The 57671-nt window shown below is 38.6% G+C and carries 50 protein-coding genes and 1 CRISPR repeat array (1 of these 51 running past the window's edge); of the genes, 37 read left to right on the forward strand and 13 right to left on the reverse strand.

Annotated elements, in window-relative coordinates; all coding sequences use genetic code 11:
- Positions 1 to 60 precede the first annotated feature (60 nt).
- Positions 61 to 1614 carry an ABC-F family ATP-binding cassette domain-containing protein gene (locus TY15_RS12140; RefSeq protein WP_040205330.1) on the reverse strand — a complete coding sequence of 518 codons (1554 nt, stop codon included), beginning with the start codon at positions 1612 to 1614 and terminating at the stop codon, positions 61 to 63.
- A gap of 742 nt (positions 1615 to 2356) precedes the next feature.
- Here TY15_RS12140 and TY15_RS12145 point away from each other — a divergent pair.
- The 4 genes from TY15_RS12145 to TY15_RS12160 all read left to right on the forward strand — a co-directional run bounded on the left by TY15_RS12145 (position 2357) and on the right by TY15_RS12160 (position 6069).
- Positions 2357 to 3205 (forward strand): sialate O-acetylesterase, encoded by an 849-nt coding sequence (locus TY15_RS12145; protein ID WP_040205329.1) that lies wholly within the window; start codon positions 2357 to 2359, stop codon positions 3203 to 3205.
- A gap of 90 nt (positions 3206 to 3295) precedes the next feature.
- A complete protein-coding gene (locus TY15_RS12150) occupies positions 3296 to 4258 on the forward strand; it encodes a tRNA dihydrouridine synthase (RefSeq protein WP_074432807.1) in 963 nt (320 codons plus the stop codon).
- A 214-nt stretch (positions 4259 to 4472) separates the two neighbouring features.
- A complete protein-coding gene (locus TY15_RS12155) occupies positions 4473 to 5003 on the forward strand; it encodes an RNA polymerase sigma factor (RefSeq protein ID WP_040205328.1) in 531 nt (176 codons plus the stop codon).
- A 70-nt stretch (positions 5004 to 5073) separates the two neighbouring features.
- Positions 5074 to 6069, forward strand: coding sequence for a DUF4030 domain-containing protein (locus TY15_RS12160; protein WP_142305364.1), 996 nt, complete (start codon positions 5074 to 5076; stop codon positions 6067 to 6069).
- Positions 6070 to 6344: 275 nt separating this feature from the next.
- On the opposite strand, the gene TY15_RS12165 is transcribed toward TY15_RS12160, so the two are convergent.
- The 5 genes from TY15_RS12165 to TY15_RS12185 form a co-directional block, all read right to left on the reverse strand.
- Positions 6345 to 6947, reverse strand: a complete 603-nt coding sequence (locus tag TY15_RS12165) for a response regulator transcription factor (protein ID WP_040205326.1) — start codon at positions 6945 to 6947, stop codon at positions 6345 to 6347.
- A gap of 17 nt (positions 6948 to 6964) precedes the next feature.
- The gene (locus TY15_RS12170; protein ID WP_040205324.1) at positions 6965 to 8083 is read right to left on the reverse strand and encodes a sensor histidine kinase; all 1119 of its coding nucleotides are present in this window, start codon (positions 8081 to 8083) and stop codon (positions 6965 to 6967) included.
- A gap of 7 nt (positions 8084 to 8090) precedes the next feature.
- Positions 8091 to 8828, reverse strand: a complete 738-nt coding sequence (locus tag TY15_RS12175; RefSeq protein WP_040205323.1) for an ABC transporter permease — start codon at positions 8826 to 8828, stop codon at positions 8091 to 8093.
- A gap of 1 nt (position 8829) precedes the next feature.
- A complete protein-coding gene (locus TY15_RS12180) occupies positions 8830 to 9732 on the reverse strand; it encodes an ABC transporter ATP-binding protein (protein WP_040205487.1) in 903 nt (300 codons plus the stop codon).
- Positions 9733 to 10828: 1096 nt separating this feature from the next.
- Entirely contained in the window at positions 10829 to 12148 is a 1320-nt protein-coding gene (locus TY15_RS12185; protein WP_040205321.1) for a radical SAM/SPASM domain-containing protein, read from the reverse strand.
- Between the two features lie 246 nt (positions 12149 to 12394).
- Here TY15_RS12185 and TY15_RS12190 point away from each other — a divergent pair, with 246 nt between their 5' ends.
- The 10 genes from TY15_RS12190 to TY15_RS12235 all read left to right on the forward strand — a co-directional run bounded on the left by TY15_RS12190 (position 12395) and on the right by TY15_RS12235 (position 24695).
- Positions 12395 to 14452: a DUF4179 domain-containing protein gene (locus tag TY15_RS12190; protein WP_040205319.1), complete on the forward strand. Its 2058-nt coding sequence runs from the start codon at positions 12395 to 12397 to the stop codon at positions 14450 to 14452.
- 31 nt (positions 14453 to 14483) lie between these two features.
- Entirely contained in the window at positions 14484 to 15197 is a 714-nt protein-coding gene (locus TY15_RS12195) for a hypothetical protein (protein ID WP_040205318.1), read from the forward strand.
- Positions 15198 to 15199: 2 nt separating this feature from the next.
- Positions 15200 to 15961 (forward strand): hypothetical protein, encoded by a 762-nt coding sequence (locus tag TY15_RS12200; protein WP_040205317.1) that lies wholly within the window; start codon positions 15200 to 15202, stop codon positions 15959 to 15961.
- A 371-nt stretch (positions 15962 to 16332) separates the two neighbouring features.
- Positions 16333 to 17145, forward strand: coding sequence for a sugar-phosphatase (gene yidA, locus TY15_RS12205; RefSeq protein ID WP_040205315.1), 813 nt, complete (start codon positions 16333 to 16335; stop codon positions 17143 to 17145).
- A gap of 153 nt (positions 17146 to 17298) precedes the next feature.
- On the forward strand, positions 17299 to 17484 hold the full coding sequence (locus TY15_RS12210) for a hypothetical protein (RefSeq protein ID WP_052353768.1): 186 nt from the start codon (positions 17299 to 17301) through the stop codon (positions 17482 to 17484).
- A gap of 616 nt (positions 17485 to 18100) precedes the next feature.
- On the forward strand, positions 18101 to 19627 hold the full coding sequence (locus tag TY15_RS12215; protein ID WP_040205314.1) for a glycine betaine uptake BCCT transporter: 1527 nt from the start codon (positions 18101 to 18103) through the stop codon (positions 19625 to 19627).
- A gap of 410 nt (positions 19628 to 20037) precedes the next feature.
- The gene (locus tag TY15_RS12220; RefSeq protein ID WP_040205313.1) at positions 20038 to 20541 is read left to right on the forward strand and encodes a MarR family winged helix-turn-helix transcriptional regulator; all 504 of its coding nucleotides are present in this window, start codon (positions 20038 to 20040) and stop codon (positions 20539 to 20541) included.
- Between the two features lie 27 nt (positions 20542 to 20568).
- Positions 20569 to 23646, forward strand: coding sequence for an MMPL family transporter (locus tag TY15_RS12225; protein ID WP_040205311.1), 3078 nt, complete (start codon positions 20569 to 20571; stop codon positions 23644 to 23646).
- 242 nt (positions 23647 to 23888) lie between these two features.
- Positions 23889 to 24284 carry a VOC family protein gene (locus TY15_RS12230; RefSeq protein WP_040205309.1) on the forward strand — a complete coding sequence of 132 codons (396 nt, stop codon included), beginning with the start codon at positions 23889 to 23891 and terminating at the stop codon, positions 24282 to 24284.
- A 24-nt stretch (positions 24285 to 24308) separates the two neighbouring features.
- On the forward strand, positions 24309 to 24695 hold the full coding sequence (locus tag TY15_RS12235; protein ID WP_040205306.1) for an MmcQ/YjbR family DNA-binding protein: 387 nt from the start codon (positions 24309 to 24311) through the stop codon (positions 24693 to 24695).
- Between the two features lie 53 nt (positions 24696 to 24748).
- Here the strand turns inward: TY15_RS12235 and TY15_RS12240 are convergent, their stop codons facing one another.
- Both TY15_RS12240 and TY15_RS12245 read right to left on the reverse strand, forming a co-directional pair.
- Positions 24749 to 25726 carry a hypothetical protein gene (locus TY15_RS12240; protein WP_040205304.1) on the reverse strand — a complete coding sequence of 326 codons (978 nt, stop codon included), beginning with the start codon at positions 25724 to 25726 and terminating at the stop codon, positions 24749 to 24751.
- Between the two features lie 12 nt (positions 25727 to 25738).
- Positions 25739 to 26821 (reverse strand): hypothetical protein, encoded by a 1083-nt coding sequence (locus TY15_RS12245; protein ID WP_040205303.1) that lies wholly within the window; start codon positions 26819 to 26821, stop codon positions 25739 to 25741.
- A 293-nt stretch (positions 26822 to 27114) separates the two neighbouring features.
- Here TY15_RS12245 and TY15_RS12250 point away from each other — a divergent pair, with 293 nt between their 5' ends.
- Positions 27115 to 27822, forward strand: coding sequence for a M48 family metallopeptidase (locus TY15_RS12250; protein ID WP_040205301.1), 708 nt, complete (start codon positions 27115 to 27117; stop codon positions 27820 to 27822).
- 84 nt (positions 27823 to 27906) lie between these two features.
- Positions 27907 to 28434 carry a YehS family protein gene (locus TY15_RS12255; protein WP_040205298.1) on the forward strand — a complete coding sequence of 176 codons (528 nt, stop codon included), beginning with the start codon at positions 27907 to 27909 and terminating at the stop codon, positions 28432 to 28434.
- Positions 28435 to 28539: 105 nt separating this feature from the next.
- Here the strand turns inward: TY15_RS12255 and TY15_RS12260 are convergent, their stop codons facing one another.
- Positions 28540 to 29073, reverse strand: coding sequence for a hypothetical protein (locus tag TY15_RS12260; RefSeq protein WP_142305363.1), 534 nt, complete (start codon positions 29071 to 29073; stop codon positions 28540 to 28542).
- Between the two features lie 178 nt (positions 29074 to 29251).
- On the opposite strand from TY15_RS12260, the gene TY15_RS12265 reads away from it, so the two are divergent.
- Both TY15_RS12265 and TY15_RS12270 read left to right on the forward strand, forming a co-directional pair.
- Positions 29252 to 29932 carry a response regulator gene (locus TY15_RS12265; protein WP_040205295.1) on the forward strand — a complete coding sequence of 227 codons (681 nt, stop codon included), beginning with the start codon at positions 29252 to 29254 and terminating at the stop codon, positions 29930 to 29932.
- A gap of 2 nt (positions 29933 to 29934) precedes the next feature.
- Positions 29935 to 31299: a sensor histidine kinase gene (locus TY15_RS12270; protein WP_042374520.1), complete on the forward strand. Its 1365-nt coding sequence runs from the start codon at positions 29935 to 29937 to the stop codon at positions 31297 to 31299.
- Positions 31300 to 31391: 92 nt separating this feature from the next.
- Here TY15_RS12270 and TY15_RS12275 read toward each other — a convergent pair whose 3' ends face one another.
- Positions 31392 to 32123, reverse strand: a complete 732-nt coding sequence (locus TY15_RS12275; protein ID WP_244440922.1) for a hypothetical protein — start codon at positions 32121 to 32123, stop codon at positions 31392 to 31394.
- 264 nt (positions 32124 to 32387) lie between these two features.
- Here TY15_RS12275 and TY15_RS12280 point away from each other — a divergent pair, with 264 nt between their 5' ends.
- The 16 genes from TY15_RS12280 to nagE all read left to right on the forward strand — a co-directional run bounded on the left by TY15_RS12280 (position 32388) and on the right by nagE (position 52851).
- On the forward strand, positions 32388 to 32819 hold the full coding sequence (locus TY15_RS12280; RefSeq protein ID WP_040205292.1) for a MarR family winged helix-turn-helix transcriptional regulator: 432 nt from the start codon (positions 32388 to 32390) through the stop codon (positions 32817 to 32819).
- 3 nt (positions 32820 to 32822) lie between these two features.
- A complete protein-coding gene (locus TY15_RS24655) occupies positions 32823 to 32990 on the forward strand; it encodes a hypothetical protein (protein ID WP_179301745.1) in 168 nt (55 codons plus the stop codon).
- A gap of 209 nt (positions 32991 to 33199) precedes the next feature.
- On the forward strand, positions 33200 to 35569 hold the full coding sequence (locus tag TY15_RS25445; RefSeq protein WP_040205290.1) for a polyprenyl synthetase family protein: 2370 nt from the start codon (positions 33200 to 33202) through the stop codon (positions 35567 to 35569).
- Between the two features lie 444 nt (positions 35570 to 36013).
- Positions 36014 to 36634 (forward strand): GyrI-like domain-containing protein, encoded by a 621-nt coding sequence (locus TY15_RS12290; RefSeq protein ID WP_040205288.1) that lies wholly within the window; start codon positions 36014 to 36016, stop codon positions 36632 to 36634.
- 152 nt (positions 36635 to 36786) lie between these two features.
- On the forward strand, positions 36787 to 37149 hold the full coding sequence (locus TY15_RS12295) for a hypothetical protein (RefSeq protein ID WP_040205285.1): 363 nt from the start codon (positions 36787 to 36789) through the stop codon (positions 37147 to 37149).
- A gap of 189 nt (positions 37150 to 37338) precedes the next feature.
- Positions 37339 to 38448: an FtsZ/tubulin family protein gene (locus TY15_RS12300; RefSeq protein ID WP_040205283.1), complete on the forward strand. Its 1110-nt coding sequence runs from the start codon at positions 37339 to 37341 to the stop codon at positions 38446 to 38448.
- Between the two features lie 580 nt (positions 38449 to 39028).
- Positions 39029 to 41455 (forward strand): CRISPR-associated helicase/endonuclease Cas3, encoded by a 2427-nt coding sequence (locus TY15_RS12305; protein WP_040205280.1) that lies wholly within the window; start codon positions 39029 to 39031, stop codon positions 41453 to 41455.
- A gap of 215 nt (positions 41456 to 41670) precedes the next feature.
- Positions 41671 to 42390 carry a type I-C CRISPR-associated protein Cas5c gene (gene cas5c / locus TY15_RS12310; protein ID WP_040205279.1) on the forward strand — a complete coding sequence of 240 codons (720 nt, stop codon included), beginning with the start codon at positions 41671 to 41673 and terminating at the stop codon, positions 42388 to 42390.
- The gene (gene cas8c / locus TY15_RS12315) at positions 42387 to 44276 is read left to right on the forward strand and encodes a type I-C CRISPR-associated protein Cas8c/Csd1 (RefSeq protein ID WP_040205277.1); all 1890 of its coding nucleotides are present in this window, start codon (positions 42387 to 42389) and stop codon (positions 44274 to 44276) included. The genes cas5c and cas8c overlap by 4 nt, the downstream gene beginning before the upstream one ends.
- A 15-nt stretch (positions 44277 to 44291) precedes the next feature.
- Entirely contained in the window at positions 44292 to 45155 is an 864-nt protein-coding gene (gene cas7c / locus TY15_RS12320) for a type I-C CRISPR-associated protein Cas7/Csd2 (protein WP_040205273.1), read from the forward strand.
- A complete protein-coding gene (gene cas4 / locus TY15_RS12325) occupies positions 45145 to 45804 on the forward strand; it encodes a CRISPR-associated protein Cas4 (RefSeq protein ID WP_040205272.1) in 660 nt (219 codons plus the stop codon). Before cas7c ends, cas4 begins: the two co-directional genes overlap by 11 nt.
- Positions 45801 to 46832: a type I-C CRISPR-associated endonuclease Cas1c gene (cas1c, locus tag TY15_RS12330; protein WP_040205270.1), complete on the forward strand. Its 1032-nt coding sequence runs from the start codon at positions 45801 to 45803 to the stop codon at positions 46830 to 46832. Before cas4 ends, cas1c begins: the two co-directional genes overlap by 4 nt.
- A 9-nt stretch (positions 46833 to 46841) precedes the next feature.
- Positions 46842 to 47132 carry a CRISPR-associated endonuclease Cas2 gene (cas2, locus tag TY15_RS12335; RefSeq protein WP_040205268.1) on the forward strand — a complete coding sequence of 97 codons (291 nt, stop codon included), beginning with the start codon at positions 46842 to 46844 and terminating at the stop codon, positions 47130 to 47132.
- Between the two features lie 168 nt (positions 47133 to 47300).
- Positions 47301 to 49319: a CRISPR direct-repeat array (repeat unit 32 nt; unit sequence GTCGCACTCTGTATGAGTGCGTGGATTGAAAT).
- A 174-nt stretch (positions 49320 to 49493) separates the two neighbouring features.
- Positions 49494 to 50402 (forward strand): Gfo/Idh/MocA family protein, encoded by a 909-nt coding sequence (locus TY15_RS12340; RefSeq protein ID WP_040205267.1) that lies wholly within the window; start codon positions 49494 to 49496, stop codon positions 50400 to 50402.
- A 376-nt stretch (positions 50403 to 50778) separates the two neighbouring features.
- Positions 50779 to 51258 (forward strand): PTS sugar transporter subunit IIA, encoded by a 480-nt coding sequence (locus tag TY15_RS12345; protein WP_040205265.1) that lies wholly within the window; start codon positions 50779 to 50781, stop codon positions 51256 to 51258.
- A gap of 150 nt (positions 51259 to 51408) precedes the next feature.
- Positions 51409 to 52851 (forward strand): N-acetylglucosamine-specific PTS transporter subunit IIBC, encoded by a 1443-nt coding sequence (gene nagE, locus TY15_RS12350; RefSeq protein ID WP_040205264.1) that lies wholly within the window; start codon positions 51409 to 51411, stop codon positions 52849 to 52851.
- Positions 52852 to 52900: 49 nt separating this feature from the next.
- On the opposite strand, the gene TY15_RS12355 is transcribed toward nagE, so the two are convergent.
- Both TY15_RS12355 and TY15_RS12360 read right to left on the reverse strand, forming a co-directional pair.
- Positions 52901 to 53221: a hypothetical protein gene (locus tag TY15_RS12355; protein WP_040205263.1), complete on the reverse strand. Its 321-nt coding sequence runs from the start codon at positions 53219 to 53221 to the stop codon at positions 52901 to 52903.
- Positions 53222 to 53393: 172 nt separating this feature from the next.
- Complete coding sequence (locus TY15_RS12360) at positions 53394 to 54212, reverse strand: PRD domain-containing protein (protein WP_040205262.1); 819 nt, start codon at positions 54210 to 54212, stop codon at positions 53394 to 53396.
- A gap of 224 nt (positions 54213 to 54436) precedes the next feature.
- Between TY15_RS12360 and TY15_RS12365 the strand changes: the two genes are divergently transcribed.
- Positions 54437 to 55054, forward strand: a complete 618-nt coding sequence (locus tag TY15_RS12365) for a class I SAM-dependent methyltransferase (protein WP_040205484.1) — start codon at positions 54437 to 54439, stop codon at positions 55052 to 55054.
- Positions 55055 to 55120: 66 nt separating this feature from the next.
- The gene (locus tag TY15_RS12370; protein ID WP_040205260.1) at positions 55121 to 56116 is read left to right on the forward strand and encodes a DUF418 domain-containing protein; all 996 of its coding nucleotides are present in this window, start codon (positions 55121 to 55123) and stop codon (positions 56114 to 56116) included.
- 89 nt (positions 56117 to 56205) lie between these two features.
- On the opposite strand, the gene TY15_RS12375 is transcribed toward TY15_RS12370, so the two are convergent.
- On the reverse strand, positions 56206 to 56691 hold the full coding sequence (locus tag TY15_RS12375) for a lipoprotein (protein WP_040205258.1): 486 nt from the start codon (positions 56689 to 56691) through the stop codon (positions 56206 to 56208).
- Between the two features lie 257 nt (positions 56692 to 56948).
- Here TY15_RS12375 and TY15_RS12380 point away from each other — a divergent pair, with 257 nt between their 5' ends.
- Positions 56949 to 57671, forward strand: the 5' portion of a protein-coding gene (locus tag TY15_RS12380; RefSeq protein WP_040205256.1) for an ABC transporter permease. The gene runs 228 nt beyond the window's last position; 723 of the gene's 951 nt are visible here — the first part of the coding sequence; the start codon lies at positions 56949 to 56951; the stop codon falls past the right edge of the window.

A 57671-nucleotide genomic window follows, 5' to 3' on the forward strand; every position in this document is an offset into this window, starting at 1 on the left:
GATTTATAAAAAGGGGTACCAAAGTGAAAGTTTATTCATTGGGTACCCCTTAATCTTTATTTAAAACACTTTCGTAGTCCAATCCTCACAATTCCAAATATCGGTCGCAATTTCACGATAGAAATCAGGTTCGTGGGATACCATCAAGATACTTCCACGATATGCTTTTAAAGCACGCTTTAATTCTTCTTTTGCGTCCACATCCAAGTGATTGGTAGGTTCGTCTAGAATTAATAAATTCGTTTCTGTGTTTAAAATTTTACACAATCGAACTTTGGCTTTTTCTCCACCAGAAAGGACTTCGATTTTACTTTCAATATGTTTCGTTGTTAGGCCACATTTTGCAAGAGCAGCACGGACTTCAGCCTGATTCATACTTGGAAACTCGCTCCAAATCTCTTCAATACAAGTGTTGTAGTTAGACTGTTTCACTTCCTGCTCGAAGTAACCGATGTGTTGATACTCACCACGTTCCACTTTACCCTCCAGCGGATCAATCAACCCAAGAATGCTTTTTAAAAGAGTAGACTTACCAATACCGTTTGCACCCACGAATGCAATTTTTTGCCCGCGTTCCATTTTCAAATTCAGAGGGCGGGAAAGTGGTTCATTGTAACCAATAACAAGATCTTCTGCCGTGAAAATATAACGGCTGGCTGCACGAGCTTCTTTGAAATTAAACTCTGGTTTTGGCTTCTCTTTGCCCAATTCAATAACTTCCATTTTGTCGAGCTTCTTCTGACGAGACATCGCCATATTACGAGTCGCAACACTTGCCTTGTTACGGGCAACAAAATCTTTCAAGTCAGCAATTTCTTGTTGTTGACGCTTGTAAGCAGACTCTAGCTGCTGCTTCTTCATTTCATGAATTTTTAAGAAGTTATCATAGTCACCCACATAGCGATTCAACTCTTGGTTTTCCATGTGATAGATCAAGTTAACCACATTGTTCAAGAATGGAATATCATGCGAAATCAAGATAAATGCATTCTCATATTCCTGCAAATAGCGCTTCAACCATTCGATATGTTGTTCATCCAAATAGTTCGTTGGCTCGTCCAGTAATAGGATTTCAGGTTTTTCAAGCAAAAGCTTAGCAAGCAAAACTTTCGTACGTTGCCCACCACTAAGATCATCTACATCTCGGTCGAGCCCAACATCGTCTAATCCTAGACCCCGAGCAACTTCCTCAACTTTAGAATTAATTTGATAGAAATTGTTACTATCTAACGTTTCTTGTAGCTCTCCAACTTCAGCAAGCAGGGCATCGATATCAGCACCTTCATCACCCATTTTTGCATAAAGTTCATTGATTTCTGCTTCAGCATCAAAAAGATATTGAAAAGCAGTACTCAAAGCGTCACGCATCGTAGTGCCTTTTTGAAGTACAGCATGCTGATCTAAATAACCAACACGAACTTTTCGTGCCCACTCCACTTTTCCCTCATCGGGTTGCAACTTCCCGGTAACGATATTCATGAAAGTAGACTTACCCTCACCATTTGCTCCAACTAATCCAACGTGCTCTCCTTTTAAAAGTCGAAAAGACACATCATTAAAAATCGCACGATCACCGAAACCGTGACTTAAATTTTTTACGTTTAATACGCTCATGTTTTTAACCCCTTATCTAATGTCACATGTGGATATCTTACTAGATTTAGACTAGTTTTTCTACTTGAAGTTATTTCTTGTGCAAAATGTAATTATTGGCAGCGATTTTTTTTGCAAATAAAGTAATCAGAGATTTTGAAAATATGGAAGTACGAAAAAATTAGGTTAAGGTAAGCACTACTACATCTTATGAATCTGCCATCACCATCCAAGCCACGTGGAGTGCGTGGCACGACTAAGTTTGAAATTGTAAAACAAAAATAAACACTTCCGAACTATAATTGAAATTTCTGATTCAGGGCAGATTTTTGTTAACATAAACATTTCTGATTTTCGATTCTGATTCAATAAAATCCCAGTTTTTCCTCAATAGGAATCCGGGATTTTTTCTGGTACAATTTAATTGATAATCAATAAAAATTCAATCGTTTTATGAGGGTTAAATCTTACTAAACCATTGCTGTAATTGTTGTTTTCAATAGTTTACTCGGGCATTAATCCAATCATAGACCAGGATTTATTTTGGTTATACAGAAATTGTAACCCAATAATAAACACGTCCAATGCTGACCCTGATTTTGTGGAAAATTACTTTTCCGATTTCAGGGTCTTTTAAGGAATTGGTCAGATGTTGATAACAAATGTAACTATAATGGTAATGAATTAAATAAGTATCTACTTAACATTTATTGAGAACTTCAAACATCTCTATTTAAATTGTAAATAAAAAAGGATGAAAAAAATGATTAAATCGTTTTTAATGTTAGGACAGTCTAATATGGCGGGACGAGGGTTTATCGATGAAGTAGCCCCGATTTATAATGAAAGAATCCAAATGTTGCGTAATGGCAGATGGCAAATGATGACGGAACCGATCAATTATGACCGTCCTGTTGCAGGAATAAGTCTGGCTGGTTCATTTGCAGATGCATGGTGTCGTCAAAATCAAGAAGATATGATTGGCTTGATTCCTTGTGCGGAAGGTGGAAGCACATTGGATGAATGGGCCGTAGAGCAAACGCTTTTTAGACATGCAGTAACTGAAGCGAAATTTGCTATGCAGAACAGTGAATTAACAGGAGTTCTATGGCATCAAGGCGAAAGTGATAGTATGAATGGTAACTATAAAGTCTATTACCAAAAATTACTTTCAATTATGGAGGCTCTTAGAAAGGAATTGAATGCTCCAGATATTCCTCTCATCATGGGGGGGTTAGGGGATTTTCTAGGCAAAGAAGGATTCGGGAAAAACTGTACGGAATATAACTTAATTAATCAAGAGTTGCAAAAATTTGCTTTAGAACAAGACAATTGTTACTTTGTCACAGCCGAAGGTTTAACAGCTAATCCTGATTGTATTCATATTGATGCTATTTCTCAAAGAAAATTTGGTTTGCGATATTTTGAAGCCTTTTCTACTAAGCAACATGTAATGAATCCGCTAATTAATGAAAATGAGTTGATAAATCTTATTCATACTAGAGAACATTCTCAGGCAGAAAAGGTATATATGAAAATTATGGATTTGTCGTTAGGTAATATTTCATATGACGAATTTGAATCTCAACTCAAACAGATTTACAATGGGTAAACTAAATAGTAGGGAAAAATTATTTTTGGCCTTATAATTTTGGGACGAGTGTTTGACGCTGTATTATAATGAGAGGATTTGAGTTTGAACATGATAGATAATTTTTGGCGTGATTTACCACGGCCATTTTTTGTACTTGCACCAATGGAGGATGTCACGCATGTTATTTTTCGCCATGTAGTCAGTAAAGCAGCAAGGCCTGATGTGTTTTTTACGGAGTTTACAAATTCGGACAGTTACTGTCACCCAGAGGGCAAGCAGAGTGTGCGTGGGCGTTTGACTTTTACAGAAGATGAACAGCCAATGGTGGCACATATATGGGGGGATAAGCCCGAATTTTTTCGACAAATGAGTATTGGTATGGCGGAAATGGGATTTAGGGGTATTGATATTAATATGGGCTGTCCTGTACCTAATGTGGCATCCAAAGGGAAGGGAAGCGGCCTTATCCTTCGTCCAGAAGTCGCTGCAGATCTCATACAAGCAGCAAAGGCGGGAGGACTGCCTGTAAGTGTGAAGACAAGGCTTGGTTACACGGAGTTAGACGAGTGGCAGGACTGGCTAACCCATATATTGAAACAAGACATTGCTAATCTTTCGATTCATCTGCGTACAAGAAACGAAATGAGCCAGGTAGATGCTCATTGGGAGATGATTCCTGAGATCAAGAAACTTCGTGACCGGATAGCACCAGATACACTTTTGACGATCAATGGGGATATTCCTGACCGTCAGACCGGCTTGAAGCTCGCTGAACAATATGGTGTGGATGGGATTATGATTGGGCGTGGTATTTTTAAAAATCCATTTGCCTTTGAAAAAGAACCGACAGATCATAGCAGTGAGGAGTTACTTGATCTCTTAAGATTGCATCTGGATCTCCATGATCAATATTCAGAATTAGAGCCACGTCCATTCACAGCACTTCATCGCTTTTTTAAGATATATGTCAAAGGATTCCGTGGAGCTGGTGAATTAAGAAATCAATTGATGAATACGAAATCAACAAAGGAAGTGCGTGCATTACTCGATAACTTTGAGAAAGAATGTTGATGGGGCGGGACAGCAGAATGGTGTAACCCTTAAAAGGTTATAGTAATCAGTAAATTGGCTGGAATGGATGCGGTATTGAACCGGACTCATTCCAGTCAATTTTTGTTTTATACGTTTGGAAGAGGTATCTTATAAAAAAGTTTCGGAAAAACACAACTTTTAGTTAGCTATTACGTCTAAGCATTGAACATTCAAGAAAGGGAGGGCTGGAAATTTGTTAGAGCATAGAAAAGAAGAAATTGCAGATTGGTATGATCATCATAGTAAATCAATATTAGGTTTTATTTTATTGATGGTTAAGGATTATCAACAAGCGGAAGATTTAACCCACGATACCTTTGTAAAGGCGTATTTATATTATGATTCATTTAAACATCATTCCAGTGAAAAAACATGGCTCTTTAGTATTGCTCACAATCTTACAGTTGATTTTTTAAGGAAGCGAAAACCGGCTATATTTCTTAAAGAAATGTTTCATTTTCAAAGGGATAATTTTCCATTGCCAGAGGAAATCTTTCGGATAAAAGAAGAATCATATGAGCTTTATCAGGCATTAGGAGAACTCAAAGATACATATAGAAAGGTAATCATTTTAAGGAAAATCAAGGGCTTTTCTATAGAGGATACCTCAAAGATATTAGGCTGGTCTGAGAGTAAAGTTAAATCAAGTCTTTTTAGAGCCATCCCCGCATTGAAAAAACAATTAGTAAAGGAGGGACATATAAGTGACGAAGCAATACGATGATACTGAATTCGATACTCCCTTAAAAAAGCTAGATTCTGATTTTCTGTGGAGGACAAAACAAAAGCAAGAATTGAAAAACCGAATTATAACTGATATTGAAAAATTGGAATCCAAAGAGAAAAATAAGCACCTCATCCTGTCAAATCGTAGAAAAAGAGGAAATGTAATTCGAAAACTAACGTATTCTGGTATCGCTTTGATTATATTATGTGGTTTATTTATTGGCTCAGCTTTTATTTCTCCTGTAATGGCAGAGGTGGTATCAAAAATTCCTTATTTAAGTAAAATATTTCATTCAGAGCCTATAAATCGTACTATATTGAGAGAATTGAAAGAGAAAGGTTATAAAATAGCCGGACTAGGTGGAAATGGCCGTTATATTTTTATATCCATAGATGGATCGGAACAGTATTTTCAAGATGTTCATGAAGAAGTGAAGGAAATAGCCGCCAATCTATTAAAGGCGAATGACTATGATGGCTATAAAATAAAAGTAGAAAGACAAATCGATCGACCAGTGCCCGCGACTTCTGATCGTGATCAAGCAATCAGCGAAGCAGTAGAAATAAGTTATGACAATTTGATTAAATTGCAATTTAATGTGCTTTCTAGCGGGTATCAACATCTTTCTCCTAATTCAGATAAAGTGATCATCAACATAGATATTCCTAACACTGAGGCAAGGATAGAGGAAATAAAGAAAATCGTAAATGAGAGCTTGAAAGCAAAAAATATTGACTCATACTCTATTAAGATCCATAAAATAGACCTTGCTCAAAGAGAGAAAGAAGCTAAATGGAATGAAATATTTGACGCGATTTTTGAAGGATTAACGGCAAAAAAAGAATACAAAGTAACTGGATTCGCTTATTCCTTTCATCCAGCACCATTGCAAATCATTATAAAAACATCAATAAAGGCTTCTGATAAAGATGCAAATGAGAAGGTTGGTAAAATAGAAGAGACAATCAACGAATTCCTAAATTCTGAGGAAATTCAAAATAAGATTAATGGGGACCCTTACGAGATTATTATTAGGGGGAAGAATAAACAAAGAATAAATTAGTAAATGACACTGGCGGTGAGCCTGATGCTTCGTCCTCGTAAAACTCCATAAGAAAACTGACCTTGTCCAAAACATATTCTAAAAGTTCGATAATATCATTAATAATAATAAAGCCATAGTAGAGGAGGTTTTACATACAATATCCACCCCATATTCGGCCTCCTCTCCATCGAGAAGCCATTTCGTATGGGGCGTACTATGGGGACGATTCTCGTGTTATTCTGCAAAGGAGCACAAGAACCGCCCCTATATTTTTTATGGATTAGTTATTCACGTTAAATCCACCCTTTTTTTTCAGCGATACTTGCTGCTTCTGTACGATTCTTTGCCCCTAGTTTATGGATCATTTCAGAGATATAGTTACGAACTGTACCGGATGATAAGAAAAGTGCTTCGGTAATTTCCTTGGTCGTTTTTCCTAATGCGGCGAGTCGCAGGATTTCCTGCTCTCTTTCGGTAAGCGGATTTTCCTCGCGGATGACATCAAAGGTAAGTTCCGGACTAAATATTCGTTTTCCTGCCATGCATTTGCGAATGGCATCTGTGAGTTCACTAATCTCGCCATCCTTCAGCAGATAGCCGTGTACACAGCTTTTAATCGCTCTTTCAAAATATCCGGGGCGGGCGAAGGTGGTCAAAATGATCACCTTGGTGAAGGAGTCTCTTTGGGTTAGCTCCTCCGCTACATCTAAACCACTTAAGATCGGCATTTCAATATCCATTAAGCAAACATCGGGTTTAAGCTTGAGAATATCAGAGAGCGCCTTCTCACCATTCACCGCTTGACCAATAACCTCCATATCCTCCTCCATATCAAGTAAGGAGCCCAATGCACTTAACAGCATCCGTTGATCCTCTGCAATATATATTCGAATCATGAGATAGACTCCTTCCATCACTCTTTCTTAATAATGGGAATGGCCAATTCCAAAACAGTCCCGTAATGGGTGGAAAGTTTGAGTTCTCCGTTGATTAACCGCAATCTTTCTTTCATCCCCTGCAAGCCATTCCCAAACTGCTTGCTCTTATCGAAACCCATCCCGTTATCCTGAATCACTATGTTGATTTTTTCAGTAGATTGTGAGATTGAAATGGTACAATGTGTTGCCCTGCTATGTTTGACGATATTCGTTGCGGCTTCACGAATACACATACTTACAATATTTTGCGTTAGTGGTGGGATCTTTGAAAAATCAACTTCACCACCGTATTGGTAAGTTATTGCCGCAGCTCTCAATAGCTGCCGTATTTGAATGAGTTCCTCTTCAATGGTGTTTGTACGCATATCGGAAACAAGTTCCCGAACCTGTTTTAGGGCTGCTCTGGATGTTACTTCTATTTCCCTTGCCTCCTGCTGGGCGCGTTCTGAATCAATAGAGACTAAACGCTGAACTAATTGGCTTTTTAATGTGAGAAGGGAAAGAGTATGGCCCAGTTTGTCATGAAGGTCGCGGGCAATCCGCACACGTTCTTCACGCTTTACTAATTCAGCGATATGCTGATTTGCCTGGTCGAGCTTTTGTTCGAGCTCCATTCTCCAATTCATGGAGCGGATACCAAAAGGCGATATGAGCATGATAATAAGAAAAGGGACAAAATATAACAGTTTCCCCGGGGAAAGCATGCTGTTCATTTTGATAATATGATAAATAAATGGGGTCAAAAGAACCAAACCAAGGGCCGCAAGTCCTCGGTAGAATTTTGGCTTTTCACGATAATAGCCGATAAAGTTTCCAGGAAAAAATCCTAAAAAGATGTAGTTTAAATGGTAGAACATACTATAAATGAAAATGATGGAAAGCTGTAAAGCTAACCAATAAGTGAATGATTTTTTTCCTGCCGTAAAATAAAGCTGGCGGTACGTAATGAAGAATAGCAGCACCATTCCATAGCCGATAAGCTGTTTCATCCCGGTTTCCTTTGTCAAATAATAAACAGGAAAGAGGATATAGATTAAAAACATATAGGGAAAGAAGCCAAATCGGCTGGGAAACAGGCTGAATGACTTTTTCATTGCTTGATCACACCGCTTCTTGTTTTCTTCTAATATATTTTGATAGTATCATGAGCACGACTAAATAAGCGAATAATATAACAATATTTTTCCAGCTGGGCATCCCGCCTTGAACAATTTCCCATGCACCGCTGCCAAAATGATAGGATGGCAGCCAATGGCCGATGCTTTGCATGGTTTTTGGCATAATCTCAAGGGGCATCCACATCCCGCCGCAGACTGCCAGCACCATATAAAGGACATTGCTGACTCCAGCCGCTGTTTCTACTTTTTTCATTAGTCCTATTAACGTTCCAATTGAAAGAAACGGGAGCGATCCCAGCAAAAGCCACAAACCACTCAGGAACCATTCCAGCGGAGTCAGTGAGATCTTATTGATGATGGCTCCTGCTAGAAAAATAATCGTGATGGAAAGGATATGAATGATGCTTTGGCCAACCATCTGGGCTGAAAAATAAATAGGATCGGGAAGGGGAGTAAGCCGGATAAACGTTGACCATCCTTGGGTACGTTCCTGCACCATGCGGATCCCGAGGGTCATAATGGACGAGCCCATCACACTAAAGGCGGTCATCGACATTAGGTAGTGGGCCTTCCACGTTGCAGGATCCAAGTTATCGGTGTTAACCACCTTGGTAAAAATGTAATAGAAGAGGATCGGCATCATCAATGACCAAAAAACGAAATATCGGTTTCGGAGCACTCTTTTGATTTCCATTTTACATTGCATTCGAAATGCGTTCATTTTAGATTACCTCCTTATTTTCACCGGTTAGCTGGCTAAACGCTTCTTCCAGATTTCCACTTTCAATTTGAATATCATGCGCACCGATTTTTGTTTGAAAAAGCAGCTCCAGTATTCTGTCTGTATGATCTGAGTAGATGTAAACCCGATTGTTTTTTCGGAAAATCTTCTCTATTTCAGGATGCTGATAGAGGATTTCCAGTGACGTGTCGGGATCCGTTAAAAAGGATACAGCCTTCTTTGAAATTCTCGATTTAATCTGCTGGGGCGTGCTATCGGCAACGATGCTGCCATCTTTAAAAAGCAAGATTCGCTGGGCATTATCATTCGCTTCTTGCAAATAGTGAGTGGAAAAAATGATCGTCTTTCCTTGATTGGCAAACGTGTTTATCGTTTGCCAAAAATGATGTCTGGAGGTAATATCCATTCCAACGGTTGGTTCATCAAAGATCATTAACTCCGGGTTTCCGGCAAGTGCTAAAGCAAAGTTCAAGCGGCGCTTTTGGCCGCCGGACAATTTTTCCGTCCTGGTTTTTAAATCCTGCTCTGTGAGACCGGTTAAATGGATAAGATCCGTTAGTGGTAAAGGCTCGAGATAATAACTCCTTATCAGCATGAGAATTTCGTTTACGTTCAGCCCGGGCATCACACTGACCTGCTGCAGCATGGTGCGGATCCTTTGGCGAACATGCAGTTCTTGTGGTTGGCTATTGAATAGTGTAATGTCACCGGTCGTCGGTTTTAACAGCCCCAAAATCATGGAAATGGTTGTCGTCTTACCGGCGCCATTAGGGCCAAGAATGGCTGTCACCTCACCTTTCTTAATTGAAAAACTTACTTGATTGACCGCTATCTTATGTTTAAATGATTTTGTTACATTTTCCAAACGTAAAACCTCGCTCATCATCCAACACCTCCTGATTTGTTAATCTTATTGTAAGTGTACGGAAAAGGTTTTCTAAGTAAGAAATGTCAATCGTTTTGGGTGACAATTGTCATTTTTGTGGTTTCAGAGCCATATAACGATATCTTAGTAGATTATTAAACGTTTACTATTCCATGTTCGGTCTGGAACCTGAAGGATGATGAGAAGAATAAATGAGGTAAATGGTAATAATTCACTAAAGATGAGGCATGATATAGTCAAACTGGCTTGGTGGAATAGGAGCGTTCTAAAATGTTGGCTACCGCGTTTTGGAGTCACACCGTTTGATTTATCCTGCTCGGACTAACGACAATTCTAGAGTTGGTCGTTATTTTCGCAATGGTAAGAAACCGAAAACGCATCCTTGCTCTATATCTTACTATCAGTGGGATGGCATTTTGCTTTGAAATGGTGATCTTGTCGTATTTAAAGGCTTATACCTATCACCCGATGCTGATTCCTCACTCCCCATCGGATGACTCGATCGCAGGAATCTTTTTTCACAATTTTCCGTTTGTGCAACCGCGTTGCTGATTGCCGTCTTGAATCTGAAATATTACTGGTATTTGATCTTTGCTTTGTTGTATGCCGGAATCGAGGAATTGTTTATAGCCTTGGGCGTGTGAACACATGAATCCTAAGAATCATTTGTAAAATATTTTCCATTTTTTGTAGAATTATTCTATTATTTTGTAGAATTCCACCCCGATTTCGTAGAATTCCACCCCGATTTCGTAGAATTGCTCTTATATTTCGTAGAATTAGTTCTGATTAGGGGTGCAGTCTTGTGCAATTGGAAATATATTTCCAATTAATGTGGAATTCCATCTGATTTTTGTAGAATTTATCTCTAGTTTCGTAGAGATGAGTGAAAAAAGCTATATTCACAGCTGATTATAAGCTTGAAGGCAACCCCCGGATACGGGAGTTGCCTTCTACTGTGCTTATTTTATATTGCCTGGAACTGACTTCATGATTTTTCCAGTAACTTGGTTGTTAACTGGAGATGTAGCTGGACGTAATACACGCATGTAACTCACCACCTTTCACGATTGATCATGTGAGTCAACATTTACTAGATGCTATTTTTCCAGATTAAGTTTAAAACCTTTTTAATATTACGCTTTTCATAAGGGCACGGACTTTCACCCGTTCTCATCCGGTATAACGGACAGTGATTACCCTGGCAGGCTGGCCGATAGAAGCAGGATTGGCATCCCGTATCTGTTTCCTCACCGGATGTAACCCACATGGCAACCTTATCATAGTCAAGCTCGAGTTGGCCGTCTTCATGAATTTCCCCCACTTTGTTAAATTCTTCATTCATGGAGAGGGTGCACTTGTATAATTGGCCATCCGAACCGACGACTAATGAGTGTGGCTTTGCTGCGTAGCAGACCGATGCGGCTGGCATCAATGAATCAGTTATCATCGAGCTCATCCTGAATCCTTGCGTGATCGCTTCATCCGTCAGTTCCCAGATCTTTTGGTTAGCCATTGTGCGACTGCAAACAGGGATGTCATCATCGTTTTTGCCACCCCATTGTCCAACTGGACGGTACATAATTCCAAACCGCTTATCATCCGCAAAATGATCTTTTAAGAACGTCGTTAACTCGGCAGCCTCTTGTAAATTATCTTCGTCAAAATTCGTTCGAATCGTGATATCAAATGAACCTGAGACCTCTTTAATCGCCATTAGATTCTCGATGATGGTATCAAAGGTTTTCCCGCCGCTGGTTAAGTGTCTGCGACGATCATGAACTTCGTCAACTCCATCGATCGTAATCATAAATTGGGTAATATTCCATGAAAGCAACCGTTCAAAAACTTCTTTTGTTAATAAATACCCATTTGTGACAAGGTCACAGGTGTATTGGATCTCCTTTTCCTTTGCCACCTGTAAAAAAGACTCGGAAAGTTCCTCGAGGGCATCTAATGAAGTTAATGGTTCACCGCCAAACCAACTGATATGCAGGCCGGTTAAACTTGCTGCCTTTTCTTGTACAAATGCTTTTAGCCCTTTTATGACGCTTTGTTTCATTTTTCCACGTTCAAACGTTTCGTAACAATATGTACATCGGAAATTGCACGCTTCGGTAGGCATTAGCACAAGATGCATGATATCGGTTCGATGCAGCGATTGATGAAGAAATTGTGCCCGTCTCTTTTCATCTACACTACTTGAAACTAAAAAACCATTAGTATGTAAATCCTTTTGTATTTCGTTCTCTAATAGATTTGTGCCGGCTCTTTTTAAAGAAGATATGACCACTTGTTTTTCTTGATTTGAAAAATAAGTAATCGCACCAGTATAACTATTAAATAGCACAACGCCATTGTCATCTGTATGCGAGATCGCATTAAATCTTGAGGGGACATATTTATTTTCCATATTTTAACAAACTTTCATAGTTAGATAGACAAAAATCATTATAAGGTTATCCCTCAGAATGGTCAGTGAGTTCAGTCACTCAGTAGAGGAGACAAAAAGATGCATAATCTCCTAAAAGTACGGTTCCATCTTTACTTGATGACTGAAAAACAAAGAATGAATTGGAGAAAAATGTTAATCGAGCTATAATAGGTTTAAATGATAAAAGAAGATAAATAGAATGATCAAAGGGGGGGAAACACATCTATGATCCCAGCAAAAATAGATTCGAGTTCAATCACTACAATTAGAGAAAAAGGCTTAGAATCTATTATCGATTGGTTCGATCAGCATAAACAATCGTTCTATCCACTTGGTTGCTGCTATCTTAGGAATCAGCAGCAAATGGAAGAGCTTTTTTACCGCTCTATTATAAAGGTCCACAAAGAGTTGCCTCGATTTAAAAGTGAAACTTCATTCGAAACGTGGGTGACATCCATCTTCATACATACCTGCCGGGAGCTTTCTGATAGTAGAAGTTTACAAGTTTTAGAGGAAAGTGAACCACGTCAGGAGTTATTCAAAGCGCTTGATCAGTTGAAAGTGGGCGAGAAAGAAGCGATTGTTCTTACATATGTAAAAGGAATCTCTCGGGAGGAAGCGTCCCATCTTCTCCAAGTTTCAGTGGAAAAGATGAATGAGAATTTGTTTTCTGGAATCCAGAAACTTAGAGAAAAATTGGGGTACGGTTTATCTTTTAATGGCTGTAAAGAATATCGTAAGGATTATATCGATTATTTAGAAAGAACACTGGATCGGTCAAGAAAGATTGATTTAGAAAAACATATTTATCATTGTCAGGAATGTCAGGAGGACTTGGCGGCATTCCAGGATGTTATGTTAAATCTCACCAAAGAAATAGAAGATTTTCATACGCCATCTGGTTTCATGGAGAATATCAAAGATCGGCTGGCAGAACAGGAAAGACAGAGACAACTGAAGAACAAGAAACGTTTAAGAAAGGGACTTATTTTTGCAGGTGTATTTGCAATAGTAATGGGAATAGGTTTTTTGACAGGAGCGTTTACCAACCTCTATTATACCTGGACAGAAGATGATCAGGAATTGCGCACTTATCTACAACAGGACCTGGGTGAAAGGCTGAACCTGGAAGCGGAAAACGATGGGGTGAAGATTAAGATTAAGAGTGTTATTGCTGATGAGGTTCAGACGCTTGTTTTTTATGAAATAGAAGATACAAATAAAGACAATCAATATATGATCAATTATGGCGATGGGGTTTCGGTTGAGAATGAATATAAAATCATGAATAGTGAAACACAACCAAGGTTCTATCCTCCTGATCTTAAATCGGATATAAATAACGAAGAAAAGAATGTGTATCATGGGAAGATTAGTCTGCTGCCACTTTCTAAGGATGACGGGACAATCAAACTCAAGATCACAAAGCTTCTGAAATTAATTCATGATTCCTCCAACCCGAATGCTTTTGGGTTTGACGGTAACGCGGAATATGAAACAGGGGAATGGAACTTCGAAATCCCTGTAACAAAACAGCCTTCGACCGAATATGCATTGAAGGAAAAAACCGAAGTCGCGGGGATCCCAGTTCGATTTGATAAACTAATCATTGCTCCAACAGGGACGATTCTGCAATATGGTATTAATAATGATCAGCCTGGGAAGCGGGTAGAAGTTCTCAATTTTGATAATCTAAAAGTAAACAATAAAAAAATGAAAGCTGATAAGTATGTCAACTCTTTTTTAGATTCACAACAGGACATGAATTGGATTACTTTTCAAATGCACTTTGACCCGCTTATTGGAGTAAAGCCAAAAGAGGTTAACGTTCAATTAGCATCTGTTTATTTAACAATTGAGGATCCAAAAACCATCGAACTGGATGATTCTAAGGACTATCCTCAAAAAGTAGAATATGCAGGCAGCACAATTTCCATCGACAAGCTGGAAGATGGACAGACTACCAATATTGTCATAAGCAATCATGAAATTAAGAATCGCGCATATGAGTCGCTTCAATTGGATATTGTGGGTGTGGATGAGAATGAACCTATTCAAATGGAGATGGAGATGAATTCTGATGCAGTGCTTGTTGATAAAAAATGGATTGAATACGATATGAATCAACCCCTTGTCTCCTATGAAGAAATCGAGCAGCCCCGTTATTTCACTACCGTTCAAAATATGCGGTTGAACAATAACAAAGTCCCTATAAGACTGAGGATTTTTGGATATAACACAACAAAATATTTGGATGATGTGGTGAAGATTCCGTTGAAATAACAAGATATTAAAGGAACATGAAGGTGGTTGGATGATAGTAAATTTTGATTTAAATGCTATAGGAGTATTCACTGGAATTTTAGCATGGAGTGTGATTGGATTTTTTGCCTATCAAATTTATAAGAAACAAATGGTAAAACCAAAAGTATGGAAGATTCTAATGGCTATATTGGTCGGCCTTTTTTCTTTTTCAATTAATTGGAATATGAATGAAACGATGTTCAGGATTCCCATTTTACCTCTTGGTGTATGGATATTGTATTTTTTTTGTAAAGGAAAGGCTGGAAGGTGGCAGACGTACCGAACATTTGCCTGGTTAGGATTTTTGATGAATTTTGTTTTCTTGTTTTTAACATTAGTATCAATACCAATATATCATATGATATATAGTGAAAACGAACCATCAACGTATATCTCAACTGTTGAGAACGCTTCTATTATTACTATTCATCCATCAGCAAAGAATCCTACACTAAAAGAAGAAAAATTGTTGAAGCAACTTTCCTCCATGAGTCAAGAAAAGATATATAGTAACCAGTGGTACGATGATACATATAAAAATCATGAATTGATTGACAGAAAAGAACGGTTTCCATATCAACTTATTGGTGCTTCACCTAAATGGGGAAGTGGTTTAAATACAATTATTTATATTGAGGATGATGGAAAAGGAATATTAATATCAACTCCGAAAAAACAACTTTATTTTCGCTCGGAAGAGTCAATATTGGAGAGGGGCGAATAAGAGTGAAGAAGAAAAGGTTATGGGCTCTAATAAGTTTAGGCGTAATGGTTGTGCTGTCATCCATATTTATTTATTGGTTTTATTTTTCAAAACCTAGTCCCTTTCCAACGAATGAACAATTGGTAAAAGAGATTAATAGTACTCCTTCAGAGCTGACTGTAGCTGTTATTCAAAAAACGCTTCCTGTCGATGATCGTCATGCAGTCGTTCCTTTTATATCTAAGGAAGATGATTATGGACTAAGTTATTGGGTATGGAAAAACCATAAATGGAGAGTTGCAAATATTGATACAAACGGGGGACCAAGGGTTTGGAAGATTAACAGAAAAGACCCATCAACTTTTTACTTTGTATGGAATATTCATCATGGAGAACAAATAAGCACTTTTTATTTATATTTAATTAGAGATAGGGGCTATCATGTTACAAAAGGGGTTGAGAATTACAATCCCAGAGTACAAATGGAGAAGAATGTCTCCCTCCATGAGAAATCATATGGCGTAATGAAACTGCCAGTTGAGTGGGAAAAGATTATGAATTCATTCATAAAAGTGGAATCGGCCAAACAACCAGATTTATTTTTCAATCATTTTTTTCCTGAACAGACCATGACTTTTGGCTGGTTACCTGGTGATAAAATTTCAGGGAAGGAGATTGTATCTAAAGGCTCTGGGATTTCAAGGGGATATTCAAATGGTAATTTGGATATTGAAAATATTGGGGTTTTAAATAAAGAAAACATTGAGCTTCCCTTAAAAAAATAGCTTTTCACAAATATCATAGGGAGGATTCTCTTGCTCCATTTTTTGGGGCCAGAGAATCCTCCCTATGTTTCAAGCGCTTCTCTTATGATTTTCAATGCTTTTGGTCCGAAGCCGTGCAGATGGAGAAGTTCTTGATCGGTTGCTTGGGTGAGAGCAGCTTTTGTGGCTAATCCGGCATTTTCTAGTGCTCTTTTTGCTGGTTTGGGGATTCGGCCAAGTTAATATTCTAAGCGTAATCCATTTGAAAGCTTTCATAATCATATATTAATGGCGATTATTATAAATTTCCTGGATCCTGCCGAGATTAATCATTGACCTTCAGGTTTTAATAGTAATATGCTTTACTCACAACATGATTAGGAGGAAGAGATTTGTATAAATTAGTGGCAATTGATATTGATGGTACCCTGATGAATGATCGAAAAGAAATCACAAAAGAAGTAAATGATGCTATTCAAGCTGCAAGAGCAAAAGGAGTGAGGGTTGTTATCTGTACAGGGAGGCCAATCGTCGGTGTCCAATCGATTATTGAAGAATTGAAATTAAATGATAAAGATGACTATGTCGTTACATTTAATGGAGCACTTGTGCAAAATACTCACACCAATGAGGTAGAATCTCAAATTACCTTAACATATGAAGACTTAAAAGAATTATACAAATTAAGCCTAAAAATAAATTCACCGCTCCATTTCTTTGATACGGAGAATCTTTATACGCCAAATAGAGATATTAACCGATACACCATACATGAGGCGCATATCAATCAAATTCCTCTCCATTATCGGCCAATTGCTGAAGTGCCAACAGACATGATTATTCCGAAAGTCATGTTTATTGATGAACCGGAACACTTGAATCATATTATTGCGAATATACCCGAATCAATTTGGGATAAATATGCCCTGGTTAAAAGTGCTCCGTTCTTTTTAGAATTTCTTGACCCAAGTGTCAGCAAAGGAAATGCAGTAAAGCAACTGGCAGAAAAACTTTCTATTAAACAGGAAGAAGTCATTTGTATCGGGGATGGCGAGAATGATGTAAGTATGATCGAGTATGCTGGCTGCGGGGTTGCAATGGGCAATGCCGAATCAGTTGTAAAAGAAGTGGCTCAGTTCCAAACATTATCCAATAATGAAAATGGAGTAGCCTATGCAATCGAAAAATTGGTTTTAAACAAATAATATATGTAAGTGCCTGCTACGACCTCTAAGTTTGTCGAATCCTTCTCGGCATGATTGATGAGGTATCGGAACAAAATCAGCTCATTTTGGGATGCTTGCACAAAGTGGTAAATTTGGCACACTAATGGCTGCCAGCCAGCCAATGATTATGTTGTGCTTAGCGCTGAAGGAGCACCAAGTCGAAAATTATTCGACCAATTAATTCGCCAATTTTTTGGAGAAATTTTACCTAATCATCCTGAACTTGAGTATAAAGATACCTATGTCATTGAAATGTTATTGAACGGAAACCCAATGGACGCGGTTGTTGAATTAGTAGTTCCAGTGAAAGTGAAATAGCGTAGGAAAAATTCAGCCTTGCTTCCATTAGAATTTTGATTAGAAGATTTTTCTGCGATTTGTTGGTGAGAGCCTTACTTACACATCTCTTATAGAGTTCTAGTGCATCATTAATCTCCCTATGGTTAATGCACTTAACGAATAATTATCCTCATTCAACAAAATAGTTCAGAGCCCAATTCACATTGAAAAATTGGGCTCTTTTAGATGATTAAGAGGAATTTACCTACTACTTCAACTCTAATCTCAATAAAATACTACAAAATTCGCAGCGTGACTTGCACCTCAGTTATCTGTACAAATAGGATAAAATAATTTGTTTATGTTAAAATGAAAAAGTCGGCCTTTATTTTGTCGACTGTACAACCTTTTATGGAAAAGGTTTCTATCATTATTTACCATTAGAGGTACTCCTTTTTCCCACCAAACGAAAGTAATTTCGCACTGGATAAAGCCACATTTTCAGACTCCATTTTTCGTCATGTACTTACATAATTCACTCTTATTAGAAATAGAGAAGTTGTTAACTTAAAGGGGATATCATTAGGGGAAATTAGGAAAGTAATGAGTATTTAATTTTAGTAGGAAAAGAAATTAATAGAGAAAGGAACATTCGATGAGAAGAATTTCAAACGTTTTTTGGATTTCAGTTGCGATTATACTCGCATGTGTAGTATTCGGTGTTACGGCACCAAAAAGTTTTGAAGAGGCAACAGGTAATTTACAGGCATTTCTTACAACATCCTTTGGATGGTATTATTTAATTTTAGTTACAGTAATTGTTATATTTTGCTTTTTCCTCATTTTCAGTCCTGTCGGAGCGATAAAATTGGGAAAGCCTGATGAAAAACCCGAGTATTCAAAAGTTTCTTGGTTTGCGATGTTATTTAGTGCTGGTATGGGGATTGGCCTTGTATTTTGGGGGGCTGCTGAACCACTTTCCCACTTTATAAACCCACCACTTGCAGAGGGAGGAACACCCGCTGCTAATAAAGAGGCAATGAGGTACACATTTTTCCACTGGGGAATTCATGCATGGGCGATATACGCGATTGTTGCGCTAACGTTAGCCTACTTTCAATTTCGCAAAGGAGAACCAGGGCTAATTTCAGCTACATTAAAACCTGTATTAGGGAAAAGAATGGAAGGCCCTCTTGGAACTGTTATAGATGTACTAGCTGTTTTTGCCACAGTTATTGGAGTTGCGACAACTCTAGGGTTTGGTGCAGCGCAGATTAATGGTGGTTTATCCTATTTATTTGGAATACCAAATAATTTCGTTATTCAATTTGTCATTATTGCGATCGTAACCGTCCTATTTATGATGTCGGCATGGTCTGGACTTAGCAAAGGGATAAAAATTTTAAGTAACACAAATATGTTTTTAGCAATCGCGTTACTTGTATTAATGTTCATCGCAGGACCCACTATCCTAATATTAAACATGTTTACTGATTCATTCGGGGGATACATTCAAAACATAGTTCAAATGAGTTTTCGAATTGCTCCTCTTAATGAAGAACATCGCTCTTGGATTAATGATTGGACCATTTTTTATTGGGCATGGTGGATATCATGGTCACCATTCGTCGGTATCTTTATTGCCCGTGTTTCGAGAGGTAGAACCATTCGGGAATTTCTAATTGGCGTTTTATTACTCCCCACCCTCGTAAGCTTTTTATGGTTTGCTGTATTCGGTACTTCGGGAATTGAAGTTCAAAATGCAGGGAATATTGATCTAACGAAATTTGCTACAGAGGAAGTATTGTTTGCGATTTTTAATGAATTCCCTATGTCGACGGTTCTTTCCATAGTAGCGATTACACTTGTTTGCACATTTTTTATCACTTCTGCTGACTCAGCAACATTCGTACTAGGAATGCAAACTACATACGGATCACTTACTCCACCCAATTCAGTAAAACTAACTTGGGGAATTGCGCAATCTACTGTGGCGATCATTCTATTATATAGTGGTGGATTACAAGCACTACAAAATGCATTAATTGGGGCAGCATTCCCATTTTCTATAATTATTGTATTAATGATGATTTCCCTTTATCGATCTTTAACAAAAGAGCGAAAGGAACTTGGTTTATATCTCAAGCCAAGCCCACGTGAAAAACATAACACAGGTGCCTGACTTTACCTAATAAAATAGTAGACTGCTAGAAAAGTTAAGTAACTATGTAAAGTCCAACACCTTTAGTTGAGAAAAGAACTATTTTGACTCACCAGCGCCCCATGTGTTGCCACATCCACTGGACACGTTGAGTGTATCTCGCAACTCGTTTAAAAAAAAGGCAACCCTTGGTTGCCTTTTTTGCGTTGTTTTATATGCGGCTGCAGCAATAGGTATAAAGGGGTGTCTTAGAGTGTAGATCGAAACGAAATGAAAAGATACGGTTCTTTAAACAGCAAGTAGATTTGTACTTTGTGGTGGAACCATTTGTATATTGACAATATGGCCTAATAGTTCTAACATATATCGCATACGATGTATCGTGTAGAATGTATTTTAAGTGATGTATGAAAGGGTGATGAAAATAAACGATGGAAAAGGCTGCATTTATTCGGGAATCGATTGATTTTCTACAACGGTATATGATGAAAAGCCTGCAAAAATATTCTGAGGAGCATGGTGTGACGATCCCCCAAGCAAGAGTCATTGCGGAAGTGTTTGCACATAAAGCCATCAGTATCAAACTGCTCTCGAAAAATCTAAAAATGACACAAAGTACCGTTTCAGATATTGTTGAACGGCTTACGTCTAAAGGTCTTCTTGTGAAAACTCCTAACCCTAAAGATAAACGTTCAGTTGAGATTTCACTTTCTAGTGAATTATCAGAAGGAATTGATGCGAATATTCCAGAAATTACCAATCAATCATTATCACAGGTTTTAAATCTATTAAAGCCGGATGAACAGGAAACGATTGAGAAGGGAATGCAATTATTAGTTTCTGCTGTGAAGGAAAAGATGGAGGCAGACGGAATGGATCATTTTGAATTCTTTGATGTTGTGTACTTTCCGGGAAAAACAAAAAAGGAAAAATAATAGGGATATGAAAACGGAGGATGCAAAGTGAGAAAGATTATAAAAGGCCGTTGGGTCATATTGTCAATTTGGCTGATTGCAACGATCGTGCTGACAGTCATTCAACCAGATATCAATGCCATACTTCGGCAAAAGGGACAGCAAGGAACGAGCAATGACAGCCCCTCCGTTATGGCTGACAATATCTTGAAAAAGATGGATACCACAAAAGGGGCAAGTAGCCTGATCGTTTTTTATGATAAAAACAAGATATCCAGTAATGAAATGGACAAAATCGGTGATGCGGTAAAATCTATTAGTGATAGCAGCTCTGAGCTTGGGATTGCCGACATCATTGATCCCTTCAGTATGCCTGAAGCTAAAAGCTCGTTACTTTCTAAAGATGGTACGACCCTCATGGTCAGCTATAAGCTTGATAAAAAAGGCAGAGAAGTAGATGATATCAAGGCACAGCTCGATAGCAAGCTGAAAAACGTACCTGTCGAATACTATCTGAGCGGGGAAGAATTTATCAACAATGATTATTTGAAGGCATCGCAGTCTGGCGTCGAAAAGAGTGCGGCCTTAACGGTTATTTTTATATTAGTCGTTCTTATTCTGGCATTTAGGTCAGTTGTCACACCGTTGATTTCCTTAGTAACGGTGGCGATTGCCTACCTTTGTTCGATGGGGATCGCAGCGCAATTAATTGATAAAGCTGGATTTCCGATCACCAGTCTCACCCAAATGCTCTTGGTTCTTATCCTCTTCGGGATTGGCACGGATTACAATATCCTCCTGTTTAATCGCTTTAAGGAGGAACTATCTCATGGTCATTCGGTAGACGAGTCGATTGTCAATACGTTTAAAACGGCAGGTAAAACGATTGCATATAGTATTCTGACGGTATTCATTGCCTTCCTTGCGCTCGTTTTCGCTGAATCACCAATCTATCGATCAGGAGTCGTCGTTGTTATTGGCGTAAGTATTTTATTGCTTGAAATTGTCACGTTAACACCGTTTATGATGAAAGTGCTGGGTAAAAAACTTTTCTGGCCTTCTAAGAATGTAACCGGTCATAAAGAAAATAAATTCTGGGGAACAACTTCCTCCTTTGCTGTGCAGCATCCGATTATCGCTACAGCTGTCATTCTTTTAATCATCGCTCCAATGGTGCTGATGCATCAGGAAAAATTGAACTTTGATACGGTTGGGGAGCTAGGTGATAAATATCCTTCCTCTAAGGCGATTAATTTAGTTGCGGACCATTTTGGCAAAGGACAGGCTATGCCTGCTACGGTAGTGATTGAAACGGGCAAAGCCCTTGATAATAATGAATCACTTGCCGTCATTGATAACGTAACGGAAAGATTAAAGGCTCTTAAGGGAGTGAAGCAGGTTTCTTCTGTCACACAACCTCAAGGGGAGGCTATTGATGATTTTTACGTCGACAGTCAAATGGGCTCTGTGACGGATGGGATCTCGCAAACACAAGGTGGAGTCGACGAAATCCATGATGGCTTGAAACAAGCACAAGACGGGCTGGCATCTGCGGACTTCTCTAAAGTCGGCCAAATGGTCGATGGCACGGCAAAGCTAGAAGATGGTATGGTTGCCTTGACCGATGGTTTAAAGCAGATCCAAACGGGAATCAAGGATGGGTCAAGTAGTTCACAAACGATTTCCAACGGTATCGCGGCTATTCAGACGAATCTCGCCACGATGAGTAATGGTGTGGGCTTATTAGCTGAAAATTATGGGAAGATGCAGGCTGGCTATTTAGAGATGGGGACCCACTACCAAGAGGCAGCACAGGCTCTTCTTGGGGTAAAGGGTGCACTAACACAAATGCAATCCATGGTCACAGCGTTAGGCAGCAGCTATACAAATTCAGAAAGTGATGCGAATTATTTGGCATTGAAGCAAACGATCGTACAGTTATCTGCTTCATTAAGTCAAATTACTCCTGAGGGAATCCAAGCATTAAATGCTAATTATAATGCCGTAACGGCTGGTTTTGGTACAGCGAATGAAAATCTAACTGCTATGAGCGGCGGGTTAACGCAAATGGCAGATGGATTGAAGAAGCTGGAATCTGGACTAGATCAAGCCTCAGCAGGAATCGGTACCATTGTGACCAATATGAACAGTGTCACTGATGGGTTAGGTCAGATGAAATCAGGGCAGCAACAGCTTGCTGATGGTCTCAATGGATTTAGTGCCTTTGGTGAAAAACTGTCAGATGTCAACAATGGCCTAAAACAAATCTCTGACGGATTAGGGCAAACAAATGGGTACCTTACACAGTTGAACACAAAAACGTTCTTTATGCCTAAGGAAGCGTTGACGAACAAGGACTTTAAAAAGTCATTCGACATGTTCATGTCTAAAGATAGAACGATTACCAAACTAACGGTTGTTTTAACGGACGACCCATACTCTGAAAAGGCGTTAAATACGATCGAGAAGATCAATAAGACCGTATCCGAAGGACTGAAAGGAACGGTTCTCTCAGATGCCAAGAGTGGTACATCTGGACCGAGTGCGACCACAAACGATATGAATCATGTATTGACGAGAGATCTGAATAAAACAACAACGATTGTTATTATCGGCGTCTTGCTGGTACTGTTCTTTGTTATTAGATCGTTCTGGACACCGGTTTTCATCACGGCATCCCTTCTCGGGGCTTATTATGCTGCGATGTTCATCATCAATTTTATTTTCATAGATTTGAAGGGGCTTGAGGGGATATCTTCCTTCGTACCATTCTTCTCCTTTATCATCATTGTCGCCCTGGGCGTAGACTATAGCATCTTCTTAATGATGAGGTTTAAGGAATACCCGGATATGCCAGCTAAAGAGGCAATTGTTTTGGCTTCAAGGAATATAGGTGGAGTAATTATCTCAGCTGTAATCATCCTTGGGGGTACCTTTGCAACCCTGATGCCTGCTGGTATCATCCTTTTATCTGAACTAGCAATCGCGGTTATTACAGGCCTGGTCATCCTTTGCTTTGTACTGCTGCCGATCTTTGTTCCGGCAATGATGGCTCTGCCAGATGCTGTTAAAAAGATCTTTACGAGAAAAAAGGAAGATGACAGTAGATTGGAAAAAGTCGTGTAGTAAGAAGTTTAGATGATAATTGTATTACTAGGAGTTCTATAAAAAGCTGATCCTTCTACTAATGTTGAGTAGGGGGTCAGTTTTTTTTCATCTATATCAATAGAGATGTCCGCAGTCTATGAAGGAAAATTAAAAAATACTAGATTGTTATGAAAATCGAATTTAATTCCAGTCTATTCCGGTTATAATAATAAATAGGACATTGTAAGCGGACACAGAGAATGAAAAATTTGGAGGTAATTATGGGAAGACTAGTGCATTTTGAAATTCATGTGAGTGACATGGATCGGGCAAAGAAGTTTTATGGAGAAGTATTCGGATGGTCGTTTCAAGATTGGAGTGATTATGCGGGAATGCCTTATTTTGGAGCAGTGACTGGTGATGAAAATGAGCCAGGGATCAATGGTGCTTTGATGCAGCGTCACAGCGCTCCTCCGGAAGCAAACCAGGCTTTAAATGGATTTGCTTGTACAATGGGAGTAGAAGATTACGATGCAACAGAAGCTAAAATTCTCGAGCATGGCGGCAAGGTCGCATTGGCCAAATATGCACTTCCGGGAATGGCGTGGCAAGGATACTATCTGGATACCGAAGGCAATACATTTGGCATTCATCAACCTGATGAGAATGCCAAATAGAATCCAAGACAGGTGAATAAAAACATGAAAACACAAGACACGGCAGGAATGCTTGAAAATGTACGCAATATTTGTCTTGCCATGCCCGAAGCTGTTGAAGTTATCGATGGTTTCGGCCATAATACCTTTAAAATCAACGGAAAATCATTCGTGATATCAGGTGATGGTGAGAAAGGGTTTAGCTTGTCGTTTAAATCAGACCGGGAAACGCAAGAAATATTGCTACAGAAAGAGCATTTTTTCAAAACTCCATATATCGGGCAGCACGGCTGGGTATCGATCCAAAATCCGGCTGGGGAAGACTGGGATGAATTGAGCGATCTAATTCAAGAAGCCTATTTACGTGCGGCACCGAAGCGATTAGTGAAGATATGGACTGAGCTACATACAAATGGGAGAACGGCAGAATGATCTGCCTTCCTCCCATTTTTTTTACTTTGGTCAAGTAAGTCTGATAGAAAAAATTACATGAAAAATTTTATCCCAATTAAGATAGCCTCCACCACAACTACTGATAAGAGTATGTTCATTCTAAGGGTATTTTTTTTCTCCACTTTTGCTAAGTCTTCTTTGTTTAGCATCTTGTTCGAGAAGGACTCTAGCATTTCATGGCTTTGCTTGTGTCGGGCAGAAATGGCAGAATCCACTTGTTCATGCCATTGTTGGAGGTCGCGTTTCCGCTCCTCATCCTGCTCAGCTTGCTTCGTGCTCCAGTATTCAAGTTGGTGCGTAAGTTTATCCATAAACGCTTCTTCTCGTACAACCATAATGGATTTGATGGCCTCAGAATGTTTATGAAACATTTCTTCGTACGACTTGTGCAGCAACTTCAGGTGTTCATCCATTTTCTGGAGAGTTGCCATATGGGCAGATACCTTTTTTTCTGTTAGCGCTAACTGCTCTTTTGAAAGCTTAACAAATGCTTCGTTCTGTTCTAAAAATTGTCTATTTCTATCATCTGAAATGGCTAACTTCTCCGTAAATTCTGTTACGTGGCCAGTGACAGATGTAATCGCGGTCACCGTTTTATCCAATAAACTCTTGTTATTACTCTCAATTGATTCCTGAAATTCAGCTGTTTTCTCGGTAAAGAATTGAATGCTTTTTTGCAGTTCATCATAAACAGATAAGAACCGTGTTCGTTCTTCCTCTAAGAAATCTTGGTTTCTTTGAAGCGTTTCACTCTGATTGGTCTCTAGCAGCTCGCGAGTTTCCTGTTTTTGTGTTTCCATTTGACGGAAAAGCAGGTTAGCTTGACTTACGACATGTTCTGTTTCCTTTTTGAAATCAGACGAACTGTTCATCACAAGTTGTAGGAGATTATTCTCTAACTGTTTGATTTTCTCTTTGAAGTCATCGTAAAAAAGATCCTCATTTAGCTTCTTTAATTCATCCATCGCTTTTTCGTAATCCGTTTTTGTTGGTAGTTGGGTTGTAACCATCTTTTCGCCGCCTTATTCATTTAAAGATTCGATTATTGTTTCGCCATCTTGTCGCAGGAGCTGCAAATAATGGGCTGAGAACCATCGTTCTTCTGCGTTTCCGTTTTGGAAATGCTGCTGTAGCTCGTCCTTATACTCCATCCAATATTTCATAAAATAGCCTTGCAGTTGTGATGCCTGCTCACGATTTTGGTTCCGCAATTGGTAGACTTTCTGATAGTGGGCCTCATGCTCGGCCTTTTCCTTTTGATGGTTTGCTAGTTCGTCTTCTAGTTGTTTTTTTCTTTCCGTCATCACAGACTTCAAGGCCTCTGCTTCATGTACTAATTGCTCTTTTTGTTCCATCGCGTTTTCATGTATAGGTGTAAGTAGAAGATTATAGTTTTGATACATCTCAGAAACCCACTCATAGGCGTTGCCCCGTATCCTGGATGTGGCTTTTTCATAGGTGCTTTTTAGCCAGAAGGCATCAATTTTTTGCTCAATTTTTGAAATCGGATCTAAATAGGGAAGTTCTAATAGATTACTTATCCCTAAATTTAAAATGCCTGCTTCTTGTTTGATTTTCCTAAACTTAATCTTTAGTTCATTTTCCACAATTTCCTGCAATCGTAATGCATCGTCATTTAGGACGCTAGCCTTTCGATAATAGGGAGTGTATTCGATGATCGTATCGACCAAATCTCTAATATGGTCAGGGTCTGTATCCTTCAAGACAATCATTTTCAAAAATTCCTCAAAGACAGCTATTTCACTGCACATTTGCTTGTATTGCAATTCGGAGTCTTCCAATTCATGCTCTAGTAAAAATTGTTGTCTTTCGATGAGTGTGTCTTGCTGTGATATTTTTTCTTCGTACTGCTGAAGTTCTAGCTTACTTGCTTCTTCAGCTTCTTTATAAAATTTTGTTAATTGTTTGAAGGACAGTTCATTCACATCAAGTTGCTCAAAGTCTGTTTGTGAATGCTGCGGAATCTCTTCTATGAGCTTTGTTTTCTCTACATCTAGTCGGATGAAGCGGTTGAAAAACTCTTTTTTTGCCTTAAAAGCCCATTCAAATCGTCGGTTATGAAAATTAGAAAAGGTAAGATTCATTTCTAGTTACCTTCTTTTGGATAAATTTATAGTAGATACCTAATATTACAAATTTATCTTACCACTTTTATAGAATAACGATAAGAGTCCTTTTTCAAAAATTAGAGACCAAAGAAGAATCAGCGGGGGATAATCCAAGAACTAATTCCCTGAAAGCATTGCAGATTGTTAAAATAATTGTTAAAAAACAACATACTAGAATCCACTTTTTCTCCTCTCTATTCCCTTTCAGCTCTGTCCTTGTTACTATGTATGAATGTGAACTAAAAATATCAACCACGCAAGGTGATGAAATGATCCATAAATATTTAGGTCAGGCGATTCGTTTTGAGATAAAATATAAAAAGCGCACTTCGATGAGTATTGCGATTGATCTATATGGAAATATTGAAATTCAGGCTCCTAAAGGGACATCCGAAGAACGGGTGCTCCAAATAGTAGAGGAAAAATGGGAGTGGATCCAGCAGAAAATAAAAGAAATGAACGATAGGTCGCTTGGGCCAAAGGTGAAGACCTATGACCAAGGTGAGAGCGGCCTTTATTTAGGAAACGATTATCCTATCCAGGTCTCTCAGGATATCACGATTAAGCAAGATTATGTCGTGCTTGAAAAGGAAAAGATACATATAATTGTGCAGCAGCTGGAGGATGAAAAAATAAAACAGGCGTTAAAACGGTTTTATTATCAACAGTGTAAAATGTTTGTTGAAAGGAGTATCCGATCCCATCAACGCCATTTTAAAATAAAACCAAGGTCTATCCGGATTACCGATAATAAGACGAATTGGGGAACTTGTGATGCGAAGCAGCAGCTTACCTTCAATTGGAAGCTGGCGATGGCTCCATTGGAGGTGATTGACTATGTGGTCGTTCACGAAATGTGCCATATGGTCCATTTGAATCATGATCGATCCTTTTGGCGCCTTGTCGGGAAAATACTCCCTGATTATGAGCAACGGGAAAACTGGTTAGCCTTATCAAGCTGGAAAATGAATGTCTAACAGCTAAATCAGACTTCGGTTGGATGAGAAAATGAAATAGGTAGAGCTGGGGACAACCTGGCCAATAGCATAGGAGGTTCATTGATGGATAACAATGATATATTAATTCGCTTAAGATATGCGCTAGACATCAAAAATACTGAAATGGTAGAGATCTTTAAACTTGGTGGTATGAAGGTAACAAAGGATGAAGTGCTAAAGATCCTCACGAAATCAAGGGATAGATATGATGATGAAATGGACGACTTTGAAGATGTAGCTGAGGATGAGAACCATATTAAATGTACGAATGTGATGCTAGAGTCGTTCCTAAATGGCTTCATTATTTTTAAAAGAGGAAAACAAGAGCCCAAACCAGGCCAATCTGCTACACCAGAACTGATTTTAAAGAATCATGCCAATGTGAATAATGTTGTTCTAAAGAAACTGAAAATCGCTCTAGCCTTAACGAGTGAGGACATTATTGAGATATTAGCAGAAGCGGGTGTGACGATCACCAAGGGTGAACTTAGCGCATTATTAAGAAAAGAAGGACATAAGAATTACAAAGAGTGCGGCGATAAATACGCTCGAAATTTCTTAAAAGGTTTAGCGTTTAAATATAGGTCATAATAGAAATTGTTAAAAGAATAACCCAGTCTTGCCTCAGGACTGGGTTATTGATTGTTCTTTGTGTAGTATTCCTGGTGATACTACCACTCCCATAATTTCCTCAGATTAAGCATGCTGTTTTCTTTTATTTTTTTTCACTTTGCCAAACGGCTTTAAATAAGTAATAACCGTCATAAAAGCCAAACAGAATAAATTAAAACTAGCCGTGATAATAATTGATAACCAAGTTGATTGAAATTGTGAGTTTTGTAAAGCGATAAAGCCATTCTCTTCAACTAGATTTACTAAAACTACTGACCATTTATTTAAAAATAAAATCCCAATCATAATCGTCAAAATGGTTAATACAAATTTAATCAATACCCAATAATGCTTGACCAATCCCCATTGTGTCCACATAGATAACATAAGTCCCGTAAATAAAGTCAATAATGCAGGATACTTAAGTAAGTTTTCATCGATGATATCCATACTAGCGAGAGTATAATAAAGCTGTTCTCCATTAGCAGCGTTCTGTAAATAAACCCCCAATAACAACATCCCCAATGTTCCACCAATCCATGAGGCAACGGAAAGGACATGAATGGCCACTAAGATACTTTTTTTCTTTTGATTGAGTCGATAAGCCATAAGTAACATTCCTCGATTCTTCTATATTTCATTTATTATTATCTCTGGTGTTTCACTATGTATTAAAGGTAACAAAGAAATGTTGTGAACTTGTTGCGGACCTATACGGTTTTCATGAAATTTACAAGAGCTAAAAAAGCTTAGGGTATAATATGGAAAACGGTTTAAAGTTAAAGGAGTAAATACGATGGCTGAAACAATCTTATTAGTAGATGACGAAGTAAAAGTGTTAGATTTTATGCGTTCGTTTTTAGAAAATGAAGGTTATGAAATTGTCACAGCTCAATCGGGAATCGAGGCACTGGCTAGAGTAAATGAAATACAACCATCATTGGTAGTACTAGATTGGATGATGCCCAATATGAGTGGCCTTGACGTTTGTCGTGAAATTAGAAAGGCTAGTAAAGTCGGAATTATCATGGTGACAGCAAAATCAGATGAGATGGACAAGATTGTTGGTCTTGAAATAGGCGCTGACGATTATATGACAAAGCCATTTTCATTAAGGGAATTATTAGCGCGGATACGGTCTGTATTACGTAGAATAGGGGATAATCACACAATCGAGGAGAACTTAGTGAGAGGAGATATCACTATATCTGTTTCACAGTACCGTGTTTGGAAGCATGGGGAGGAAATAACGATGACCCCAACAGAATTCAAGCTTTTATTAACTTTAGCTGAAAAGCCAGGCATTGTGTTCAGTCGACTTCAGTTACTAAAAGCAGCTTTAGAAGATGATCTATTAAATGTTGAACGAACGGTAGATGCCCACATAAGCCGATTAAGGAAAAAAATTGAAAATGATCTATCAAATCCAAAATATATTCAAACGGTATATGGATTTGGATATCGGTTTGGTGAATAACAATGGGGCTACACCGGAAGATCTTTTTAGCATTAGCTATCGCTATAGTGGGGATTAGTTTTGTGTTTATTTTACTTACCCATCTGACAGTGAAAGGCTCTATTGAAGCAGGTATAAAGGAAACAAGAGGTAAAGAAATTACAAACCTTACCAAAGAGCTAACTACTTTTTTTATTAATCATAATCATTCATGGGAAAATATTGAACAATTAAAAGTGCTAGAAAACATCCATCAGGATGATCCGGAAATTCTCGTAATGGATAGACAGCATCATGTTATTTTAAAAAAGGGAGATGCTCCTAATAAATTGGTTCAATATTTAGGGATCAAACATGAATTGACCATTGAACATGAGCGAGCGGGTGAATTCTTTTATTATGACCCAGAAATTGCTAATTTTAATAAAATTATGATTGGAATTCCCATTTCAGTGGTAATTCTCCTTATTGGATGTGGCTCTTTACTCATTATTATTTCTCTCATCATTGCGTATCGTTTATCAAAGTGGATCGCGGCTCCACTTCGAATTCTTTTGCCGATGATTGATCGGTTGGGTAAAGGGGAACTGGGAATACAAGCTCCAGTCCAAACAAAGGATGAATATGGGAAAATAGCAGAAGCTTTTAATCATATGTCAAAAGAGCTGGAGCAAGCGGAAATGGTCCGCAGGAATCTTACCGCGGATGTAGCTCATGAACTTAGAACTCCTCTTTCTATTATTAGTGGAAAATTGGATGTTTTACAGTATCAAGGACAAATGATTAAGCCAGAGGCCTTGCTGCCATTACAAGATGAACTCATTCGACTGAATCAATTAGTAGAAGATTTAAGAATATTATCATTGGCCGAGGCAGGAAAATTAGAATTAAAGAAAATCCCTACTAATATGTTGGACCTAGCTTACCAACTGCTATCAGCGATAGGACCGCTGGCTGAAGAAAAAGGGATTTCTATGAAAATAGATAATCAAACAAATGATCCAATTATATGTGTTGACCCAGATCGAATGAAGCAAGTTTTTCTAAATTTACTAACCAATGCAATACGATATACGCCTAATTATGGAACGATTTTCTTTCGTTTAATGGAAGAAGATCCTCATTATTTGAAGGTAACGGTTGAAGATACAGGGATAGGAATAGAGAAGGAACACTTGTCACACCTTTTTGACCGCTTTTATCGTACGGATGACGCGAGAACGAGATATAGTGGTGGGACAGGCTTAGGTCTAGCAATCGCCAAACAATATGTCCTGTCGCATGATGGCATTATTGAAGTAAAGAGTATGGTTAATCAGGGAACTAGTTTCATTATTCAGCTGCCAAATGATATCTCTAAAATAGAAAAGATTAATAATGGACAATAGCAGACGGTAATAAGCGCTGATAAAGTTCCTCGCTTTCCCGTCTGCTTTATTTAGATCCACTGATTAAAATGTTTTTGCAGTGATATTCAAATTCAGGCCCATTTTTCCAAAAATCTGCTTCGAACCTGCACTGACCAGTCTTGTAGGGCTTCCTGCCATTGGCCACTATTAAAAAATTGCTCAATCGAATCGGAGGCGTCAGAGAACCAAACGACGAGCTTAACTGGTGCAAGCTGTCCAATCCAAATCCCGCCTGCCTGATCCAGCATCGTATCTTCGATAACCAAAAGAATAGGGAGACCCTTTTGGTAGGCCATGGCTGGTTCAATTTGTAAAAATGGGGAATAGGGCTCCTGTTTGTCTGTTGGACGCGCTGGTTGCAATAGAGCTGCCGTAAAGCCATAACTGGAGTTAACCATTCTTCGAATCTGTTGCAAGGAAGTATCATCATTTTGTTCCGTTGTTGGCAAAGTTTTCGGGAAGAGGAGCTCATTTTTGATTTCCTTAAACATCCGAATAATAAATTGCTGTTGTTTCGTGTAGGGTGGTTCCGGGGGGATCGAACCAAGCGAAGAAAGACCTTGCTGACTGAAAAAAACGGGAATTCTAAATAGGGCAGTCACCGTACTATTTAAATCTTGTAAATCCTGTTGGAGCTGTTCCATCTCATTCTTACTCGCCGATACAGCTCTTCTCACTGGTACAGGACTACTTGCTGGTTCATCATTACGCACCGATACAATCGTCTTTACCGATTCATCGGCCTGATCTTCCTTCTTTTTTTTCTCCTTTTTGTCATTACTTTTTTTATCCTTACTCGACATCTACTATCACCTCAATAGTAAAGATATTCAGACGTTATTGGGAGTGATTGGGCAAATATCACAAAATATTAACTAGTTGTTTTGCTGATCCAGCATGAATAAAATTAGATGTTTGAATTCCCCTTTGACGAATAGTCTGTGGGCTTTTTTTATGGGGAAGGAAAAGCTGATAAATGTAAACAAAAATTTACTATTTTATATATATTACTTGATTTAGTGTAAAAATAGTAATAATATAATTACTATATTGGAAGGTGATCTTAAATGAATGAAGACATTGCAAAAGAATACATTGCGTTGATCCCAAACCTATTTGGTAGTTTTAGCGAATTGAACAAGGGTTCTGTGGAGTTGTCTCATATGCAGAATCACGTCATCGAGTTTATGTATATGCAACAAAGAGCATTAAATCTGAAGGACATCAGTATGGGGCTAGATATTGCTAAGCAGCAATTATCCAATATTATTAGTGATTTAGAAGCGGAAGGCTACCTGGTTAAAGTTTCTGATCCCAAGGATAAACGGGCGGTCTTGGTATCCTTGACAACAAGGGGAACGGAAATTGTCGGGGAAAAATGGGCAAAGATTTATCAAAGGTTTAGCGATAATCTAACGAAATTAAGTGAGGAAGAGAAATTGGATTTAAACTTTGCGCTTCACAAAGTAAATTTCTTACTAAAAAAATTGGAGGAATAAAGCATGAGTCAACGGGAACGGGTATCCATCATGAGTATTGGTGTAATTATGGGGGTCGTGTTTGGTTTAATCTATAACGACATGACGAAATGTCTGGTAACGGGTATTGTGGTCGCAGCGGTGATCACGGTGATGCTAAGCCAACAAGCAAAAAAGGCCACTCGTAAATAAGAATGTAAAAAATTATTTTCCCTCAAATGTTGAGGGACTTTTTTCATTCCATAAAAATTTTCCAAGGACAAGATGAATCTTAATGGTACTATCAATCGTATTCTAAGACTATATATATATTTATCTGACTTCATTTACCCATGTTTAATCTATTATTTGAATGATCAGGCAGCATATATACGAGAAATAGGAACTAGAGGGATGTATGTATGAATAAGCAATTAATAATAAATGCCGATGCATGCTATCGGCTGGCCGAGCAGAAGGCTGCTGATTATTTTCAAACACTTTATCGCCAGGTCCAGCAGAAGAGCTATGTCCCTACCTTAACTAACGATCTCCAATCGTGGAAACATAACCATATCCATCACCCGATCCTTTCTCTTTTTTCGCGCAAAAAGGGAAAAGCTAATACGGAAGGGTATCAGCAATATATCCGCTGGCTTGATGCCGCTGGAAAATTAGTTCCCTACCTGGACCGAAGCATCTCTTATTTGTATATGCGCGATCTGGGAAAATCATTGGCATTACCCGAAACACAAACAAGGGTGAGACAAGTCATTGATAGTTTAAAAACACATTTGACATCGAAGCAGGTAGACAATGAGGAAACGATTAGTATGGCCGGATTGTACCGGTGGGCTCAAAAGGAAGGCATTGAATTGACAATGATTTGGGTGATAAACAAGCTAAAGCTGGTATCCAGCCATATTCCAATCGGGATGGATTCTGAGCACGCTCAACGTAAATTAATCAAAATCATTGCCGGCGTCCTCATGCATGCATACGAAGAGTTGGACGAGAAGCTAACTCCATCAGAGCGTAGTCAGAAGCTTATTGATGCCGTTAGGATCGGCTATTCCTACGGTCTCTCCTATCCCTTTATTGATGATCTGTTGGATGCAAATGTCCTATCGCCCCGTGAGAAAAAGCAATATGCTGAGATGATCCGAACCACTCTGATTACCGGGGATGTACCGGATATAGATGAATGGACGGGCAAGAATAGGGAATTGATTCAGTATATTCATTCCGAACTTCGCGAGGCCTTTGAGTATATTAAGAATCACCACCTGCCTAGGACACGACAATCCTTTTTCGAACAATCGTATGTGTTTTTTCACTCCCAAGAGGTGGACCGGGAAAAGGATTTGTCCAATCCTCATTATACGAATGAAGAGCTGTATATCCCTGTCATTATAAAGTCGTCTTCTTCTCGGTTGATTGCGCGATCGGTCATCAGTGCCCCGGAAGATGAGGGCTTCGATAACCGGACCTTCTATTATGGAATCTACAATCAACTCGCGGATGATTTTACTGATATGTTTGATGATCTAAAAGGGGGGGCTGTTACACCGTATACCTACTATCTTACTTACCATCAGCAGCGTCCGGATTTGATCAATCCGTTTGAATTATACTGGACAGTCATCTCCCATTTAATCCATCATGTGTACCAGTCTGATCCGAAGACCTGTGAAGTCATCCTTGATCGGGCTATAAACGGATTAAAACGATACAAGGAACGGATGGGACTTGAAAAATATAATGAGGTAATGGAACTATTTGCTTCAGGCCAACCGACCTTTAATCGGCTTATCCAACAATTGGTCCGTAAAGCAGATGATGTGGATTTCTTTGACAAACTTCTAAGAGATCATATGATTGCTCAGCTGCGACAGGAGCGGCAGGAGCAGGATGATTTTTTAGAAACAATTGAAACGGTTCGTACTGAAATTAACCATTTGTTGACGATTCCTACCCTTGAGCCAGCTACTTTGATGAAGGAGCCACTAGTGGATGCGGCTAATTATAGCCTCGCAGGGGATGGCAAGCGACTGCGGCCGATCGTGACGTGGGTCATGGGGGTGAACCAATATGGTTTAAACCCTTCTGCAATCGTTCCATTATTGAAATCATTGGAGTATATGCACACGGCATCCCTAATTTTTGATGATCTGCCTTCTCAGGATAATGCGTCTGTACGTAGGGGACGTCCAACCGTGCATCAGGTCTATAATATTGCGATCGCGGAGCTAACTGGTTTGTTTCTGACCCAGAAGGCAATTGAAGAACAAACTGAGTTGGATCAGTTCGATGCGAAAACAGTCCTTCAGTTGATTCAATATTCTGCCCAAATCACGGAGGTAATGTGTATGGGGCAGGCGATGGATTTGGATTCGAAAGGGAAACGGTTGACAGTGGAACAATTGAATCAACTGTGCTTTTATAAAACGGGTATCGCCTTTGAAGCATCTTTGATTATGCCAGCGATTCTTGCTAAGGCAAATGAGTCTGAGCGGGAGGCGTTGAAAACATTCGCCCGTCATGCCGGGATTGCCTTTCAGATTAAGGATGATTTGCTTGATGTGGAAGGGGATGTGAGCTTGCTCGGTAAACCGATTGGCCAAGATGCCGAGAATAATAATTCGACGTTTGTGTCGATTCTTGGTCTCGACGGGGCGAAGAAGGAGATGTGGGATCACTACTGTCTTGCGATCGAAGCGTTGCAGGAGGTTCCACGCAATACCGCGTTCCTGAAGCATTTCATGAATTATATTGTCAATCGTGATCATTGAGTGATGGTCAGCAGCATAAAAGCGCACGATCCACTATGAATTGGAGCGTGCGCTTTTATAGTGTTATCTATTTTTCCCTTTATCGCCTCTTAAGATCATACAGGTGGAACTTGATTTCGCTACCAATGACTCGGTCTCATCATAGACTGAGCAATCGATTAGTAAATTTTTGTCAAGAAAAAGGTAGGGTATGATTGGTTGTGAAATATAGACAAAATATGGGATTGACATTTTTAGGGATTGAATTCACTATGGAGATATAGTGATAGCTTAGGAGTGCTTCTTAGAATGGGGAGCAGTAACTTGCTCTTTATTTTTAGAAATGAAATAGTGGGTTTTCGATCGTATGTTTGCCTTTTAGGAGGATTATGATCATTGTTCGCTGTCGCACTCTTACAGAGTGCGTGGATTGAAATAAGAGGATAAAGGATTGATCTAATCTTCATGACTGAAAAGGTGGATTATAAAAAAACGTTTAAGAGCTTATATATACCAAAAGCAAAGCCGGAAATCATAGATGTCCCCTCGATGAAGTTTATCATGGTCGAGGGCACAGGTGATCCGAATGGTCCCGAATTTGGGCAAGCGGTTGAAGCATTATTTACACTAAGTTATGCTGTGAAAATGTCCTATAAATCAACAGAAGTCCCGCCAGGTTATTATGAATACACTGTTTTCCCGCTTGAGGGAATTTGGGATCTAGTTGATCTATCAATGTCTGAAAGAGATAAAAACAATTTTAAATACACCTTGATGATTCGTCAGCCCGATTTTTTAACAAATGTATGGTTTGAGACATTTTTGGCACAAACCAAAAAGAAAAAGCCAAATTCTTACCTAGACAAGGTTATGTTCAGTGAAATGACTGATGGATTATGCTGTCAAATGCTGCATAAGGGTAGCTACGATGATGAGCCCGTCAGCTTTGAACTAATGGAGAAATTTTGTGAAGAACAAGGATATATTCGGATAAGTAAAACACACCGAGAAATCTATTTATCCGACCCACGAAGGACAGATCGTGAGAAATTGAAGACTGTGTTAAGATTCAAGATTACTAAATAAAATTTTAAGGGTCAGTCCACAAGATTAGGACTGACCCTTTTGGAGATATTGCGATAATTGAGAAAATCTCGAAATTTGTCGAATTTCATCTATATGAATGGTATGATAGTGCTAAAGTAGTATAAAAGGGTTGTTTTTCGGAGGAAAAAGTCATGGGTAAGAAGCTGTATACAATTAATTTAGATATCGAAAAAAACATTTTATTTGTGAAAACAAGTGGGGTCTTTAAAGAGGAAGATGCTAAAGTATATATTAGTGAATTCCAAACCACAGTCAATACGATCAATCCCTCAAAATATAAATTTATTATAGATACTAGTGAACAAGAGGCGGTTGAAACGCATGTCATTGATGATATACGATTTGTATTAAATCAATATTCATCTGCTCATTTTAAAGAGATCGTGGTCATTAATCCAATCTGTCCAATCTCAAAAAGGCAGATTGCCGATTGTGTAAATGAACTGAATTTCAAAGGTGAATTTGTAGATTCCCTTAAAGAAGCCTTCAAGTAATAAGCCGCTCACATCATATAACTCTGTAATTAATGGTGTCAGGCACCTCAAATGGACAATGTCTTTTTGTGGTGCCTGACACCATTTGCATTATAAGCCCCTTAATATACTTCTTTTTTTTGCATTTTATAATAGAAAAGTCTAATTTTCTAAAATATGCGTATGATTTTAGAAAGAGGAGGGGATTGAGTGAAATCAATTGGAATTTTGGGAGTGGGCCAAGCAGGAGGAAACCTTGCAGAAATTGCAGCGTCTATGGGTTTTCAAACTGCTCTGATTAACACTAACCAACGAGACGGAACAGCAAACACAAAGGTGGAAAAGAAATTTTTTGTTCCTGGTTATAATGGCGCTGGTCAAGATCGGTCGATAGGTCTAAAAGCGGTCAATGATCATTATCGGGAGTTAATTGACTTTGTTAAAAGGTCCTTTAAGAATACTAAGCTATTATTGGTTGCCTTCTCGACTGATGGAGGTACGGGGTCGGGGATGAGCCCGCTCTTAATGGATCTATTGTTAGATCAAATGCCTGGAGTGCATATCGGTGCGATTGCGATTGTCCCCGACCGAAATGTCTTGGCTGGAAATCGCATTAATGCAGCGGCCTGTATTGAAGAGGTTTCCAAAATAGAAGCACTCTCGTCGGTGTTTCTGGTGGATAACGATCAACTGCGTAAATTTAATCCACAATCTAGTAAACATCAAATCTATCTAGCATCCAATCATCAAGCAATTGAAGCCATTAAATGTGTCTTACAAATTACGAAAAAGAGCTCGTTTTACGGGAATTTTGATGAGACGGATTTAATGAATATTCTTAGTACAAGAGGAGTTACCATTATCTCTTCGACGACGATTACAGACGCGAAGACTACTTCTGATGTATCTAGCAAAATCCAACAATCATGGCTCAATTCTATCTTTTGTCCAGTTGAATCAACAGGCGTGATTCGAGCAGGGTTAATCTATGAAGGACCTGAGAAAATGGCGAAGCTCATCAATGTTCCAGCTATTTTTGAAAGAGTGGGTGAACCTTTAGAGCTATTCGAAGGTACGTATATTTCTGAATCAGATCCTACGATTACGACAGTTCTGGCGGGGCTTGCCTTTCCTACACGACGACTGCAGGTTCTTGAAGATTTTCTCGAGAAAAACAAGGATCGCCTGCAATCATTGGTAAACAAAGAGCAAACCCAGCATTATGAGTCGCAAATTACTTGGTCCTCAAACCTAAAGGCACGCCCACAGGAGCGGAAAACGGGGACGATATCTTCGAAGTTATCGAAGTATCAGCGGTAAATGATCTGATGGGAAAAAATAAAAAATGGTGCCAGGCATCACAAAAAATAGAATCTTGCCAGGGGCGAGATTCTATTTTTTGAAAATTCGTTAATTTATTTGGATATTAAAGGGAAAAGATGATGGTTATGGAATTATTATACATAAAGGTTTTGAAAAAAGTAGTGTGTTTCATTTTGTAAGTTAATGTGGAAAATTAAGGACAAGGTATCTAAATAATGCTGCTTTTACGAAACTACAAATGGGGAGGATTGGAATAAGACTTTTTAGAGGAGTAGGGAAATTATTTGAGTGATAGTTTAAAAGGTGGGCTTTGGTCGCACTCTATGTGAGTGCGTGAATTGAATCAAATATTTAGAGACAGTTTAATTAAAACGTACTATTTATTGACAATTTTGGAAAGTGCTAAATGGATATCTGAGAATATGATATTATAATATCAACAGATTTTTTGGATACTAATACTATGAGAGAATTGAACATTAAAGCAACAACAAGAAAAGCAGATGCGTATCATCCCATAAAGGGTGACATCTGCTTTTTTTTATAAATATGAAAGGTTATTTTGAGGAGGGAAAATATGAATTATATAGCTCACATTCGTGAAAGCGACAAGCTTGTACAAACTGTAGATGAACATTTATTGGGTGTAAAAGATCTTGCGGAGTGCTATGGGGAACCGCTCGGAATTAAACACATCACAGGACTTGCTGGGATGCTTCATGATCTAGGGAAATATACAAACGAGTTTAGAGATTACATTTTGGAAGCAGTAAAAAATCCTGACGCCCCTCCAAAAAGAGGTAGTGTTGACCATTCTACAGCTGGCGGGAAACTTCTATACGAATTATTCCATGTTACGAATATTACACCTTACAAAGGGATTGTTGCTGAAATCGTAGGAAACGCCATTATTTCTCACCATTCCTCTCTTCATGATTTTTTAAATCCAGATTTAGAATCAAATTATTTAAGGAGAGTTAGAGATAAAGAGTTGCCCGAATTTAATAGATCAAGGAAGTCCTTCTTTGACCATGTTATGAGTGAGGAAGATTTCCATGTATATGTTGAAAAGGCTGCAAATGAACTTGAGGAATTTTTAGCAAAAGAACGGCAAGAAAATAATGAAAAACAAATCATGTTTTTAACAAAATATATTTTCAGTTCCTTAATTGATGCCGATCGGACGAATACTAGATTGTTTGAAGAAAATAACACAGAGGAAATAATCTTTGATCATCAAGAGCTATTCGAAACACATTATAGCAGGCTGATGGCAAAGATCAATGATTTTAAACAGCATAAGAATGCTAATACACCTATTAACCTTTTAAGAGCATCGATGTCTAGTCAATGTGAATTGTTTGCGGAGAAACCATCAGGAATCTACACATTATCCATCCCCACAGGCGGAGGTAAAACCTTAGCTAGTTTAAGATATGCACTAAAGCACGCTATGGTACATAACAAAAAAAGGATTATCTATATTGTCCCATACACGACGATTATTGAACAAAACGCGGAAGAAGTTAGAAAAATCCTCATGGATGATGCCAATATATTAGAGCATCATTCTAACGTGATCGAAGATGATCATGATAATGATGAAAGTCAAGATGGTATGATGACTATTCAGCAAAAATTAAACTTAGCAAAGGATAATTGGGATTCACCAATTATTTTTACTACGATGGTCCAGTTTCTTAATGTTTTTTATGCAAAGGGAAGTAGGAATAGTAGAAGGCTTCATAATTTAAGTGAATCGGTCATTATTTTCGATGAAGTCCAAAAAGTTCCGATTCCATGTGTATCCTTATTTAATCAGGCATTAAACTTTTTAAAAATATATGCCCGTTCTAGTATTGTTCTCTGCACAGCAACACAACCAGCACTTGATTTTGTAGAACATAAATTAGAAATTAATACTGATGCTGAAATGATTAGTAGTCTTGACGATGTGATTGATGCCTTTAAACGAGTAGAAATTATTGATAAAGCAACAAATGAAGCATTAAATAATGAAAAACTTGCTAATTTTATAGCTATAAAATTGGAAGAGGTTCAGAGTGTTTTAGTCATTTTAAATACTAAAACCGTTGTTAAGAATTTATATAATTTATTAATAGAGCAAGACATGGATATTCCTATCTATCACCTGAGTACAGCGATGTGTGCTGCACATCGAAATAAGATCTTAGCTGAAGTCAGGCAGCATCTAAAGGAAGGGAATAAAATCATTTGTATTAGTACCCAGCTCATTGAAGCAGGTGTGGATGTTAGCTTTGACTGTGTGATTCGTTCTTTAGCGGGGCTGGATTCGATCGCACAGGCTGCTGGCAGATGTAATCGACATGGCGAAAAGGATATTCAACATGTGTATGTAATCGATCATGAAGAAGAAAAGTTGGATCGCTTAAAAGAAATTAAAGTTGGTAAACAAGTTGCTAGGAAAATACTTATTGATATAAGGCGGGATAGTAGCAGTCACGGGGGGAGTATTTTATCTGTCCCTGCGATGGATAGGTATTTTAGAGAATACTATACAGAATTTGAAGCTGATTTGAATTATTTTATCCCCAAATTAAAAAAGGATATGACCGAGTTATTGACTGCAGCAAAGACAGATTCTAGTTTTTATCAGGCCTATATTCATAATGAGAGAAAGCCTCTGCCGTTATTTATCATAAATAGCTATAAAACAGCTGCAGAAAACTTTCATGTTATTGATAATATCACTACTTCTGTGCTTGTGCCATTTGAAGATGGGAAGGAGATAATTGCAGAACTAAACAGTAATAATTCGATTGCGGATCTTACCAGGTTATTACGAAAGGCTCAGCAATATACGATTAATCTTTATCGTTATGAACTAGAGCAGTTAGGAAAAAATAATGGAGTTGTGAGTTATTTGGATGGGAAAATCCTAGCATTAAGGGAAGGTGCTTATAATCAAGAATTTGGACTTAATCTCGAAAATGATAGTCCCTTTGGATTGAACATGTATTAAAACCCTATCTTTTTATGATAGGGTTCCAAATAATATAGTATATTTTTCAATCCACGCTTATAAAAGCGACGCCCTATTATAACATAATAAATAACTTAATTGAACATTCATATAATATATTATTTAAAATAATTAAAATATTCATTGTATTTTCAGATAAACAGGAATATTATTGAATTGTTAGGAAAAATTTACTATTAAAGGAGGTGATCATTTTGAGAAATTCAATTGAATTTGAGGTTTTTGGGAACTATGCCCTATTTACGGATCCCTTAACAAAAATGGGGGGAGAGAAGCTTTCTTATCAGGTACCAACATATCAAGCTCTTAAAGGTATTGTAGAATCGATTTATTGGAAACCGACTCTACTGATGGTAGTTGATGAGGTTCGTATAATGAATGCAATTCGGATGGAGTCAAAAGGAATTCGCCCAATCGAATATGGCGGAGGAAATACTTTGGCCAATTATACCTATTTAAAAGATATACGTTATCAAGTGCGGGCCCATTTTATTTTCAATCCGTATCGACCTGATATGGCTTTTGATCGTAACGAAAATAAACATCATAGCATCTTAATACGCTCTCTTAAAGCAGGAGGGAGAAGAGACATTTTCCTTGGTACTCGAGAATGTCAAGGTTATGTAGAACCATGTGTATTTGGTGAAGGGGAAGGTTTTTACGATAATTATGGTGAGCTACACCTAGGAACAATGATTCACGGGATTAATTATCCTGACGAAACAGGTAAGAACGAAATGGAGGTTCGGATCTGGAATCCCGTAATGAAGGATGGCATCATTCAGTTTCTCAGACCAGATCAATGTACACAAACGCGTAAGGTTAAGGATATGGAACCAAAGCAATTTGATGCTGAAAATGTTGAATCAGTAGAAAATCTGTTTAGGCAAATAGTAGAGGGGGGGAATTCATGAGCTGGTTATTAAATTTGTATGAGACGTATGAATCTAATTTAGATTGTGTCGGAAAAATTGAGAAAAAGCATAATGGACAAGAATATACTTTATTACCCATTTCTCATACGACGCAAAATGCCCATATCGAAGTGGATATTACAGAAGACGGGGAATTTCATTCAGCGAGAGTCATAGATAAGAAGGATGCAAGCACATTAATACCATGTACAGAAGGATCAGCAAGTCGTGCGGGTTTAAAAATTGCTCCATACCCACTTCACGATAAATTGAGCTATGTGGCAGGAGATTTCGTCGCCTTTGGCGGTAAAATAAAAGACGAGGAACCCTTTACATATTATATTGAGCAATTAGAAAAATGGGCTAAATCGCCATTTGCAATTAGTAAGGTAATTAGCATTTATAAATATTTAAAAAAGAAACAATTAATTAATGATCTAGTTGAAGAAAATATTTTGTATTTAGATGGCAATGGCCAATTAATCAATACTTGGGATAAAAAATATGAATCCTTATATAGTGAAAAACCGGCTATTTTTTCAGCTGTGACGGGCGGACAAGAAAGCGCTTTCGTAAGATTTAATGTTTATTCGTCAACTAATATCTTAACGAAGGTATGGAAAGATAGCAAAATGTATGAATCTTTCATTTGTTATTACCATGACCTGTTAGGCGATGAGGATATTTGCTTTGTAACTGGGAAAAAGAGGCCTAGCACTGATAAACATGCAAATAAAATTAGAAATGCAGCTGACAAAGCTAAATTAATTTCGGCCAACGATACCAGTGGTTTTACGTTTAGAGGAAGATTTAATAAAAGCAATGAAGTAGCAAGTATCAGTTATGAAGTGTCACAAAAAGCACATAATGCCTTGAAATGGCTGATTAATCGGCAGGGTAAAACCATTGACCAGCGTGTGTTCCTTGTATGGGGGAATGATGACCTTTTCATTCCAGATCCTATTGAGGATACTTTTTCAATTAATCCTATCTCAATGGAAAAAAGAGAAAGGAAATCTTTTACGAACCAAGAGTTTGCCAATGAAGTGGCCAAGGCCTTGGAAGGATATAAGAATCATTTATCAACTAAATCAAAAGTCAATATTATTATTCTTGATTCTGCAACAACAGGTCGGTTGGCAGTACTTTACTATAGAAATATGAATAAGGAAATCTACTTAGATAGGCTTAAAAATTGGCATACAACATGTGTGTGGATGCATCGATATCGAAAAGATGATCAGGGTGAGCATGTACAGTTCTATGGAGCACCTGCCACGAAAGATATTGCGTTTGCAGCTTATGGACCAAGGGCAAATGAGAAAATAGTCAAAGGGTTAATGGAACGCATGCTTCCTTGTATTGTTGATGATAAAAAAATTCCACTTGATATTGTCAGAAGTGCTATTTATCGTGCCTCGAATCCAGTGTCAATGGAGAGGTGGGAATGGGAAAAAACGCTCAGCGTCACGTGTGCACTAATTAATAAACAGGAGGGATATAATGTGGCACTAGATATAGAAAATAATCACCGCGACTATTTATTCGGCCGGTTACTAGCTGTTGCTGATGTCTTGGAGAGACGTGCATTAGGCCCTGATGAGACACGTTCAAGTAATGCAATCCGTTATATGAATTCTTTTTCTAAAAATCCTGCAAGAACGTGGAAAACGATTCAGGAAAGTCTACAGCCTTATCAAGCACGTCTGGGTACAAAAGCTCGATATTTATCAAGTTTAATCGATGAAATATCTTCACGAATTGATTTTGAGGATTTTAATAATAAGCCCTTATCGGGTAAGTATTTATTAGGCTTTTACAGTCAACGCCATGATTTATATCAGAAAAAAGAAAAAACGGATATAAAAGAAGAAGCGGCCAATTAAAAGGGGGAATTGAACATGAGTATATTAGATCATAAAATTGATTTTGCTGTTGTCCTATCCGTAACAAAGGCTAATCCAAATGGAGATCCATTAAATGGTAATCGCCCTAGGCAAAATTATGATGGACATGGTGAAATTTCCGATGTAGCAATTAAGAGGAAAATCAGAAACCGATTGCAGGATATGGGGGGATCTATTTTTGTACAATCCAATGATCGGAACATTGATGATTTTAAGAGTTTAAGAGAACGTGCAGAATCCAATTTAGCGCTACAGAAAATCTTAAAATCTAAAAATAGCTCAAGTGATGAATTTGCGTCCATTGCATGTGAACAATGGCTAGATGTCCGTAGCTTTGGCCAAGTTTTTGCTTTCAAAGGCGCCGGTTCGGGAGCAGGAGTTTCAGTTGGGGTTAGAGGACCAGTATCCATTCATACAGCGACAAGTGTTGATCCAATTGATATTACTAGTATGCAAATTACAAAAAGTGTTAACTCTGAGCCAGGAAAGGAAAAGGGTTCAGATACAATGGGAATGAAGCACCGAGTAGATTTTGGTGTTTACGTGTTTTACGGCAGCATCAATACACAGCTTGCTGAAAAAACAAGATTTACTATTGATGATGCAGAAAAATTGAAAGAAGCACTTGTGACCTTGTTTGAAAATGATGCTTCGGCTGCGAGACCAGATGGAAGTTTAGAAGTTCATAAGGTTTACTGGTGGGAGCATAATTCAAAACTGGGTCAATATTCTTCAGCTAAAGTACATCGGTTAGTAGATATTAAATCAAATGTAGACGAACCTAAATCATTTGATGACTATACCATATATGTAAATGAATTGGACGGTTTAAAAGTAGAGATTCTTGATGGACTATAATGAAGAAGACAGCTATCTAATGTTATCCGGCATCCAGCACTTTCAATTTTGCCGCCGCCAATGGGCGCTCATACATATTGAACAGCAATGGGAAGAAAATGTTCGGACGGTTGAAGGACAGCATCTCCATCAAAAAGCAGATCAGCCCTTTATTCGTGAAAAACGAGGTGAAAAACTGATTGTTCGTGCGATGCCCATCAAGTCAAGAGAATTAGGGATATCTGGGATTTGTGATGTTGTTGAGTTTATCAAAGATACTAACGGTATTGAAATTAATGGTATGGAAGGAAAGTATACTGCTTTCCCAATCGAATATAAACGAGGAAAACCAAAAAAAGACGATTCAGATGTTTTACAGCTAACCGCGCAAGCGATGTGTTTAGAGGAAATGCTCGTTTGTGAAATTAATGTGGGATATTTGTTTTACAATGAGATTAAACATAGAGTTGAAGTGTCATTAACAGAAGAGCAGAAAAATAACGTTAGGGCGATTGTCACAGAAATGCAGGAATATTATCAGCGCAGGCACACGCCAAAGGTGAAGACAGGATCCTTTTGCAAAAACTGTTCGCTCCAACATATTTGTTTACCAGAATTGATGAATAAACGATCTGTTAAAAGTTATATTGAAGGGAAGATCCTTGAATGAAAAAACTTTTAAATACTCTTTATATCAATCAACCAGATGTTTATTTGGCATTAGATGGTGACAATATTCTCCTCCTTAAGGAGCAGGAGCAGTTGGGCAGGCTACCACTTCATAATTTAGAGTCCATTGCAGCATTTGGTTATACTGGGGCCAGTCCGGCTTTGATGGGGTATTGTGCTGAAAGAAACATTTCACTTGTATTTTTTACGATGAATGGGCGTTTTCTTGCTCGAGTGATCGGTCAAAGTAGAGGGAATGTGGTCCTTAGGAAGAAGCAATACCGTGTTTCGGACAATGAGGAATTGTCAGCTAAAGTGGCTCGAAACTTTATTGTTGGAAAAGTTTATAATAATAAATGGATCATCGAAAGGATGACCAGAGATTATCCACTACGAATAGATGCTGCTCAATTCAAAGAAGTCTCTCAGCATTTATCTTCTATTATTCTTGATATAAGAAGGTGTGAGGATTTAGAGAGATTGAGAGGATTAGAAGGGCAAGCCGCGATTAGCTACAATAAACTATTTGATCAAATGATTTTACAACAAAAAGGGGATTTTTATTTCCATTCTCGTTCTCGAAGACCGCCATTGGATAATGTGAATGCCATGCTCTCTTTTGCTTATACTCTATTAGCCAATGATATGGCATCAGCATTAGAAGGAGTAGGGCTAGATGCCTATGTCGGCTTTTTGCATCGTGACCGCCCTGGACGAGCATCGTTAGCTTTAGATGTGATGGAAGAACTGAGGGGAGTCTATGCTGATCGGTTTGTTTTGTCACTAATCAATAAAAAAGTCGTCAATAAAGACGATTTTTTAAAAAAGGAAAATGGTGCGGTGATCATGACAGATGAAGCTAGAAAGAAATTTTTAGCGGCTTGGCAAACGAAGAAGCAGGAGAAAATAACGCACCCGTTTTTAGGTGAAAAAATTGCATGGGGATTAGTTCCCCATGCTCAAGCATTATTATTGGCCCGATTTTTACGAAATGACTTAGATGAATATCCAACTTTTTTGTGGAAGTAGGTGTGTCTGTTGCTGGTATTAGTTACGTATGATGTAAGTACTGTTAGTAGCGGAGGGCAAAAGAGGTTACGGAAGGTTTCTAAGGCATGTCAAAATTATGGCCAGCGAGTACAGAATTCTGTCTTTGAATGTGTTGTAGACGCGACTCAATTTGCTGCTTTAAAAATTTGCCTAGCAGACATAATTGATAAAGATAAGGATAGTCTTAGATTTTACCAACTAGGTAATAATTATAAGACTAAGGTGGAGCATATAGGTGTGAAAGAATCTATCGACTTAGAAAGTCCTTTAATTTTTTAGTGCGAACGTATAGCACACATCGTTTTCTAGGTAGGTTCGCACCAGGATTTTTAGCGGAATTGGTCGAAAGTTTTATATTAATAAGTTTCGTTCCTTATTTTAATAAGGGAAATAGTGTTTTTTGATACCAATTTATCTATATTAGGCTTTTTTTGGTCAAAAATCGCTGTCGCACTCTGTATGAGTGCGTGGATTGAAATGCTATTGGGTTGATGAGCATGGTGATACAGTTGAGTCGCACTCTGTATGAGTGCGTGGATTGAAATTAGGAGGAAATGTAAATGAATGAGAAAATGGAACGTCGCACTCTGTATGAGTGCGTGGATTGAAATATATCTACGTCAAAGATCTGTACCATTGCCTCCAGTCGCACTCTGTATGAGTGCGTGGATTGAAATCTATACACGTCATGCACTCTCACAAGAAAGTCAAAGTCGCACTCTGTATGAGTGCGTGGATTGAAATTCCCTGTGAAAAGTGCTGAGCTCACAACTGATCCGTCGCACTCTGTATGAGTGCGTGGATTGAAATCCATCAGGGACAGTGGATGCTCCCACTGTTTATCGTCGCACTCTGTATGAGTGCGTGGATTGAAATATTTGCCGATTGTTTTTAACCTTGGAGATACATGCGTCGCACTCTGTATGAGTGCGTGGATTGAAATTAAAATTTCCTTATTCAACAGGTTTCCTCCTCTGTCGCACTCTGTATGAGTGCGTGGATTGAAATCGTACAGGTTTATTATGTTGTACAACATTTTCACTGTCGCACTCTGTATGAGTGCGTGGATTGAAATACCTCTTGTGTGATTTGGTCTTAGAAAATAGAAGTCGCACTCTGTATGAGTGCGTGGATTGAAATCAGTATCCTTTTCCACCTTTTACGCAACCAATACAGTCGCACTCTGTATGAGTGCGTGGATTGAAATGTTTAGGCGATCAAACAATTGTAATCGATAACCACGTCGCACTCTGTATGAGTGCGTGGATTGAAATAGGAAAGTAAAGATATACAGAACCGTTAGTATCGTCGCACTCTGTATGAGTGCGTGGATTGAAATTCATGTGCTAGATAACGTGACGTTTAATCAAGTAGGTCGCACTCTGTATGAGTGCGTGGATTGAAATATCGATATACGACTTAGTAGTTAACTCTAATCGTTGTCGCACTCTGTATGAGTGCGTGGATTGAAATCCTCAGATGTAGGCGGTTATGGTTTTAATCGACGTCGCACTCTGTATGAGTGCGTGGATTGAAATTAGTAAATATGCAAAATCTTGATAAGGCGATGTTGTCGCACTCTGTATGAGTGCGTGGATTGAAATCGAACATCTACTATCACGCGGCCAGCTATCATTGTCGCACTCTGTATGAGTGCGTGGATTGAAATAAGAATCCAATAACCTTGTCCATCTTCATTCCAGTCGCACTCTGTATGAGTGCGTGGATTGAAATCTTCCGCCCTTGGGTGGCTATCCTCGCTAATAGGGTCGCACTCTGTATGAGTGCGTGGATTGAAATTATTACCAGTAAAGCATCATTTTGCCGTTTAGTCGTCGCACTCTGTATGAGTGCGTGGATTGAAATGGTTCAACTGTTACAACAACCGCTACATCTAAAGTCGCACTCTGTATGAGTGCGTGGATTGAAATTCCATAAGAACCAATTGTGCCCCATATAAACCAAGTCGCACTCTGTATGAGTGCGTGGATTGAAATACTTCAAGCGATAAGCTATACATCGTAGCTACTCCAGTCGCACTCTGTATGAGTGCGTGGATTGAAATCGTTAAGAATTATGAGAACTAATCAAGTCATTAATGTCGCACTCTGTATGAGTGCGTGGATTGAAATTTATATTCAATAAAATTACCGATCGTAAAACTTTGTCGCACTCTGTATGAGTGCGTGGATTGAAATCTTTACCACTATAATTATTAGTCGGAGGTGAAAAGTCGCACTCTGTATGAGTGCGTGGATTGAAATATTTTGTTTCCTCCTTAATTGCTTTGTCTAATGCTCGTCGCACTCTGTATGAGTGCGTGGATTGAAATCCAGAGTCAACATCGGAGTTTGCAGAGGAAGGAACAGTCGCACTCTGTATGAGTGCGTGGATTGAAATTTTGGTACTAACAATCTGTCATACTAAAAGTATTGTCGCACTCTGTATGAGTGAGTGGATTGTAATAAGAGAAACTGAAAAGATAGTAAAAAGGGTCACTCTCACTTTTCATGATTGCGGATTCCTTGCACCCCTTACTTGGGATAAAAGATCAATCAATACCATTCACTGTTTCGATTGATCATGAATTGCTATACTACATATGTAGAATCATATTTACTTTTTTAGGAGTGATATAGAGTGCTTAAAATAGGAGTCATCGGGATCGGGGACATTGCCCAAAAGGCCTATCTGCCAGTTTATAGCGGACTAAAAGATATCGAATTTCACTTATATACCCGAAACCAAGAAAAGCTACAAGCCATTGGCAGCCAATACCGGTTTGAACATCTTCACACAAGCTTGGACTCATTGTTGGAGAGTGGTATCAGCGCGGCATTCATTCATTCCGCCACCGCATCTCACGCGGAAATGATCGAGCAGCTTCTCGACCGGAATATTCATGTCTTTGTCGACAAGCCCATCACCGACCAATATGATGAAGCAAAAAGACTAGTAGAACTTGCCGAACAAAAGGGCTTACTCCTGATGGCTGGTTTTAATAGAAGATATGCGCCATTTAATCAAAAACTGAAGGAAGTGGCGAATCCTAATTTTATCATCGTCCAAAAAAACCGTAATGCCCTTCCAGGTGAACCACGTACCTTTATATATGATGATTTCATTCATGTCATCGATACGATGCGCTACTTATTTCCACACCCAATCGAGGACATCACTGTGAATGCCAGAATGGAGGGCGACCGCTTATACCATATCGTCGTCCAATTTATCGCTGGGGGCGTCACCGCCATTGGTATTATGAATCGGGACAATGGCACGAATGAAGAAATAGTCGAAGTCATGGGTCCATTCGAGAAGAGAATCGTCCATAATGTCTCCAAATTGGTCATCTCTAGAGGGATGGAAACAACTGAAGTACGTGGAAGTGACTGGGAACCAACCCTAATAAAGCGTGGTTTCGAGCCCATGATCACCGATTTCATTGAGGCCGTTCGGACAAACTCCAAGCCTCAAATCTCAGCACTTGATGCACTAGAGACGCATGAAATCTGTGAGGAGATTTTACTAAAATTAGCAAAGAAATGATAATCTGAAATTTAAATGTCATCGCTTACAATTTCATGTTGTTTTTAAAAAAATTTATGCTATGATAAAAGTAACGAAATTGATTATGATCACATGTTACTGATTCGATCAGGCATGGTGGTAAGTAGAAGGCCAAGAATGGCTCTTTTATTATACCCCCATGTCTTTTTTGTGTGAGTAAAATATAAATTCATAGGACTTTGATAATCGTCCGCATCTAGGTTGATTTTCCTATAACAGGGGTGGAGCAATTCACCTCGGATGCGTGGCTATTCGTATCTAAAAGGGCTTTAATTTGAGTATTTTTAGAATCCGGTAGCAAAATAATATTAGGTTAAATTTTTACTATTTAACTAGTCAAAAGGAGAAGGTAGAAATGGGATTCAAATTGTTCAAAAAGGAAAAAACATCCATATATGCACCGGTTCAAGGAGAAATCATCCCGATTACAGATGTTCCTGATCCTGTCTTCAGTCAAAAAATGATGGGCGAGGGGCTTGCAATCATTCCTGAACAGGGTAATATCTATGCACCTGTAAATGGAAAGGTGATTCTGGTTGCGTCGACAAAGCATGCAATTGGAATTCGTGCCGAGGATGGGACCGAAATTCTGATTCATGTCGGACTAGAAACAGTAGCACTTAATGGCGTTGGATTTGAGCTAGCCGTTCAAGAGGGTGACAAGATCAAACCTGGGCAGCTGTTATTGGAGGTCGACTGGGATTATTTGAAGGAACATGCCAAAAGCATCGTGACACCTGTTGTGATTACCAATAGTGCAGAAAGCGGGAGACAAATCTCCCTTACCGAAGAAAAACGTAGTGTGGCAGGAGAGACAGTCATTATGACGATCTAGTCCAAATAGAATGTTTTAAGGAGGTGAGGATTAAAACTAAGACTGGCAAAACAGCAACTATCTAATTGGCTTAAAGAAATTATTTTACTTGTTGTCTTTCTTATTCGTTGTTTTGTTAGTAGATGTAAAAACTAATTAGGGGGTTTGAAAATGAAGAAGTATTTTCAGAAACTAGGTAGCTCATTAATGTTACCTGTTGCCGTTTTACCAGCGGCCGCTATTTTGATGGGTATTGGATATTGGATTGACCCTTCAGGCTGGGGGGCTGACAACGCATTTGCTGCGTTCATAATTAAAGCTGGTAGTTCTATTATCGATCACATTCCAGTCCTATTTGCAGTCGGAGTAGCTTTGGGTATGTCGAGGAACAAGGATGGCTCTGCTGCACTAAGTGGTCTAGTTGCTTTCTTAGTTGTGACCACACTGCTTTCTTCCAGCACAGTTGCCCTATTACAAGGAATTGATGTAGATAAAGTAGATCCGGCTTTTGCAAAAATAGACAATGCGTTTGTCGGAATCATTTCCGGTATCGTTGCGTCCGTTATGTACAATCGCTTCAGTCATGTTAAATTACCTGATGCATTTGCGTTCTTTAGTGGTAAGCGTCTTGTACCAATTATGACGGCTTTATCAATGTTAGTTGTATCAGGAATCTTATTTTTCTTATGGCCAATTATCTTTACTGGATTAGTTTCATTTGGTAAAACCATTAGTGATTTAGGGGCAGTAGGTGCAGGGCTTTACGGCTTCTTCAACCGTTTATTAATCCCAACAGGATTACACCATGCCCTAAACTCCGTGTTCTGGTTTGACGTTGCCGGTATTAACGATATTGGTAACTTCTTAGCAGGTAAAGGGGAAAAAGGGGTTACTGGTATGTATCAAGCTGGTTTCTTCCCAATCATGATGTTTGGTTTACCAGCAGCTGCATTAGCGATGGTTCATACAGCAAAAACGAAGAAGAAAAAACAAGTGGCTTCCCTGATGTTAGCAGCTGGCTTTGCTGCCTTTTTTACAGGCGTTACAGAACCAATTGAATTTGCGTTCATGTTCTTAGCTCCAATGCTTTATCTTGTTCATGCAGTCCTAACAGGTCTTTCTTTAGCAATCGCTGCGGCGTTCCATTGGACAGCCGGATTTGCCTTTAGTGCAGGCTTTATTGACTATTTCCTTAGTCTCCGCAATCCAATTGCGAACCATCCATATATGTTATTAGTTCAAGGCTTAGTATTCGCGGTCATCTATTATTTCTTATTCCGTTTCATCATTGTGAAGTTTAACTTAATGACTCCTGGTCGTGAAGAAGATGAGGATGAAGAAGTAGCTGTAGATGCTGCAGGTGGTAATAAATTTGCAGCGATGGCAGCTACCATCTATGAAGGATTAGGTGGAGACGCAAACGTTGTTAATGTAGATAACTGTGTGACTCGTTTACGTTTAGAAGTAAAAGATATGAATAAAGTGGATAAAAATAAAATCAAGTCTACTGGTGTACCAGGAATCAATGTTGTTGGTCCACAAAGTATACAGGTTATTGTCGGAACAAATGTCCAATTCGTTGCCGATGAAATTGCAAAAATTCGCAAGAATTAAATCACAATATGAAAGAGAGCTTGGATTTTTTCCAAGCTCTTTTTCATATTTATAGATAACTTCTATAATGAATGAGCATGGCAATGAACATGATAACGGTATATCCCACTGCCGCGAAAAAGGCTAGGTTTGGTGAAAACTCATATTTTTGTGCCTCCACCTTAATCCCCGTTGATCCTTGCACATTCATATCAAGATTTCGAGAGGTGAAACCTCCTTTAGAAGTGGAAAACCAAAAAATAACACTACCTGCTAATCCAACCAAAAAAGCGTAATCAATAAATGCTGTGTCCGTAAAATAGGCTATTCCTAAGCTGAGAGCGATTAAAACAAATAATGTTAGGACAATGGTCAGTAACCTTTTTAGCATTTCTAACATCCCCTATCTAATTGTCTATATATTAAAATAATACCATAAAATGGTTTTTATCGGTTAGATAAAAGGGCAGGAACTCAGAAAAAAACAGTAGAAATCTGCTTAGATTTCTACTGTTTTTTTATAATGCTTACAATTTTTTTAATTCACAAGCCAACCGAAGCTGCTAGCGATTCCTTAGCCGTTCAATATGAATCGTGATGTAACCGAGTTCTTGATCAGGCAGGTGGATGTCATACTGCCTGGCTAACAGTTTCGCGATATGCTGGGCACATGTGTAAGAGGAGGCAAATTTATTTTTTATCATCGTTAGCATTTCATGATCCATCATCGGTAGTTGTTCGTGACTACTTCTCTCTAGTGTAAAGCGAAGATGGGTCATCAGTCGTTGATAGGAAAGATCGTCTTCCTCTATCGAAATGTTGAGGAAGTCCTTGATTGCCTGGATCATTTCTCCAATAATCGCGGTCAGTCTCAGCGTTTGCTTCATATCGCCGTCTTGCAGCTTGGCGGTATGAATATGTAGAGCTAAATAAGCGGCCTCATCTATGGGCATAGTGATGTTAGTCTTTTTTTCAATATGCCGGATGGCCCACATCCCAATCGCAAATTCCTTTTTATAAAGCGCTTTTATTTCATGAAATAATTTATTTTTCAGATGAATCCCTTCACTAACTCTTTCCATCGCAAATGATAAGTGGTCAGTAAGGGCAATATGAATATGGTCATTTAATTTTGAGCCCAGGGATTCTTCGGCGTAGGTAATGATTTCTTCCGCGAGGGCAAAATGTTCTTCAGGAATTTGGAGAAGGAGCTGCTGAAATTTCTCATTTTCCTTCAGGATGAAGAGTTTCTCTATTTTTGCCGGATTGATAATATCATTTCGCTTTTTTTGAAAAGCAATTCCTGCTCCAATCGCAATTTTTTCTTCGTTGTTATCTGAAACGACGACGGCATTGTTATTTAATATTTTTCTAATTTTCAACGTTGCGTCATCTCCTTATCCAAAATAAAAAAGGACAATAATGTCAATACGGTAGTACAAGTTTGTTTGAAAAAAACTCTTCTATCTAAAATAACGTTCGACATTACGGGCGTATTTCCTTCTTTTCTATTCTATCATCTAGAAAAAGAGCAGGGAGGGTCCATTTATAAAAAAATAATGGCATAATGAAGAGAACAGTTGAATTTATTATACAGGAGTTAACGATGAAAGAATATTACTATGATAAATTACTTAACATTAAAACACGCGGTGATCAGCAGGGCTTTCACAAGTCCCTCCATTATCACCGATATGAGCCAACACCCTATAGTGCCCTAGAGGAGTTATTCCGCCGCTATCAGTTAAAGAGCAGTGATCATATTGTTGATTTTGGTTGTGGTAAGGGGAGATTAAATTTCTATATTCATTACTTTTTCCAAGCCTCTGTAGTAGGGATCGAAATGAATGAAGCTCTTTTTCAAGATGCGATTCACAATCAACAAAACTTTGTGAAGAAAAATAGTAAAGGAAAGATTCACTTTCTTTGTAGTATTGCTGAAGAGTATGTGGTCGGAGACTTAGATAACCGTTTCTATTTTTTTAACCCATTTTCCATTCAAGTCTTTCGGAAAATCGTACAAAATATATTGCGATCGTTTGAAAAGTCAGTACGTGAGATGGATCTAGTCCTATATTATCCCGCACCGGATTATATCTTTTTCTTGGAAAATGACACACCATTCGAACTGATCGATGAGGTGCCCGTCCCGTTTGTTTCCAAACATAATCCAAATGAGCGTTTCTTAATCTATCGCATGGGGCAGCAGAAAACAGTAGATTAGCCAATAATAAAAGTGAAAACGGTGCTAAAAGTAGTAATGGTGACAGGCACCAATAGGAGTATTATGATGGTTCCAATAGAGTTAACGAAACGGATTGATTTACTCGATTATTTACGCGGGTTTGCGTTGTTGGGGATTATTTTGGTGAATATTTTACCTTTGCTGGCAGTCACTAAACCAGAGCCTCACTCATTGGATGAAGCCTACTGGAGATTTTTGTATTTATTTGTTGAAGGACGTTTTTATACGATTTTTACCTTCTTGTTTGGGATCGGCCTGTATATGTTTATTACACGTGCTCTTGCAAAAGGGAAGAATGGATATATCCTGTTTTTGCGGCGGCTCTTGGTGCTGTTCATCTTTGGGCTCATTCATGTGAAGTTTCATCCAGGGGAGGCGCTCACCGTTTACGCCATATCAGGTCTGATTCTCCTGCCTTTTTATAAAGTACACAGGCGGATCAATCTTGTATTTTCAATTGCGATGTTAATCACCATCAGTATCTTGTCCGTCAAGATTTTCATGGTCATTCCGCTAATGTTATTAGGGATCACCGCCGGGCAATATCGCGTATTTGAAGGCATCGCTCGGCATCTGAAAAAAGTGGCTATGTTCACCATCCTCATGCTCCTGCTCAGTATCATCGGGCTTAGTTATCAATATCAACACGCACCGCAAATCGTTGGCACAGCTACAATGGCTGAAATCCAGCCGTTTTTCGCGATAGGTGTAACGATTGGGCCGATTGTCTCAGCTTTTTATGTAGGGGCGTTTATTTTACTAGTGCAAAGGCCATTTATTCAAAAGCTTTTGGCTCCGTTAAAAAGCTATGGGAGGATGGCATTCACCAATTATGTAACACAAACGGCCTTGATCCTCCTAATTGGTAGAATATTGCCAGTGTTCCATCCTCTGACATCTCTGTACCTGTGTTTAGCTATTTATGTGATCCAACTGATGTTCAGCATGATCTGGCTGCGATTTTTTAAGTTTGGTCCATTGGAATGGCTGTGGCGAGCCTTGACCTATTGGGAATTACCGCCGTTGCTGAATAAACGTTAGCCTGTTTGACTTATATCAATAAATGGACTAGGCCAGTTCCCGTTGACAATGGGGACTGGCTTAGTTTTTAAAAAATTTACCTTCCTGTTCTATTTCTGCTCAATTTTCACATCATGTTCCTTGCCTAATTTGTTCAACTTATCCTTGTAATCACGGATATGCTTTCGGGCATCCGCCAACATGGTATTTGCCTCTTGGATCAAATTCGGGTCCTGCTCTTCTAAGGCCTGTTTAATTTTTGCAAATGCATTAAACTGGATATTCGCACCTTCAATATAGATCTCATGTATTTCTTTCAGTTCATCTGTCTCAATTTTGACAGCTTCCAGCTTCTTGATAAATTCATTGTAGTTTGGGATGACGTCTGTTGTTATTGCATCGTACATGGTTTGGTCGTCCTGATAATTGGCCCCAGACACACCCTCATAAGCAGAAATCGCGTTAACTTCCAATTCCCATACGGTCTTCATTTCTTTGTCTAAATAATTTTGCAGGTCGTCCTGTACAGGGTCGCCAAAGCAGCCTGCCAATAAAAAAATAATCGGGATGACAATGGCTATTAGTCTTTTTTTCATTCCACCCACCTCCATATGCTCAATTTATGAGGGATTGGAAGTCCATTATGTTAAAGGGTGTCATTCATATTAATAAGCCACATGACAAAGTAAAAAGGGACGTTGGGTATATCCCTTTACTGAATATTATTGAAATTTAATTGATAAAAGTTCTCAATTACCATTGACATCAATTTTACCTTTGTTATAATCAATCATGAAAGTAAATGATAATGATTTTCAATATCATTTGCAATACCAATACAATGGAGACAGCGATGAAGAAACGATACTTATTATTAGCGCTAATAGTTTTATCCATAATTTCATTGTTTGTGGGTGTGAGTCAGCTTTCACCTATGGATCTAGTAGACTTTCAGTCTGAGGAAACGCAAATATTTCTGATTAGCAGGGTACCGCGGCTGGTGGCAATTTTACTTGCCGGGGCAGGGATGAGTATTGCTGGTCTTATCATGCAGCAGCTTAGTCAAAACAAGTTTGTCTCACCAACTACGGCAGGAACATTAGATGCTACCCGGTTAGGGATTTTGGTGGCGATGCTGATGTTTGCCAATGCCTCTATGTTAGAAAAAATGGCTATTGCCTTTGTGTTTGCGCTAGCCGGTACCTTTTTATTCATGCAAATCCTCGACAGGATTAAGTTCAAGGATGCCATTTTCATTCCACTTGTTGGATTAATGTTTGGCAATATTTTATCGTCTGTCACGACTTTTTTCGCTTATCGGGCGGACGTCATTCAAAATATGTCAGCATGGCTGCAAGGTGATTTTTCGATGATTATGAAAGGAAGATACGAGCTCTTATACATAAGTATTCCGATCTTAATTATTGCTTATTTTTATGCCAATCGTTTTACAGTAGCCGGAATGGGAGAAGATTTTTCAAAAAATTTAGGCCTTGCTTATCGAAGGGTCGTCAATTTGGGGCTCATCCTTGTAGCCTTGGTCACGACCACAGTGGTATTGACGGTTGGGATGATC

It is taken from the genome of Neobacillus jeddahensis (assembly GCF_000612625.1).
Classification (GTDB): Bacteria; Bacillota; Bacilli; order Bacillales; family Cytobacillaceae; genus Neobacillus; species Neobacillus jeddahensis.

Bases quoted from the DNA above. Each gene is read 5' to 3' on its own strand.
- TY15_RS12140 (WP_040205330.1), bottom strand. From the start codon at position 1,614: ATGAGCGTATTAAACGTAAAAAATTTAAGTCACGGTTTCGGTGATCGT.
- TY15_RS12145 (WP_040205329.1), top strand. From the start codon at position 2,357: ATGATTAAATCGTTTTTAATGTTAGGACAGTCTAATATGGCGGGACGA.
- TY15_RS12150 (WP_074432807.1), top strand. From the start codon at position 3,296: ATGATAGATAATTTTTGGCGTGATTTACCACGGCCATTTTTTGTACTT.
- TY15_RS12165 (WP_040205326.1), bottom strand. From the start codon at position 6,947: ATGATTCGAATATATATTGCAGAGGATCAACGGATGCTGTTAAGTGCA.
- TY15_RS12170 (WP_040205324.1), bottom strand. From the start codon at position 8,083: ATGAAAAAGTCATTCAGCCTGTTTCCCAGCCGATTTGGCTTCTTTCCC.
- TY15_RS12175 (WP_040205323.1), bottom strand. From the start codon at position 8,828: ATGAACGCATTTCGAATGCAATGTAAAATGGAAATCAAAAGAGTGCTC.
- TY15_RS12180 (WP_040205487.1), bottom strand. From the start codon at position 9,732: ATGAGCGAGGTTTTACGTTTGGAAAATGTAACAAAATCATTTAAACAT.
- TY15_RS12185 (WP_040205321.1), bottom strand. From the start codon at position 12,148: ATGGAAAATAAATATGTCCCCTCAAGATTTAATGCGATCTCGCATACA.
- TY15_RS12190 (WP_040205319.1), top strand. From the start codon at position 12,395: ATGATCCCAGCAAAAATAGATTCGAGTTCAATCACTACAATTAGAGAA.
- TY15_RS12195 (WP_040205318.1), top strand. From the start codon at position 14,484: ATGATAGTAAATTTTGATTTAAATGCTATAGGAGTATTCACTGGAATT.
- TY15_RS12215 (WP_040205314.1), top strand. From the start codon at position 18,101: ATGAGAAGAATTTCAAACGTTTTTTGGATTTCAGTTGCGATTATACTC.
- TY15_RS12220 (WP_040205313.1), top strand. From the start codon at position 20,038: ATGGAAAAGGCTGCATTTATTCGGGAATCGATTGATTTTCTACAACGG.
- TY15_RS12230 (WP_040205309.1), top strand. From the start codon at position 23,889: ATGGGAAGACTAGTGCATTTTGAAATTCATGTGAGTGACATGGATCGG.
- TY15_RS12235 (WP_040205306.1), top strand. From the start codon at position 24,309: ATGAAAACACAAGACACGGCAGGAATGCTTGAAAATGTACGCAATATT.
- TY15_RS12240 (WP_040205304.1), bottom strand. From the start codon at position 25,726: ATGGTTACAACCCAACTACCAACAAAAACGGATTACGAAAAAGCGATG.
- TY15_RS12245 (WP_040205303.1), bottom strand. From the start codon at position 26,821: ATGAATCTTACCTTTTCTAATTTTCATAACCGACGATTTGAATGGGCT.
- TY15_RS12250 (WP_040205301.1), top strand. From the start codon at position 27,115: ATGATCCATAAATATTTAGGTCAGGCGATTCGTTTTGAGATAAAATAT.
- TY15_RS12255 (WP_040205298.1), top strand. From the start codon at position 27,907: ATGGATAACAATGATATATTAATTCGCTTAAGATATGCGCTAGACATC.
- TY15_RS12260 (WP_142305363.1), bottom strand. From the start codon at position 29,073: ATGTTACTTATGGCTTATCGACTCAATCAAAAGAAAAAAAGTATCTTA.
- TY15_RS12265 (WP_040205295.1), top strand. From the start codon at position 29,252: ATGGCTGAAACAATCTTATTAGTAGATGACGAAGTAAAAGTGTTAGAT.
- TY15_RS12270 (WP_042374520.1), top strand. From the start codon at position 29,935: ATGGGGCTACACCGGAAGATCTTTTTAGCATTAGCTATCGCTATAGTG.
- TY15_RS12275 (WP_244440922.1), bottom strand. From the start codon at position 32,123: ATGTCGAGTAAGGATAAAAAAAGTAATGACAAAAAGGAGAAAAAAAAG.
- TY15_RS12280 (WP_040205292.1), top strand. From the start codon at position 32,388: ATGAATGAAGACATTGCAAAAGAATACATTGCGTTGATCCCAAACCTA.
- TY15_RS24655 (WP_179301745.1), top strand. From the start codon at position 32,823: ATGAGTCAACGGGAACGGGTATCCATCATGAGTATTGGTGTAATTATG.
- TY15_RS25445 (WP_040205290.1), top strand. From the start codon at position 33,200: ATGAATAAGCAATTAATAATAAATGCCGATGCATGCTATCGGCTGGCC.
- TY15_RS12290 (WP_040205288.1), top strand. From the start codon at position 36,014: ATGACTGAAAAGGTGGATTATAAAAAAACGTTTAAGAGCTTATATATA.
- TY15_RS12295 (WP_040205285.1), top strand. From the start codon at position 36,787: ATGGGTAAGAAGCTGTATACAATTAATTTAGATATCGAAAAAAACATT.
- TY15_RS12305 (WP_040205280.1), top strand. From the start codon at position 39,029: ATGAATTATATAGCTCACATTCGTGAAAGCGACAAGCTTGTACAAACT.
- cas8c (WP_040205277.1), top strand. From the start codon at position 42,387: ATGAGCTGGTTATTAAATTTGTATGAGACGTATGAATCTAATTTAGAT.
- cas7c (WP_040205273.1), top strand. From the start codon at position 44,292: ATGAGTATATTAGATCATAAAATTGATTTTGCTGTTGTCCTATCCGTA.
- cas4 (WP_040205272.1), top strand. From the start codon at position 45,145: ATGGACTATAATGAAGAAGACAGCTATCTAATGTTATCCGGCATCCAG.
- cas1c (WP_040205270.1), top strand. From the start codon at position 45,801: ATGAAAAAACTTTTAAATACTCTTTATATCAATCAACCAGATGTTTAT.
- TY15_RS12345 (WP_040205265.1), top strand. From the start codon at position 50,779: ATGGGATTCAAATTGTTCAAAAAGGAAAAAACATCCATATATGCACCG.
- nagE (WP_040205264.1), top strand. From the start codon at position 51,409: ATGAAGAAGTATTTTCAGAAACTAGGTAGCTCATTAATGTTACCTGTT.
- TY15_RS12355 (WP_040205263.1), bottom strand. From the start codon at position 53,221: ATGCTAAAAAGGTTACTGACCATTGTCCTAACATTATTTGTTTTAATC.
- TY15_RS12365 (WP_040205484.1), top strand. From the start codon at position 54,437: ATGAAAGAATATTACTATGATAAATTACTTAACATTAAAACACGCGGT.
- TY15_RS12370 (WP_040205260.1), top strand. From the start codon at position 55,121: ATGGTTCCAATAGAGTTAACGAAACGGATTGATTTACTCGATTATTTA.
- TY15_RS12375 (WP_040205258.1), bottom strand. From the start codon at position 56,691: ATGAAAAAAAGACTAATAGCCATTGTCATCCCGATTATTTTTTTATTG.